Source organism: Levilactobacillus muriae (genome assembly GCF_045862015.1).
Taxonomy (GTDB): domain Bacteria; phylum Bacillota; class Bacilli; order Lactobacillales; family Lactobacillaceae; genus Levilactobacillus; species Levilactobacillus muriae.
This window is the reverse complement of sequence record NZ_BAAFRU010000007.1, coordinates 114,077-171,747: the sequence shown is the minus strand read 5'-3', so window position 1 is coordinate 171,747 and position 57,671 is coordinate 114,077. Positions and strand designations below refer to the sequence as shown.

The 57,671-nt window shown below is 49.2% G+C and carries 45 protein-coding genes, 1 pseudogene and 2 CRISPR repeat arrays (2 of these 48 running past the window's edge); of the genes and pseudogenes, 2 read left to right on the top strand and 44 right to left on the bottom strand.

Annotation, left to right across the window (positions count from 1 at the left end; translation table 11 throughout):
• The 5 genes from ACKTSF_RS06775 to ACKTSF_RS06755 form a co-directional block, all read right to left on the bottom strand.
• Window positions 1-160, bottom strand: the beginning of a protein-coding gene (locus ACKTSF_RS06775; protein ID WP_407887822.1) for a hypothetical protein. 1,142 nt of this gene lie to the left of the window's left edge; the window shows 160 of its 1,302 coding nt (coding positions 1-160); its start codon is at window positions 158-160; its stop codon lies beyond the left edge, outside the window.
• Between the two features lie 29 nt (window positions 161-189).
• Window positions 190-984: a hypothetical protein gene (locus ACKTSF_RS06770; protein WP_407887820.1), complete on the bottom strand. Its 795-nt coding sequence runs from the start codon at window positions 982-984 to the stop codon at window positions 190-192.
• Window positions 985-988: 4 nt separating this feature from the next.
• On the bottom strand, window positions 989-4,162 hold the full coding sequence (locus ACKTSF_RS06765) for an ATP-binding protein (RefSeq protein WP_407887818.1): 3,174 nt from the start codon (window positions 4,160-4,162) through the stop codon (window positions 989-991).
• Window positions 4,163-4,371: 209 nt separating this feature from the next.
• Window positions 4,372-6,366 carry a KUP/HAK/KT family potassium transporter gene (locus ACKTSF_RS06760; RefSeq protein WP_407887816.1) on the bottom strand — a complete coding sequence of 665 codons (1,995 nt, stop codon included), beginning with the start codon at window positions 6,364-6,366 and terminating at the stop codon, window positions 4,372-4,374.
• A gap of 12 nt (window positions 6,367-6,378) precedes the next feature.
• Complete coding sequence (locus tag ACKTSF_RS06755) at window positions 6,379-6,672, bottom strand: LlsX family protein (RefSeq protein WP_407887814.1); 294 nt, start codon at window positions 6,670-6,672, stop codon at window positions 6,379-6,381.
• Window positions 6,673-7,176: 504 nt separating this feature from the next.
• Between ACKTSF_RS06755 and ACKTSF_RS06750 the strand changes: the two genes are divergently transcribed.
• Window positions 7,177-8,169, top strand: a complete 993-nt coding sequence (locus tag ACKTSF_RS06750; protein ID WP_407887813.1) for a hypothetical protein — start codon at window positions 7,177-7,179, stop codon at window positions 8,167-8,169.
• Window positions 8,170-8,244: 75 nt separating this feature from the next.
• On the opposite strand, the pseudogene ACKTSF_RS06745 reads toward ACKTSF_RS06750, so the two are convergent.
• From ACKTSF_RS06745 to ACKTSF_RS06575, 35 genes and pseudogenes are all read right to left on the bottom strand, one after another.
• Window positions 8,245-9,230 (bottom strand): annotated as a pseudogene (locus ACKTSF_RS06745) (IS30 family transposase).
• Between the two features lie 434 nt (window positions 9,231-9,664).
• A CRISPR array of direct repeats spans window positions 9,665-10,913; the repeat unit is 28 nt; unit sequence GGATCACCCCCACACCTGTGGGGAATAC.
• 35 nt (window positions 10,914-10,948) lie between these two features.
• Window positions 10,949-11,833 carry a type I-E CRISPR-associated endoribonuclease Cas2e gene (gene cas2e / locus ACKTSF_RS06740; protein ID WP_407887811.1) on the bottom strand — a complete coding sequence of 295 codons (885 nt, stop codon included), beginning with the start codon at window positions 11,831-11,833 and terminating at the stop codon, window positions 10,949-10,951.
• A complete protein-coding gene (gene cas1e, locus ACKTSF_RS06735; protein ID WP_407887809.1) occupies window positions 11,830-12,786 on the bottom strand; it encodes a type I-E CRISPR-associated endonuclease Cas1e in 957 nt (318 codons plus the stop codon). The genes cas2e and cas1e overlap by 4 nt, the downstream gene beginning before the upstream one ends.
• 2 nt (window positions 12,787-12,788) lie before the next feature.
• Complete coding sequence (gene cas6e, locus ACKTSF_RS06730; RefSeq protein WP_407887807.1) at window positions 12,789-13,466, bottom strand: type I-E CRISPR-associated protein Cas6/Cse3/CasE; 678 nt, start codon at window positions 13,464-13,466, stop codon at window positions 12,789-12,791.
• A 2-nt stretch (window positions 13,467-13,468) separates the two neighbouring features.
• On the bottom strand, window positions 13,469-14,179 hold the full coding sequence (cas5e, locus tag ACKTSF_RS06725; RefSeq protein WP_407887805.1) for a type I-E CRISPR-associated protein Cas5/CasD: 711 nt from the start codon (window positions 14,177-14,179) through the stop codon (window positions 13,469-13,471).
• Window positions 14,160-15,230, bottom strand: a complete 1,071-nt coding sequence (gene cas7e, locus ACKTSF_RS06720) for a type I-E CRISPR-associated protein Cas7/Cse4/CasC (RefSeq protein ID WP_407887803.1) — start codon at window positions 15,228-15,230, stop codon at window positions 14,160-14,162. Before cas7e ends, cas5e begins: the two co-directional genes overlap by 20 nt.
• Window positions 15,230-15,841: a type I-E CRISPR-associated protein Cse2/CasB gene (gene casB, locus ACKTSF_RS06715; protein WP_407887801.1), complete on the bottom strand. Its 612-nt coding sequence runs from the start codon at window positions 15,839-15,841 to the stop codon at window positions 15,230-15,232. The genes cas7e and casB overlap by 1 nt, the downstream gene beginning before the upstream one ends.
• Before the next feature lie 9 nt (window positions 15,842-15,850).
• Complete coding sequence (locus ACKTSF_RS06710; RefSeq protein ID WP_407887799.1) at window positions 15,851-17,560, bottom strand: type I-E CRISPR-associated protein Cse1/CasA; 1,710 nt, start codon at window positions 17,558-17,560, stop codon at window positions 15,851-15,853.
• The gene (gene cas3, locus ACKTSF_RS06705) at window positions 17,550-20,318 is read right to left on the bottom strand and encodes a CRISPR-associated helicase Cas3' (RefSeq protein WP_407887797.1); all 2,769 of its coding nucleotides are present in this window, start codon (window positions 20,316-20,318) and stop codon (window positions 17,550-17,552) included. Before cas3 ends, ACKTSF_RS06710 begins: the two co-directional genes overlap by 11 nt.
• Before the next feature lie 982 nt (window positions 20,319-21,300).
• Window positions 21,301-22,060: a CRISPR direct-repeat array (repeat unit 28 nt; unit sequence GGATCACCCCCACACCTGTGGGGAATAC).
• Window positions 22,061-22,483: 423 nt separating this feature from the next.
• Window positions 22,484-22,879, bottom strand: coding sequence for a DUF3021 domain-containing protein (locus tag ACKTSF_RS06700; protein ID WP_407887795.1), 396 nt, complete (start codon window positions 22,877-22,879; stop codon window positions 22,484-22,486).
• A gap of 12 nt (window positions 22,880-22,891) precedes the next feature.
• A complete protein-coding gene (locus ACKTSF_RS06695) occupies window positions 22,892-23,347 on the bottom strand; it encodes a LytTR family DNA-binding domain-containing protein (RefSeq protein ID WP_407887793.1) in 456 nt (151 codons plus the stop codon).
• 19 nt (window positions 23,348-23,366) lie between these two features.
• Window positions 23,367-24,242 (bottom strand): ABC transporter permease, encoded by an 876-nt coding sequence (locus ACKTSF_RS06690; RefSeq protein ID WP_407887792.1) that lies wholly within the window; start codon window positions 24,240-24,242, stop codon window positions 23,367-23,369.
• A gap of 1 nt (window position 24,243) precedes the next feature.
• A complete protein-coding gene (locus ACKTSF_RS06685; RefSeq protein ID WP_407887790.1) occupies window positions 24,244-25,104 on the bottom strand; it encodes an ABC transporter ATP-binding protein in 861 nt (286 codons plus the stop codon).
• Window positions 25,105-25,419: 315 nt separating this feature from the next.
• A complete protein-coding gene (locus tag ACKTSF_RS06680) occupies window positions 25,420-25,896 on the bottom strand; it encodes a hypothetical protein (RefSeq protein WP_407887788.1) in 477 nt (158 codons plus the stop codon).
• Between the two features lie 193 nt (window positions 25,897-26,089).
• The gene (locus tag ACKTSF_RS06675) at window positions 26,090-26,551 is read right to left on the bottom strand and encodes a type 1 glutamine amidotransferase family protein (protein WP_407887786.1); all 462 of its coding nucleotides are present in this window, start codon (window positions 26,549-26,551) and stop codon (window positions 26,090-26,092) included.
• 751 nt (window positions 26,552-27,302) lie between these two features.
• Entirely contained in the window at window positions 27,303-27,659 is a 357-nt protein-coding gene (rplS, locus tag ACKTSF_RS06670) for a 50S ribosomal protein L19 (RefSeq protein WP_407887784.1), read from the bottom strand.
• A gap of 111 nt (window positions 27,660-27,770) precedes the next feature.
• Complete coding sequence (gene trmD / locus ACKTSF_RS06665) at window positions 27,771-28,550, bottom strand: tRNA (guanosine(37)-N1)-methyltransferase TrmD (RefSeq protein WP_407887782.1); 780 nt, start codon at window positions 28,548-28,550, stop codon at window positions 27,771-27,773.
• Window positions 28,550-29,068: a ribosome maturation factor RimM gene (rimM, locus tag ACKTSF_RS06660; RefSeq protein WP_407887780.1), complete on the bottom strand. Its 519-nt coding sequence runs from the start codon at window positions 29,066-29,068 to the stop codon at window positions 28,550-28,552. The genes trmD and rimM overlap by 1 nt, the downstream gene beginning before the upstream one ends.
• Before the next feature lie 712 nt (window positions 29,069-29,780).
• Window positions 29,781-30,041 (bottom strand): KH domain-containing protein, encoded by a 261-nt coding sequence (locus tag ACKTSF_RS06655; protein ID WP_407887778.1) that lies wholly within the window; start codon window positions 30,039-30,041, stop codon window positions 29,781-29,783.
• 9 nt (window positions 30,042-30,050) lie between these two features.
• Window positions 30,051-30,326 (bottom strand): 30S ribosomal protein S16, encoded by a 276-nt coding sequence (gene rpsP / locus ACKTSF_RS06650; RefSeq protein ID WP_020088982.1) that lies wholly within the window; start codon window positions 30,324-30,326, stop codon window positions 30,051-30,053.
• 87 nt (window positions 30,327-30,413) lie between these two features.
• On the bottom strand, window positions 30,414-30,713 hold the full coding sequence (locus tag ACKTSF_RS06645; protein WP_407887776.1) for a hypothetical protein: 300 nt from the start codon (window positions 30,711-30,713) through the stop codon (window positions 30,414-30,416).
• Window positions 30,710-32,062, bottom strand: coding sequence for a vWA domain-containing protein (locus ACKTSF_RS06640; RefSeq protein WP_407887775.1), 1,353 nt, complete (start codon window positions 32,060-32,062; stop codon window positions 30,710-30,712). Before ACKTSF_RS06640 ends, ACKTSF_RS06645 begins: the two co-directional genes overlap by 4 nt.
• A 3-nt stretch (window positions 32,063-32,065) precedes the next feature.
• Window positions 32,066-33,250 (bottom strand): ATP-binding protein, encoded by a 1,185-nt coding sequence (locus ACKTSF_RS06635; protein ID WP_407887773.1) that lies wholly within the window; start codon window positions 33,248-33,250, stop codon window positions 32,066-32,068.
• 47 nt (window positions 33,251-33,297) lie between these two features.
• The gene (locus ACKTSF_RS06630) at window positions 33,298-35,946 is read right to left on the bottom strand and encodes a cation-translocating P-type ATPase (protein WP_407887771.1); all 2,649 of its coding nucleotides are present in this window, start codon (window positions 35,944-35,946) and stop codon (window positions 33,298-33,300) included.
• 304 nt (window positions 35,947-36,250) lie between these two features.
• Window positions 36,251-37,714 (bottom strand): signal recognition particle protein, encoded by a 1,464-nt coding sequence (gene ffh, locus ACKTSF_RS06625; RefSeq protein WP_407887769.1) that lies wholly within the window; start codon window positions 37,712-37,714, stop codon window positions 36,251-36,253.
• A gap of 19 nt (window positions 37,715-37,733) precedes the next feature.
• A complete protein-coding gene (locus tag ACKTSF_RS06620; protein WP_407887767.1) occupies window positions 37,734-38,075 on the bottom strand; it encodes a putative DNA-binding protein in 342 nt (113 codons plus the stop codon).
• Window positions 38,076-38,235: 160 nt separating this feature from the next.
• Window positions 38,236-39,009, bottom strand: coding sequence for a hypothetical protein (locus ACKTSF_RS06615; protein ID WP_407887765.1), 774 nt, complete (start codon window positions 39,007-39,009; stop codon window positions 38,236-38,238).
• Window positions 39,010-39,280: 271 nt separating this feature from the next.
• Window positions 39,281-40,858 (bottom strand): signal recognition particle-docking protein FtsY, encoded by a 1,578-nt coding sequence (gene ftsY, locus ACKTSF_RS06610; protein ID WP_407887763.1) that lies wholly within the window; start codon window positions 40,856-40,858, stop codon window positions 39,281-39,283.
• Window positions 40,858-44,412: a chromosome segregation protein SMC gene (gene smc, locus ACKTSF_RS06605; protein WP_407887761.1), complete on the bottom strand. Its 3,555-nt coding sequence runs from the start codon at window positions 44,410-44,412 to the stop codon at window positions 40,858-40,860. Before smc ends, ftsY begins: the two co-directional genes overlap by 1 nt.
• A gap of 12 nt (window positions 44,413-44,424) precedes the next feature.
• Window positions 44,425-45,120: a ribonuclease III gene (gene rnc, locus ACKTSF_RS06600; RefSeq protein ID WP_407887759.1), complete on the bottom strand. Its 696-nt coding sequence runs from the start codon at window positions 45,118-45,120 to the stop codon at window positions 44,425-44,427.
• A gap of 457 nt (window positions 45,121-45,577) precedes the next feature.
• Window positions 45,578-45,829 carry an acyl carrier protein gene (gene acpP / locus ACKTSF_RS06595; RefSeq protein ID WP_407887757.1) on the bottom strand — a complete coding sequence of 84 codons (252 nt, stop codon included), beginning with the start codon at window positions 45,827-45,829 and terminating at the stop codon, window positions 45,578-45,580.
• Between the two features lie 127 nt (window positions 45,830-45,956).
• Complete coding sequence (gene plsX, locus ACKTSF_RS06590; RefSeq protein WP_407887755.1) at window positions 45,957-46,991, bottom strand: phosphate acyltransferase PlsX; 1,035 nt, start codon at window positions 46,989-46,991, stop codon at window positions 45,957-45,959.
• A 13-nt stretch (window positions 46,992-47,004) separates the two neighbouring features.
• Window positions 47,005-49,041 (bottom strand): ATP-dependent DNA helicase RecG, encoded by a 2,037-nt coding sequence (gene recG / locus ACKTSF_RS06585; RefSeq protein ID WP_407887753.1) that lies wholly within the window; start codon window positions 49,039-49,041, stop codon window positions 47,005-47,007.
• A gap of 500 nt (window positions 49,042-49,541) precedes the next feature.
• A complete protein-coding gene (locus ACKTSF_RS06580; RefSeq protein ID WP_407887751.1) occupies window positions 49,542-51,230 on the bottom strand; it encodes a DAK2 domain-containing protein in 1,689 nt (562 codons plus the stop codon).
• Between the two features lie 32 nt (window positions 51,231-51,262).
• Window positions 51,263-51,625, bottom strand: coding sequence for an Asp23/Gls24 family envelope stress response protein (locus tag ACKTSF_RS06575; RefSeq protein WP_020088996.1), 363 nt, complete (start codon window positions 51,623-51,625; stop codon window positions 51,263-51,265).
• 239 nt (window positions 51,626-51,864) lie between these two features.
• Here ACKTSF_RS06575 and rpmB point away from each other — a divergent pair, with 239 nt between their 5' ends.
• On the top strand, window positions 51,865-52,050 hold the full coding sequence (gene rpmB / locus ACKTSF_RS06570; protein WP_020088997.1) for a 50S ribosomal protein L28: 186 nt from the start codon (window positions 51,865-51,867) through the stop codon (window positions 52,048-52,050).
• Between the two features lie 1,082 nt (window positions 52,051-53,132).
• Here the strand turns inward: rpmB and ACKTSF_RS06565 are convergent.
• The 4 genes from ACKTSF_RS06565 to pknB all read right to left on the bottom strand — a co-directional run.
• A complete protein-coding gene (locus ACKTSF_RS06565; RefSeq protein ID WP_407887748.1) occupies window positions 53,133-53,810 on the bottom strand; it encodes a thiamine diphosphokinase in 678 nt (225 codons plus the stop codon).
• Entirely contained in the window at window positions 53,810-54,463 is a 654-nt protein-coding gene (rpe, locus tag ACKTSF_RS06560; protein ID WP_407887746.1) for a ribulose-phosphate 3-epimerase, read from the bottom strand. Before rpe ends, ACKTSF_RS06565 begins: the two co-directional genes overlap by 1 nt.
• 12 nt (window positions 54,464-54,475) lie before the next feature.
• Window positions 54,476-55,372 (bottom strand): ribosome small subunit-dependent GTPase A, encoded by an 897-nt coding sequence (gene rsgA / locus ACKTSF_RS06555; RefSeq protein ID WP_407887744.1) that lies wholly within the window; start codon window positions 55,370-55,372, stop codon window positions 54,476-54,478.
• Window positions 55,373-55,848: 476 nt separating this feature from the next.
• Window positions 55,849-57,671: the 3' portion of a Stk1 family PASTA domain-containing Ser/Thr kinase gene (gene pknB / locus ACKTSF_RS06550; protein ID WP_407887742.1), read on the bottom strand. Its footprint extends 235 nt past the window's final position; only the last 1,823 of its 2,058 coding nucleotides appear in the window; its start codon lies off the right edge, out of view — the gene reads right to left on this strand; the stop codon is at window positions 55,849-55,851.

Here is a 57,671-nt window from a genome sequence, read left to right as displayed (position 1 = left end):
CTAGAACATCCCCATTCGATTCATTGATTAAATCACGCCACCCCTCTACACCAATATCCGATGGATGCTTATACTCACGAATGGCTGAATTCATAGGTAGTTCGTGACTATTAACCTTATACGTCAGTCGATTTTTGTTTTCATAAATTTCAATTCTCACAGTATTTATCCCCCCTCCTATTCAGTCTTCTAATCTTTCGTTACCGGCGTGTTCAATAGTTCTGATAACTTTAACGACTCACTAATCACGAGACTTGCATTACCGTCTAACAGACTCTGCAACTTTTCAATACTCCGCGCAATCAAATATTGCACTTGTTTGATAACTTTGCGGGTAGCTTGCGTTGTTGAGACCGTTTGTTTCATTTTCACTGTTGCTTCCTGAATAGCCTTCAAATTTTTTTCTTTCTTATTACGCGCATTACTTAAGGTCAGCAGTGTAATAACACCACCCAGCCCCCACCCAATCGGTCCAAGCAAACCCAAGAAGGTCGTTCCTGCTGCCATGCTCCCACCACCAATCAACGCCAAAGCTGCGTTCGTGGCCGCCGCACCCGATAACGACGCAATCGCTGTTCCTGTCGATGCTACTCCAAAGGTCGATGCAAGTGCCATCGCGGCTGTTGGAGCAGCCATTCCAGCGCCTGAAACCAGGCCACTAGCGACCAACCCGCCAAAGATACCAGAACGTTTTCCAGTTGATTCTTGTGCATTCAAGGAATCTTGCATTTGCTTTTGGAGCTCACTAACCGTCACTTTAAAGCGTTGCACATTAGTTTCAAACACTTCCCAGTTCAGAACATCTATTGCTGTTGTCACAACTGGTTGTCTACGTTCAATCAGTTCAAGCTCTTCAACCGCTTGCTTTTTAAGCTCGGAAAATTCTTGTGCATCACCTAATAGGTCCTTCTGCGCACTCAGATAAATTTTCTGAATCTTTTCATATTCCTGCTGACTCTTTTTAATCTCATCACTTAATGACACATCATCACTTCCCGTTCTCCAAATAGCGATCAATCAACGCTAACAATTGACTGGTAAGCCGCCGATTTCGACATTTCGAATATACCGAGCGATAGAGTTGCTTAACCTTTCCACGACAGCTACTTAAATCTTCAATACCTATAATCTTCGCCAGAAAGTCTAGTCTAATATCAACGTCTGGCAGTTTTTCTTGGTTAGCCAGATGCAATTTACTCAAGTAAACCTTTTCCGAAGCCGTCAAGTAATCATTTTCCATTAAGCTTTGTAAAATCTCCTGACTATATGGCAACGGATCCCTGACCAAACGATAGACCATTATTTTCCCAACTTCCGCGACCTCTGCCGTGGAAATCTCTGGCGATTTCACGTCAGTCACTTGTTTGTACTGGTAAGTGCCATCGACATCAATTAATTCCCGAGCACTCCGAATATTTACTAAGGCTGGTTCCAGCCAATCGTTTTGATAAACAACTGCCTCACCCTTATGTAGAAGTGCCAACTCTGCTAACTGCTCATCAGAAAGTGCAGCTGCCTTCCCAACTAAATTACGATCATTTTCTTCGGGCATTCGCATAATAATTTTAGTGTTCGTATTCTTAATTGCTGCAATGTCCACCGAACTTGGTGACTGATCGACAATCATAAATCCTTCACCAAACGTTCGCATCTCCGCAATGGCACTCGTTAACAACTGAACTGACTTTTGTTGCATACCCGCACCTTCTGGACCTGAATCACTCGCTGAGCCTAGAATATTATGAGCTTCTTCCAAGACAGTAACATGCTTTAACGGGCTGTTCATACCATCGGCCGTATCCATACGATACTCATTCAATCGCATAATTAGAATTCCCATAAGCAATGACTTAGTTTCAGTAGACCCGACACGGCTTAAATCAATAATTGTATTTTCATCAAATAACTGCTCAAGCGGTATTTCATGACCAGTTAGAATCATGCCATTCAATCCATTTGTCAGTGATCTTACCCGTGTGACCAATGATCCGGTATAATTTCCTTTGTTCTCGGCAGAGTAATCTGAAGCCGCAATGGTCTCCTTCAAACAACTAATTAAGTCAGAAAAGTCCGGGAAAAGGTTGTTTCCATATGGATTTACGGATGTTTTCAAGTCCCAACCAGCATGCTCATATGCCATAATAACGGCATCCTTCAGTATAGCTGGCATAGCCGCATACATGGGCCAGCTCACATTAAAGATTTCAATAAGCCGATCAATATGTTCAAACACGTGGACGCCTTTAGGAAAAGCAAAGGGGTTAATTCTCAGTAACGGCGTATATTTCGGATTAGTTCCATAAACGTTGACATCATCACGGTTACCAAATACATTTTTATACTCACCCTTGGCAGGTTCAATAACACAAAACTTTATGTGCTTTTCTAACAACTGACCCAAAACAGCATACACCGTGTTAGACTTCCCAGTTCCAGTCGATCCCGTAATAAAAACATGACTTGATAAGCTAGGAATGTCTATCGAGACATTGGGTTCAAAATCTCTCGGATTTTCAGGACGCCCGGGAGCAATTTTACCCAACTGAATTTGCTGATCCTTATTTTTCTTCTGATAAGTCGCAATACTCTTTGCAAACCTAACTTGCTCAATAACCGGCACACCACTAATCGACTGACGTGGTAGCGATAAAGCCAAACCAAGCTCCTCACTACTAATAGTTGACGTTGGATCAACCACCATCGGCATATTTGTAATATCATTGAAAATAAATTCTGGATGCAGGAAATTCACGACATAGTCTTTCACTCGTTTTTCCATCAAACTTGCATCTGAATCAACATTTGCATCAGCATGCCAAACGTTAACCGCTGAGACTTGAATTCCTGTATTCTCGCCACTCATGATTGACTGGTAGGTCGCCCCAGCAATTTCGGCAGCATCCGGCTGATCTGAAAGAAAATAAGCCGCTGTTTTCCAAGCACTGGTATCGGAAAAATCATCGATTCTCTCAAATTGTTGATCTAGCCGCTTCAACATGTTTGTAATTGTTTTGTTTTCAAATTCTTGGGTCGTTGAACGATTCGTACTTTGATTGATTGACCGCGTCTTGGAATCACTGGTAGACGTCGCATGTGTGGTCCCCGTTGAATGACTATCGCTCTTGCTCGTTGACTGCGACTGGCTGGTTCCTTGCGATTCTGACTGTGTTTCCCGACTTTTCATGTCATCACTAGAAGAAAGAATATTGGTAGCCATTTGAAACACTGGAGCATTTACATCGGTAACCATCGATACAGTCGCATCTAAAGCCTGACTAACAACCTTCACCGCAGCAACCTTCTTAGCGGCCTTCACAGCTTCATCCGTTGGCCTAGACAATGACTTAGATGCTGTTATACCTGCTGATTCGCTAAGTGAATAAGACTGACTAGTTGAGTCAGAAAGACCTTCACTCGTTCCAGTCGTGGTTCCTGACGAAATTCCGGTTGATCGACCATCTCCAATATTTACTGTTAATTTTTTCACTGCAGAGAGCCGAGAATATACATTTTCATATTGCGTTCGCGTCTCGACAACTTCATCCTTGGTTAAATTTTCGGCAAGAATAACACATTGGTACAGTTCCCCTTGCATGGTGTTGATAAACTTTTCTATGCCTTGAACAAATTGTTCATTCTCGCTAACCGCTTTGTTCTTTAACTCTGGAATTCCAGATGCTATAGCAATCGACTGGTATTGCGCAAGTCTGTTTTGAATCTCTCGAATTTTAGGATTAATAACATTTGTTAACTTTGTTCCAGGAAACTGTCCGTGAATGGCTTTTCTGAGAGCTTCTGCTGTTGTGACAACTGAATTCTGTTGATCCACCTGCCGTACTCCCAGATATAAGTTGACGTGATCTGTCTCTGCATCAATGAGTAGAAACACACTGCTTTTATGTACCGCTAATGCATTAAAAACACTTGTTAGCTTTTGAGAAATATTTTCATTTGCTGTATAAACAATCTCTTCGATTTTATACATCCGAACATTCATCAACACCCCGGCATAGTCGCTCTTCTCGAAGGAGATGGGTGTCAATTTACGCAATGTTGTCAAATAGTTCTTTTCGACAACCTGTTTAACCAGATGTGTCGAAAGTTCTAGTCCCATTTGTTGCTGCTGTCTAGTTTTTACCAATAACGATTGCTCCTCACCCACAATTGGTCGCCTCACAGTTATTTGTCAGTACAATATTAGTTTTATTTTCAAAATTCAAGTACAGCATTAATAAAAGTATTTCATTTAGCGAATTCCAACTTATCCTCACAAACACATGTAATCGTTACCATTATATCAAATGATTTCACAATGTTTTGATAAAACCGCAAAAAAATAGTAGCACTTTCGAAGAAGTACTACCATCCACGCTACTTCCGCCGCAACGTCCGGTCCGGCGCATGCCCAATAAACAATGGCACCCGCTCCTCCACAACGTCACTAAATTCCAAACCATACCAGCGCTGAGGTGATAAGCTCACGCGTTGAAGGAGCAATCGACCACCAATCAGCAGTCGATCGAACGCGGGTAAATCATCTTCCGTCCCCAAATCTTGGAACTGTTGGTTGAGCATCACAAATTTAAAGTTACCGACCCGACGACCCGCTACACTGGAATAGCGTGGCGTCTGGTCCGGCAAGATTCCGGCCTTCAACAAGTCATTCACAATCTGGCGTAAGTACACGTTGACCCGCTGGGGCTTTTTGAATCCCAAATAGAGCTGCACATCCATCACGTTCTGAGTTCCCAGCGTCTCCACAGTATAACTACATTCATAAGGGGTATCCGCCTCATTGACCGTCACAAACCAATACACTGCTGCACGCTTAGGCTGCTGGTCAAGAATGGAGTACACCACTGCCCGCTTGATCTCGTAATTAGGCGCCACGTGTCCGACATACACCAAATTTGTGGCGAACGATGGCACCTGCTCATCCTGACTCAATGCCGCCAGTTGTGGTAAGAAATCCAACAATGATACATACTCGGCATCCTCGACATGTGCACTTCGACAACGATTACCGTAGTACCAGAAGACCATGATCGTTAAAATAATGACGGTAATACAGAGGGTCACGTACCCCCCGTGAACGAATTTTGCCAAACTGGCTAGTAAAAATAAGCCTTCTAGCAAACCAAATATGACCACGTACACTTGGGCCAGCACACGATGACCTTCCTGCCGCAAAAAAGCATGCAGTAGCAATGTTGTCATCAACATGGTAATTGTGATAGCTAATCCATAAGCGGCCTCCATGTGACTGGAGGTCCGGAAGAACCACACGATACTCAGTGTCACGACACATAATAGCCAATTAACTGTCGAAATATACAACTGGCTCTTTTCACTCCCAGGAAATTTAATCCGTAGCCGCGGCAACAGTTTCAGTCCGATGGCTTCATGAACCAACGTGTAGGAACCGGTAATCAACGCCTGCGAAGCAATAACCGCCGCCACAGTTGCAATGCCAATGGCAAATATCTGCCAGCCGCCCGGAACCATCGCGTAAAAGGGATTGACCGGGTGAACTGCTCCCAGCTGACTCGCGTGGTGGATCACCCACGCCCCTTGCCCCAGATAGCTCAACATAAGCATCAGGTAGACGAATGGCCAGGTCCCATAAATATTGCGTTTACCGACTTGCCCCATATCCGAGTACAGTGCCTCCGCCCCGGTGGTTGCCAGAAATACGCTCCCCAGAATAAAGATGCCTTGGCGATTGTCGGGACTGACCAGAAAGCGCAACGCATAAGTTGGAGAGAGTGCGCGCAAGATTCCCGGATCACTGAGGAGATTGTGCAGGCCCACTAGGCCAATGAAGCTAAACCACACGAGCATCAACGGACCAAACGACCAACCAATCAGCTGGGTACCCAGTCGTTGCGCGAGAAATAGGCCAACCAGAATGCCCGTCACCACTAGTAGCACCCATCCCTGGGCACTACTAAAATGTACCGCACCAAAGGTCTGGCCCTTTAATCCTTCAATTGCTGAGGTCACCGTTACTGCTGGCGTTAACGTTCCATCGGCGAGCAATGCCGCTCCCCCAATCAGTGCTGGAAAGATCAACCATTTCGCGTGATTTCGGACCAGGGCGTACAGCGCAAAGATACCGCCCTCGTGCCGGTTGTCAGCCCGCATTGCCAGCAAAATATATTTCACCGTGGTAATCAACATTAGCGTCCAAAAAATTAAGGAGATACTCCCCAACATGACTGGCGTTACCGTCGCAATCGCCCCGCGACCCGCCTGATCAACGATGGCATTCATGACATAAAGAGGTGAGGTGCCGATATCGCCGTAAACAATGCCCAGCGTAATCAACATCCCCACCCCAGTGAGTTTCTGCGTCGTTACTCGCATAAATATCGCCCCCTACAACCACCGGTGTGTGAAGACTCGGTGACGCAGTTCTCCCAGAACTAGAATCAATGCCGTGCCCGCCAGCCAAACGTAACCCATGCCCAACGAATTGGTCTGCCCGCTGAAGTGACCCGCCACGTGATTAATCCGAAAAAACGACAGTCCCAATAGGTTGAGATTGTAGTGTGCCACCCCCGACGCGTGAACGTAGGCGTAGGAACCGGAGATAATCAGCGACAGCAACCCTGCCGACACGATCATCCCACCCACGATTTCCAAACTGAGCCGTAGTACCGTCTTGCGCATGAGAATCCCCCCTTACTCTGGTATTCATCATAGCGGGATGCCTCCCCAATGCCAACTCGTCGCACTGGCTTACGGAGGTCAGTGACCGAATCGGCCTGTGGCTAAACTAATTGGGGATTGAATCGAATTTCATTCTATCGGGGCGGCCGTGCCACACAAGCGTCAAAAATGACATTGGCAGATGATTGCGAAAGAATCGTGCAAGAGGTCACTAATAATGGCGGCTGCCGATTGTCATTCTGTGGTCGACGCCCTCAAGAAATCCCTCGAAACTTTAGATGGCAGGGAGAATCGACTGCCGTTTTCTCTCGGTTGACAGTTATCTCGAATTTATTGGCTTAGAGAGGCTTTGCGAGCCTCCCCTACATCCGTGGGGAATACGCAACTTTTTTGATGCTTTGAAAAATAAAACCCATTGACTATTGAATCGGCGCTGAAGCGGCCATATAATAAGATTTATGGATCCACTTATTTTTACATAAACTTGTTATTGAGGAGAAGATTATGAAAAAGCTAGTTAAACTTATCGCCACCGTTACCCTTTTAGCGGCTGTTGGTATGGTCTCAGGCGCTGCAATTACGCAATTAGGTTTCTGGGTTGATCAAGCTAATGCTAAGACTGTTGGTGGCACTGCAATTCCTAAGTCATATAAGAAATTGGCTAAGAAGGCGGTACATGTCAGCAAGGGGTCTATGTATTCATCTGCTAAGTTAACTAAGGTTACGCATAAGGCTAAGAATTATAAGCACACGACCTTCTATCGCACAAAGCAAGCTAAGGTTGTTAAAGCTAATAAGAAGACTGCTGTTTATAACTATATTAAATCAAGCAATGGTAAGACTAAGGGCTGGATTTGGCATGGTTATGTGAAGAATGGTAAGGCACCTAAGGCTAAGGCAACTAGTAAGAAGACAAGTGCTGTAGCTACGAGCTCAAAAACTAGCACCGGAACAAGTTCTTCGGTAAGCTCAAGTAATAAGATTAGTAAGAGTAAGCTGAAGCAACTAAGCACATCTGTCGATGGCAAGCCCAGCTCTCTTAATAATTGGTTAATTAATCCTGGTAAAAAAGGTTCTGGGGCGCTTACCGATTCTAAGGGCTATCTAAAACCTGCTAAGGGCACTAAGTTTTCTAGTCTTGGGTCTGGAGCCATTGTTGGCACACTAAGTAATGGACATCGTATGATGGGACAAACACAACATCCTTCTAAGTATCTGGAAGTTATTCCAGGTATGCACAGCAATTCCGAAAGTTTTACAAATAACTCTGGACATTGGGTTGCTTATTATATTTCAGGTAATGGTTTAAATGGTCATGGAACTGCTGCGGATAAACATATTGGTTTTAAGTATTTTAGTGGTATGGATCAAGGCCTAATTGCTTCCTTTAATGGAATTTGGTTAGGTATGAACGCTAGTCCTGATAGCACACTTTATAATTGGAATTCTAAAATTTTATTAATTAATAAGAAAGCTGCCCAAGCAAAATTCTATTAAAAATGATTTTGTTTTCTAAATACACTTATTATGAAAAGATAATCAAATTTGATTATCTTTTTTTATGACGAATTGTCAAATCAAGTGCAACGATTGGCCAAAGAAAACTTCTGCTGGTGTCTTCCAGCTCAAACCCTTGCGTGGACGGTTATTTAGTTCTTAAACGAACTGGGCGATTTCTATATCGTTAAGCTCATCCAAGTCTGTTCCTTTGGGGAAGTACTTGCGAATCAAGCCGTTGGTGTTTTCATTAGTTCCTCGCCGTTGAGGGGCATGTGGATCTGGAAAGAATACGGGGATTTTGAGTTCTTTCATCAACTCGTGATACTTCGCAAATTCAATTCCGCGGTCCGGTGTAAAAGTCTTAACTCGCTTAGGTGTGACTTCGGTGAAAAGGTTGAGAATAGCTTGAAAAACGAATTGCGAATTGGCTTTAGGGACACGTTGACATAAAAGAAACTTGGACTTGCGATCGACTATGGTCACCAACGCCGATCGGCCAGTTTTACCACGAACAGTATCTCCTTCCCAATGGCCAAACCGGCTACGATTCTCAGCTGAGACTGGTCGTTCATGGATTGAAGGCGCATCGTTAAACCGTCCTCGACGTTCATTGGCAGTTCCCTTAGTCTTACGCGTCTTGCCACGATGACGCAGTTTCCGAGCGATTCCACGAGCATTACGACTCTTTAAAGGAACACCAAGATTATCATGTTCAATACCACGATAGATGGTGTTGTAGCTAATCGTCCAGTGACTATTTTCGTGAGCCAATCGCCCTGAAATTTGTTCAGGTGACCAATGAAGTTTAACGAGTTTCTTAACCACAAAGTCTTGTAGGTCCAAGTTGCTTAAGATCCTTGAACGACGGCTCTTTAATCGTCGCTTCTGGTAGTTTTCTTGCGCTTGAACCGCCGAATTGCTATTGCGCCTGATTTCCTTGAAACAGTAGCTTTTGAACAGCCAATTAAGGCCGCCATTTCTTGAAGGGTCTGTTTTAAATTCAGTCCAACGAGTATGATTTCACGTTCTTTTAGGATAAGATGTCTGTATAGGCTCATAGCTTGAATTCTCCTTGTAAGTGGTGTTGTGGTGATTCCATTTTACAAGGACTCAGGCTATGAGTCTTCTTTTATTTTTCTGACTACTGTTGCACTTCAATTGTAAATTCGTCCTAAATTATTTAGATCCAGATCCGGCTGACTGACTTTTTGCTTATCGCTGATCTGGCTGAACCTGATGCCAATTTGTGATTCGAGTTCATTCATCATAAGCATTAGATATTCGCGATTAAGTTTATTGATGCGCGTACCCCAGTTATTAACGATTGTATCCACGTTGACCGTCAGACCATTACCGTTGATCATCAAATTCCCTGATTTTGCGATCAGGTTCACAGGCTTAAAGTTACCCTACCCAGCATCACACAAGCCATAGTTTCCCCTACACCTGTGGGGAATACCTTATCCGGTACTGCCGCCCGGTGACAACGAAAGGATCACCCCCACACCTGTGGGGAATACCCCACTACCTGGGGCACGTGCCGACGTGGAAAGGGATCACCCCCACACCTGTGGGGAATACGCGGCAGTCAAAGGCGATATGCCAGACTACCCAGGATCACCCCCACACCTGTGGGGAATACCAGAATGGACAGCGCTTGATTTGCCAGATCACGGGATCACCCCCACACCTGTGGGGAATACGTACTCCAGTGATCTGTGGCAGTACACCGATCAGGATCACCCCCACACCTGTGGGGAATACCTGACATGACGGTTGATGAATTTGAGCTGGCTGGGATCACCCCCACACCTGTGGGGAATACCAACGAACCGGGGGAGCTTGGGCCGGACCACGGGGATCACCCCCACACCTGTGGGGAATACCCGACTAAGCGCGCCGCGATCCGTAACAAATTGGGATCACCCCCACACCTGTGGGGAATACACTTGCGCACCATCGTGCCCGGATCACTGACGAGGATCACCCCCACACCTGTGGGGAATACCAAGATTCTATCGCCAATGGTAAGCCCACCCTGGGATCACCCCCACACCTGTGGGGAATACAGTTTTCAGTATGTGATTGAAGCGCCAATCACAGGATCACCCCCACACCTGTGGGGAATACGTATAACTACCGTTGTCAGTGGTGTCGATGACGGGATCACCCCCACACCTGTGGGGAATACTGACGTACACTGGTACTGTTTGTGACATTTCTAGGATCACCCCCACACCTGTGGGGAATACAATCGAGTTATTTTACAGGAACTGATAATTATAGGATCACCCCCACACCTGTGGGGAATACTGTACTCAGTAGCAGTAGATTCCAGTGGTAACGGGATCACCCCCACACCTGTGGGGAATACTTCTTTGCTAATTCATAGGCAGTCATCACGGAAGGATCACCCCCACACCTGTGGGGAATACCCAGCTACGGTAAAAAAGGTGCATGAGCCGATTGGGATCACCCCCACACCTGTGGGGAATACTATCGTTGCTATAGAAGTCATTTGATGAAAGCAGGATCACCCCCACACCTGTGGGGAATACCCGGATAACTGTTTGGAATTTCGTACGCTGTAGGGATCACCCCCACACCTGTGGGGAATACTCTAAAGACAGCATGGCTGGCTTTCAAAGTGAGGGATCACCCCCACACCTGTGGGGAATACTCTTTGGTGATATATGGGTTACCAGTTGTCTTGGGATCACCCCCACACCTGTGGGGAATACACTAAACAAACGCTGTCAGACCGGCATTCTATTTTTCAAAAAGTGCCGTTTTCCTTTAGTTTGCTCGCCAACTCAAAAGTCGCTTCTGCATCTGATAATGAATGATGGGGGTGCCGATTTTCTACATCGTACTCAGCTAGAACAGTTTCCAATCGGTAGTTATCCAGAAACTTATTTGATTTCTTAACTAGTGGCATCAGATCTATCATCCGATTCACCAAATCTTTCTGATTAACTTCTCTAGCGGCATTAGTCAAAAAGGCCTCATCAAAGTGCAAGTTATACCCGACAATTGGCGCCTTTGCTATGAAATCTTGCAATTGCTGTAACCCAACTGCCAGGCTAACTCCTTGCTCAGCCAACATCGCGTCCGTAATATTCGTCAGGGTCACAATCTTGGGTGGAATCGTTTGCCTAATCTGAATCAATTGATCGTACTTTTGCAATTGTTGATTAGGCCCTTGCTTCACTGCACCAATCGAGATGATTTCATCTTTGACGGGATCCAATCCAGTCGTTTCCAAATCAAGACTAACTGCTGTCAGCTGAGCCGACCTATGGCGGTGGCCCGTTGACTTTCCTGTCATGACTTTGGCTCGATGAAACTTAGCGGCATCACTGAACCCAGGTTGCACACGACCCACGGACTCTTTCAAATGCATCATGAGCGGAATCCCATCGAAGTCGATCACCTGGCGATCTTTGCGCGTTGTTCTGAATTGATAGCCCACTTCATTGCTGGTGTTATAGACCATTGTCGCCTCACCACGCCCGATATTCGCCATGATGCGCTCCCATAAGGCATCGCGAACACGCGCACTCACATTACCAACATAGACACCCGTTTGAATTTCCTGATACCACTTGGTCAAATCACCTTTCAAGGATTGGGGGACCTTCGTTAGTGTAATGACAATCATCGGCTGCCATCCTCTTGTAGCTCATGGTATTGAACGCCAAACTTTTGCAAGCCCAACCGATCATCCCAAAGGCTCACGACATCGGCCTCACCAGCATCATCCGTCATTCCCAAAAGGCTCTTCAAGTCCTTCACCATCCGAATCAACAGCTTGCCGTCAACGAACGCATCACGCATGGCTCGACGCGTCTCGGAACCAATATCTGAATCTTCCGCATACTTCTCAGTCACACTAAACGCCACCGGAATGGAGTATTCGGCCTTATACAAGTCTGCAAAATCATAAACGAACGATAAATCATGCCCGGTATGTACAAATCCTAACCCAGCAGACGCACCCAGAGCAGAAATCACACTGTAACTCAGCCCGTACAACGCCTGGTGGGCCGCCGTTAATGCCTTGTTAATGGGTGAGCCCGCCTCAAAATCATCTGGATCATACGTCCGTCGCTCCCAAGCAACCCCGGTCCGTTGTGACTCGTCCAGGTAGACCTGGCGCACCCGCGCACCCTCTTTTCCCCGCAATTGCTGCATAGTGAGCTGAGAAACGTCGTCTTGTGGGAACCGCATTTGATACATTTTACGGGCAACCATTAATCGTGAACGCTTATTAGAAACTAGCTTGGCTTGCGCCTCCAAGAGCGTCGATGAGTGATTCAATGCGCGACCATAGGCATACTGCCGCACACCGCGTTCACCGACCCACACAACACCTAGTCCTGCCTCACCAATCAATTCCATTGCGCGGTGGGTGACATCTACGCCCGGACCCAACATGAGCACACTCAGCATGGCCGCGGGAACGCAGACAATCCCTTGTTCGTCTAGAACTTGAATGGCACTGTCCTGTCGACTTAACTTGGCATGTTCCAGGTACAGGAAGGTGATCCGATCACGTACCCGGCCGAGTTCATAGCGTTCAGGCTTCTTGGCACCAGCTTGTTTTTTTGCCATTGTTACGCCTCCGGAATAACCGTCATCAATCCCATGCCAAAGGCCTTTTCGCGGCCAATTCCCTGCGTTAAGGTCTGCTTGAAAGCTGACACATCACTAATTCGTAGTAGGCCTTCAAAGGTGACCCGACTCAGTCGCACGGTCCCCTTTCGGCCACCCTTACGGTGCAGCACCGGCCATTCTCGACCGACAATGTCAAAAGCCCAAGTTGGGTCATCAGTTGGCGCTTCAACAACCGTCTGCTGAATCAGTTGGAAGCCGGACTTTTCTGCCCGGTCAACCAACCATTGTCGCTGCCGTTCAATCGTAATGTGTGGCATGACACGCCCCTGCCGCGCGCCTGGCTTGGTAATCGTGTGCGTGGGGTTGGCTGTCAATCGAAATCGTAACATCTGGCCGTCTTGCAGACCGGCTAAGAGCTGATCATACGACTTAGTCATCACAGTTCCTACCACACCATATGTTGCCAGCTTCTCAGCAACGGGCTGCTCCTCACTCAAAACGAGTAGGTACCGCTTACCACCCAGCTGATCAATACGCCACAAATGTCGCTTGCGCTGTCCCGCTTCAATCTCTGCAGGGAAACTCTGTTCAACCCAGTTGTGGTAGGCGCCCAGATGCGTTAAGTCTCTCGTCTTGGCACGGTTGTTACTGTCAATTTCTACTCTTGATAAGTACATACTTACTCCTTTCCGAGAGCAGCCATCGCATCATGCTGCGTATCTAAGTCACTACTCTGTGTTTTTAGGTTACCCACCTCAACCTCGGTCGTCGCAATTGCCCGAAAACTGTATCGCCGATGACGTTGATCAAAGGATTCCACACGGTCCTTGACTAACGCACCACGACTGCCAGCAATCAGATCAGCGTCAGCAATAATGTCCAGCTTTTGGGGATGCTGCCTACGCTGGTACCAAGGTGCCGCTTGCCAGACCAACTGTTGGAGGACCACAACGGGGGTCTCCTCTGAAAACTCTTGAAGTTGCAGGGGACCCGCGGGCGCATTAGAGCGTCGACCCAGGAATAATTGGAATTTAGGATGCTTAAGTGCAAATTTAATGGCGTCAACCAAAGACTCATCCGCACTGCTCAACGCGACCACAAAAACAGCATCTTGAATATAGTCCCGATACGTAATCTTACGCGTCCCTTGTTTCCACTCCACCGTTTGAAAATCCGTTAGACCTCGCCCAACTTGATCAATCCTAACAGCGAAACCTAACGCATTTAAGTTCGAAATCCGGGGATCCGTCCGTCGATACCCCAAAGCAGCTGCCACCATCCCAATGACCGCACTTTTGGTTGGATAATCATTGGTTGTCCGCCGTGCAAACGACGCCTCATTTCCATAGGATTGCAGGGGGGCAGTTAATTTAATCGTCAGTGTTTTCATCCTGAACCACCTTTGCTAACTCCTCCGTAACTTTTTCTAGGAGTTCTGATAGATTAGCCACGTTATCACCAATCGTTGAATCTGCCTTACCTAATACGAGAGTGATAATGGGTTGATCGACATACTCCTGCGTCCGCACGTATTCATCCTCGAGTCGTTTAATGGATGGTGCAACGTAACCCTCATCGGAATTAACTGGATTTTCGAAAGCCGAGACCAGGTTAACCGGTGTGTCTGTCCGAATCGTGACCATCACATAGTTAGGCAACGTCTTGTTAGCAAAAGTATTCTGCTTCCCGGTGGGCATTGAGAGTAAAAAGTCCTTGATAAAATCAGCAGCGCCCTTAATGGCATCCGTTCCATTTAAGTTGTGTACCAACTCGTTCATATTTAAATTAGCGTATCGATAAAGCGTGGCAGAGTTAAAATCAATTGTTCCAAGCATTGCTGCGCCAGTGGTATCGTCCTTTTGTTCATCGTCCAGTGCCGTGAAGTAATCATACTCTGGCACAACTTCATGAGTTGAGACCGCGTGAGCCACTTGGGCTGAAGCGTCCACGTTCAATTCGGGATTGTCGGCGACCATGCGACCAAACAGGGCAAGGTCTAAGGATTGATCCCCTTTCAAAACCTTCTTGACTTCCTTTTTATCCAGCGTTTCATTGTCAAGAGCATACTGGGCTAACTTGCTGATTTGGCCGCGACTGACCAGTAGTAGTGCCCCGGTTTCGTGATCTTTATTCAACTTAATTCCTGCGGCTGCAAAAATATCACTGGCTTTAGCCATTGCTGCGTCGTCATCTAAAGAAGAATCGCGCACCTGTAGTTCCTTGGCCAACAAGGTTGCAGCCGTTTTGGTTCTTGTTCCTGCCGAAATATTATCCTGCTTGAACACATCCCGGACAGCCTTTTTCCAGCTTTGAGAAGAGACTCGAGCCCGAGCAACCCCACCATAAAGCGCCGTCTTAGGGGCACCAGTATCGTCTCGGTTGATATTTGAGGATGGAACCGTCTGTAACACACTTAAGTCAACGTATAAGTTATTAGTCATTAGTTTTTCTCTCCTTCTGTTTGCGCATCTGCTTGCTTAACTGAGAAATATTGTTGTCCCCAACGTAACCGAATACGGCTCGCCTGTTCATAACTGCCCTGTAACCAGTACAAATCCTGAGCTAACGCGGCAAAATCAATCTTCTGTAACCCACTGTTGGCCTTCAAAATACTGACTAGATGGGTGAGTCCATTGATCACGCCGGTCACGTTTGTCGTCGCTAACAGCGGTTGAACGCGCCGATCCGTGGCAATACGGAGGTCGTCATTTCCCCGTAGATTCCCTAGGGCACCAAACAAGGTCACCCCTTCAGCATCCTTCCCCCAAGCCGGGGCATAGACCGGCGACTCGTTGTTTCCCTGCTGATAAATCGCGTAGAAGCGGATTGCGGTGTACACAGCGACTTCTTCCGACGTCGGTACGCCATCCTCCCTCTGAGAAAGTTGATATTCGTCTAAGTTTGCCATCAAAATTGGCCAGACTGCTTGTGCGCGCTGGCTAGTAATCGTTGGAGCATTTCTTAGGCCTGCTAGGATGGCTTTATCAGGATGGCCCTCACGGTATAACGTTTGGATAATCCGACCAGTAGCGGTTTTAAGTTCATTTGACATAAGTCCTTATCACTCCTTTTTTAGCTCAAGATGTTTGCCGACGTTGTACATGAGGTGGTTCTTCGCCGTGAAAATATTCAAGGGGCCGTGCTTTTCTGTGGCAATGCCTTTAATATCTCGCGGTGAGCTAGACGCCATCACTTCATCCGCCGCCTTTACAACAATTTTTCGTAATGCGTCCTTCCACAAGTTAATTTTGGCGTCCCGGTCATCCTGACTGCTTAGCTCTGCCAGCCAAGCCTTGAAGGGCGCATTCAATTGTTCATAGAACTGGGCGCTCATCCCGCTTGCAAACGGTCGAACATCCAGGTTACGAATCGTCCCAATGTCACTCGCAAAGTGATAAAAGTCAGTGCCAATGGTCTGTGTGACTGCAATTGCGTCTTCAATCCGCACTGGCCACCGCTCTGCAAGTTTTTTATCAAATAGCACATCTGCTTGGAGCCGCATATCATCCACGACTTCTACCGCCGGAGACTGTGACGTGGCATTGCCATCACTAATCAACGCAATCGAATTCAAAAGTAACGGCGCGTCGGCAGCAATTAACTGATTTTCTTCCAGTGTTCGTAACCAAATCACAATTCCTGGCTCATGCATCTCGTCTTCCTTGTGAACCTTAACGTACTGCCCGAAATTACGCCACATGGCGATGCCGAGCGAACGCAGCCCTTTGACTGCCGGCCGATACTCACTTGTTTTTTTGTCGAAGCGCCAGGTCGTCATCGGCTCAATCAACGCATTTTCGTAGCCAAACATGGGGATCCCCGCACTGAAAATCTGAGGTCGTCCATCCTGCCACTCAATATGTAAGATTCGGGACCAAGCTGTATATAATTCCGCCAAATTATCTGGTAGGATCTGCGCTGACCGTTCAGCCACGTACGCCCGAATCGATTTGGCCTCCCAAACTGGCTTTTGCAGGGCGCACGCAGCATCCTCTTGGCGCTTATCAACCAACACCAGATTCAACAGCAACGTTTCGAAGAGCGTACTTCCTTCAACGAAAACCGGATTAGTACGATAAATCCAGCCGGCCGAATTGGAAAATTTTTCCTCAGTCACCACTTTGGTTTTATCCGTCACTCCCGTGTAGTTTTGGTAGGTAATCACCCAACGAACTAATTCGGCCAAGGAAACCTCATTCTTAGCCTCTCCCGTCTTGGGGGCAAAGATGGCTGGCGAGTTTCCACTCTCCGACACGCGTCGATTCATCTGCTTAACCAAGACCTGGCCTTTGCCAGCCGCAACCCGCTTATTCTGAGGAACCAACGCATCGTAGTCCTCAGCCGTTGCTTGATAGAAAGGCCGTTCACCAAAGAACGCAAAGTCTTGCGCATGCTCTGTCAGGTAATCAGTCACTACCTGTGAAAAATTTTTGGCCTGGTAGAGCTGGTGCCAAGTCGTGAACAGGGTATCCTGCCCCTCCTCGTCATAGATGTCTTGATCAATCTCTAATGGTGCTGAGGACTCGGTGCTCGGTGCCAACCATGGATACAGCTTTCCCGTTGTATCCACACGCGAATAGACGGTTGTCAAAATGGCTAACAGTAGTCGTAGTATTGCCAAATCCTGACTGCGCATGTCCCCAGCCAATTGCCGATAATGCGGTGCATGTTTAAATAAGTCGATCAAAGACACTGTTTCTTCCCGATTCGTCTCAGTCGCAAACACTTTAATCCAAGGATCTGTCGTCAAGTTAAATCTTTCATTGTCCACCATTATCACCTTCCTTTACATATTTAAGACCCAGCTTTGACTCATAGGTGAGCTGCCACCCAGCGAAGTTCACTGCGTTGTTTTCATCCAATGGCAATGCTAGTGCCCCCTTCAACCAAACGTTATTTTGCCAATCCAAGAAGTAACGGCTTGTTAGCTTCTCTAGTTGTCTAATAACTTGGTCGATTTCATACGCCGGCGTGATTGCTGCCGGGATACGAATAATCTGCTGGGCAATCTCCTTTGGCTGAACCGCACTCAGAGGCCGGCCATCCAATAGAAAGTTGCCGTTACCCGTATGCTGAACCAAGATAACTTCTACTGTCTCCTGAATATCACGAACAGCGGCACCCGCCTTCTGCTCGTCCTGGTCGACGTTACCCAGGTCACGGCCCAACCAGTCGTGAATCGTTTTCCCGGGTCTTAACTTTGGATCAGCGATTTGAAAGACGCCTGCTTTCTTTACTTCACAAGCCAAATCCTGGGTAAACTTGGACTTAGCTGTCGTGATGTCAGGAACGTTCTCATCCGTCTTCGAATCATAGACTTCCTGAACTAACGGTGAAATATCAGTCGGCAAGGTCATTTCATCTGGCAAGAAGTGGTCCGTCTTCATGAGTAAGTATTTTCCGTAAACTTTTTCAGAGCCCGCCTCATACTCATTAGGCCCTGTAATTCCCATAACAAAGACTTGCGCTGCTTGCAGTGATTTTGGCCGGTCAATTTGATGACGATGTAGCCGACCGGCTCGCTGAAGGATCAGGTCCATAGGGGCAATATCCGTGTATAACACATCAAAATCAATATCTAGCGACTGTTCCAGCACCTGAGTTCCAATGACAATCAATTTGTCCGGTCGCTTACCATGCTTGCCAATGGCCGCTTGTAACTTGGTTTCTTGAGCCATTCGATCAGTCGCAAGAAAGGCCGAATGCAAAACCATTAAGTCGACATCTGCTGGAACCAACTCGGCTAAAGCTTGAGCACGCTTAACCGTGTTGACAATAATTCCGGCAACCCCACCATCGTCCAATTGGTGAAGCACGTGCGTGATAAGCTCATCATTGGCGATGTTCAGCCGCTGGACTCGTAACCTGGTTGGCTGTTGGTCACTTTGACCTGGAAATGATGTAACTTGCTTAAGTTGCAGTCCGTCAAGGAGACTAAGTAAAGGATAGGCTTGCGTATTCTCCCAATCCTTGGGTGCATCAAGTTGGCGTCGATAAGCCATGCCGTATTTACCTTTCAAGTAGGCCACCAATAGCTCTTGGCGTTTGTCCTTAGGTAAGGTCGCAGACAAGATCACGATGGGCACGTGGTAGGCCCCCAACCACTCAATCGCCTTGTAAAGATACTGATTCATATAGGCATCATAGGCGTGGACCTCGTCGATCACCACGACCTTCCCACTGAAACCCAGGTGTCGTAAGAAAAGATGCTTTTGCTTCAATCCCATAAGCAGGAAGTTATCAATCGTTCCCACGGTAAATTTTGTCAGAATTGATTTTTTTCCTGAAAACCAGCCATTGACCACCACTTCACCAGATTTATCATCATCATAAATATTTGCAGCATTCGGTAACGCCTGGTATTGTTTATTGAACTGAGACTTCCCGTGCATTAGCCGGATTTGGAAATTCTCGTCCTGTGACTTTGCTAGAAAGGCCAACCAATCGTCCACTCGATCAAACATTGCATTCGTCGTGGCCTGCGTTGGGAGTCCCATAAATAGCCCATCCCTGCCCGTAATATAGGCCAATTGTTCAGTGGCCAGCAAAGCAATCTCGGTCTTGCCTAATCCCATCGGCGCCTCGATAATCACCATTCCCGGGTCTGTCGCCATCCCAATTGCCTGGGTCATAGCCGCCTGAACGGGTCGTGGTTGGAAGCCCCAGCGCTTTTTGTAGGGATCTTGTTTGGGATCCGTCAAGTCTATCCGCTGCGGATTCCACTCACCGCCAGCGTCCCAGGCAAGCATCGCCTGTTGGTACCGGTGAGATGGCTCAATATCTTCCCAGGATTGATCTAATGGAAGCAATGGAAAGAGTGGCGTCTGTTGCTCTTGATCTAGATATTCACTGGACGCCAACCAATCGGCCATAATCAACAAGCCTTCCAAAATAACAGCCTGTGGTTGGGTGACATCAGGAATTTCTTCAACTGATTGATATCCGGCGGACGCTAAACCGTAATTGAAAAGTTCTCTTTGCACCCGTTTCCACGGGGCCTGAAGTTCAGGTCGATTGTCGCTTTGGTAGTAATTGGCTGTATAATTTGCAATCTGACCAACCGGAATCTTTCCCGCAGGCTTACCGTGGTGACCCCCAATGATGGCGCCGATTGAAGCAGGAACCCCGAAGCCTTCGAGAATCGCTTCACCCGCTAAAGCGTGAGGAGATTCTCGCGCTGATGCGAGATGTAAGCTTTCAAAATCATTAAATCCCGACCGAGCCAACCGAGAGCTTAAATACTCATCAAGACTAGCATCACGATTGTAGGATTCTTTGGCCTGAAACGCTGCAGTTCCCTTACCCTCATCATGAGCAAATCCGATGAATTTAACTAGGTGCTGGGTCTCCGTCTCCGTCAAAGCTCCTTGTAATAGTGTGCGCTGACCTGGGCTTAACCATTGGTTGTAGAGATAGTTAATGACATTTTGTGTGTCCACCAAATGAGCGATTAAAGGCAGCCACTCCTGCTTCCCGTCTTCTGAGCGTTTCTTGGCCCATAAGGATGAGGCTTGCTTAGAAAGTTCCATTGTGATATCTCCCTTGTATTAGTTTCAAGAACAGCTCATTGATCCCAATTGTAATTTTAGCTTTAATCTTTCCGTAAGCGTATTCATTTGCTTGTTGAATCATATCATTTGGAAACTTTTTCTTTACAGGGCTTCAGGGACAACGATGTCACACAAAACGAAGTCGCACGCCTTATGTCAGCATAACTGAGGTGACTTCTCCTTCCAATACAGTTTTTTACAAAAATCACCCCCACACATTGTAGGGAACACTGATCGAATTCAAAATTCCCTTCACTCATCATTGGATCACCCTCACTCGCTTCATCTGTGAGGAATAACTTAATAATACATCAACATGATAAGTGACGTCTATATATTTTTGAACTTATTTGAAATAGTTTTAACGTTAAACATTTTTTGTCAGACAAACTGGTGGATGACAGAAGCACTGATCTCACTGCAGCAAGTACACAGTAAAATTATCGTTAAGTTTGGTTATATATTTGGGTGACACTGGGCAGTTGTATCTTGTGGAGGCTATTTCTAAAGAATAACTGAGTAGTTTCAGTTTCACAATGGAAGAATTGTATCAATTCTGTAAACGAGACAAGAAATAATATTGTCAGCTAATAATTTCGAAGTAAACTAATCATGCTAAAAAATATACAAAAGCCCCCCAACTTTACGTTAAGGGGCTCAAGTGTTAAAAGGCATTTCTCGCCATCTTACTTTGACTCTAATTGGGATTCCCTCCACACCTGCAGAAAATACTACCAGATATATAAAGAGGCCACTTCAATTAAGAAGTAGCCTCACCACTTTACCGCACCTGAAGATGCGAACTTGTGGGAGCCGCTATGCCGGCTCTCACTTTCTTTCATCTCTAACTATACGGGATTCGGCAGGTAATGCAAGAAATAAGTCTAAAAAATGTAAATGTGGGTATTCCCACACCTGTGGGGAATACATGTCAAGAACAATACTGATAAAACCGTAGATAGTATCACTCCCACACCTGTGGGGAATACTAGAGCTACCAGCTGCGCATGAGTACCCGTCAGGGATCACCCCCACACCTGTGGGGAATACGATGTCTCCAAATGTCCAACAACAATTGGACTGGGATCACCCCCACACCTGTGGGGAATACCAGAATTTAGAATTTTTAAGACGAGAATTGATAGGATCACCCCCACACCTGTGGGGAATACATGTACGTCAATTCGTACGCTCGGCCAGTGTTAGGATCACCCCCACACCTGTGGGGAATACGCTCATGGTTGAATACGATGTTCAGCGAATTAAGGATCACCCCCACACCTGTGGGGAATACTTTCCGTTAACTCCAAAGCAGATGCAAACGTTAGGATCACCCCCACACCTGTGGGGAATACCCCTTGATCTGCCAGTACGAACCACGGTGCTTAGGATCACCCCCACACCTGTGGGGAATACTTGACGGTGAGATTTCGTTTACTGACGGTAAGAGGATCACCCCCACACCTGTGGGGAATACACATCTCCAAGCATCAGAAGGCCATCCAAAACAGGATCACCCCCACACCTGTGGGGAATACCATGCCGAAGTATCCTTGGTCGGACACATCTTAGGATCACCCCCACACCTGTGGGGAATACTAATTGGTGGAGTTCACTCTGGTCAATGGTTGAGGATCACCCCCACACCTGTGGGGAATACTTTACTTGGGCTGAAAAAGGTCCCCGGTTGTAAGGATCACCCCCACACCTGTGGGGAATACACTAAACAAACGCTGTTACACCGGCATTCTATTTTTCATAAAGTGCCGTTTTCCTTTAGTTTGCTTCTTCAGCATACCTCAGGAGTCCGCAATTGACAATCGATAAGCAATACCTCGAAACCGATAGCCAACTTTAATTCTGAAAGTGATCTTACACTACAAATTTTAAAAGTAGCCTTACCACCAGAGGCCTAGCGAAACGCACAGTAGTAAGATTAGTACAAGTCATGTTATCAGTACCAGAAAATCATCGTTGCTCCCCTATACAGAACTCAAACGACAAAAAAGTCGCCCGCCATTCCTACGAATGGGCGGACGACTTTCAAATCTAAGAAACTCCGGCTTGCTAAGCAATTTCTCTGAATCTCTTTATTAGCATCTCTTAAACTCTAGAAACAACTATACACGATAATTCAACGTTCGTCAAGCTTTATTTTTATTTCTTCTCACAATTGCCCGATTGATCTCGGCCACCCGTAAATGCTGATTCAGCGCCACGACGGCCCAGACGCCCACATAAATGAGCACGTACGACACTAGAAAGCCAACGATTGGGAATTGCTCCCCGCTGACATACACCTGCCGGCCAACAACTAAGAGCAACGTTCCCACAAAGTGAATGCTTAACGCGCCGAGAAAATTCAGCCGCTCTGAGTCAAAAATCATACTGATTAAGCCAATCGCGGCACTCATCACTAACAAACTACCAATTGCCGGTAGACCGGTCGCGGCATAGCTCGGTTTAATCGCCATCATGACAAGATAGGCGACAGCCCCATAACCAGCGCCACGCATGGCATAACGCAACCCCTTATTCACCCTGATCACCTCCTAGATTCCTAATCGCTGCATCAACAGCTTCACGTATTTTCGACTGACCGCCGTCTTGAGCTGATTCGTTAGCGCCGCCGTCATATTGCCCGAAAAACTATCCTCCAGCGATACCAAGTGATCTAAGTTTAAAACGCTATGCTTTGACACCTGAACAAAGTCAGGACTAGCCAACCGTTCAACCAAGTGGCGTAAGGTCTCCCGGGTCTCCACGACCCCATCTGCCGTAAAGACCATGAGCGTCGCCGCTTGTACCTCAGCTAAAATAATAGTGGTGGTCTTCACCATCACGAGTCGATCTGGCGTTTTGATAGGAATAATTCCTGGCTGTCGCACCTGAAAATGATCCAGATAATCCTGCAAAGCCGTCACCTGACCAGCCTGATCAGCCGCTTGGATAATCACCAACGGATCCGTTGATGGAATTTCCGAATGCTGTTCAAATCGTTGATGCACGCCGATCCCCCCGTTTTATTTACCGTTCACGCACGAGTCGCCGGTGTTGCCGTGCCTTTGACCAAAGCGGGACCAGCACCACGACTAGCGCACAGATAAAGATTACTCCCATTATATGGTATGTCGTGCTCTGACTCAACAATGTCGACCATTCCAAGCGGATCCCCATGAATTTTTCAAAGTGACTTCTGCCACCTGGATTGCCCTTAAAAATGGTCGTCAGGTGATCATCCATTAAATATTGGCGGTACAGCGCCGCAACATAACTTCCCGGTATCGCCTTTACCAGTAATTGCGCAGAGGTTGGCAACGTCCCAATCGGAACGTAGGTACCCACTAAGAATCCTGCGGCCGTTCCGACGATGCTCCCCAATTTACTTAAATTTGTCACCGAATGCACGTGCTGGATAATGAGTGCGTTGATGACCGTTGCCAATAACGAACTGCTAATCATCAGCGAGCAGACGTCGATCGTTTGCATCCAAGTCACAGACAGATTGTCAGTCACGTGGAAGTAGCCCAGCATGATGGCAAACATCGCGACTTGCATGAGTACCCCAATCAATGCCGCACTAACCAAATAGCTCAGTTGCAAGCGTTGTGGTCCTGCATCCGTTAACTGGAGATCCTGATCGACATGTCGTTCCCGATCAATCGTTTGCTGAGCCAAACTACTTAGCGTTGTCGTAATGCCCGTAATCGCAAGTGTTCCCCCAATCAGCCAGGTATCTAATAGGGTCGTTGCGTGTGGCACGTGTTCCCAGCTCGCCAACATGTTTTGCTTCAAAAACACGATATACAACACAAATGAGATGAGTGCTCCCATTAGAGAAAAGAACACGCCACTCCAGTTTCGGAAATACAACAGTAAGTTCCGCTTAATCATTGCCAACATTTTAGCGCATCCCCTTTCCCGTCAAAGCTAAGAAGGCATCATCCATTGTTCCCGGTCGAAACTCAAAGTCCGTAATCAGCGCACGATTCGCTAGCAAAATAGCCAGTGCGTCTTGGGCCGTGCCCACCTGAAATGTTAGCTGATTTTTAGTCACGGCAATCGGAGCCAAATTAATTTTTTCTCGCAACTGCGGGATGTTCTGGGCCTGTAGCCGGAGCACATCCGCGGCGTATGTCGCTTTGATTTCCGCCGCGGTTCCGGACGCAATGAGCTGACCGTGGTCCACGATGTAAACACAGTCCGCCGAATCAGCTTCATCCAGATAGTGGGTCGTCAACACAACGGTCAATTGCCGCTCAGCCTGCAAGTGCCGCAGAAGCGTCCAAATTGCCGTGCGCGTCTGAATGTCCAGCCCGGTCGTGGGTTCGTCCAAGAATAAAATATCCGGATCATTCAGCAGCGCTCGCGCGATATCTACCCGGCGCTTCTGGCCTCCCGACAGCGTCTCGTAACGTTGCTTGATAAATTCGGTCAGTCCCAACTGCTGGCTAACCACCGCTACCTTGTCACGCGCAACGTGGTGATATTGTTTCGCCCGAATCTGTAAATTTTCTTGAACCGTTAACGCACCATCCAAAACACTACTTTGAAAAACGACGCCCACCTTAGTCCGGGCCTGATAGATCACCTTCCCAGCTGTTGGCGTCAGCAACCCAATCAACATATTCATGGTAGTCGATTTCCCCGCACCGTTGGGGCCCAGTAACGCCGTAAAACTGCCCTGCTTAATTTGTAAATTTAATCCATTGACCGCCACGTGATCCCCATAAGTCTTGGTCAACTGCTTGGCTTCTAATAACATCTCGCTCATCTCCTATAACTGTGAGACTACGCTGAATTTGCCAAATCGTCACAAGATTCAGGATGAGTGGCAGAATTTGCGGAGTAAGTGGTCGCCAGTGACTGCTAAAATTCGTGCTATCTGGATAATATCACCCCAACCGGGACGCGATGACGGCACTTAAAAAGCGTACCCGCCAGAATCAACTTAGCGCGTACACCGCTGAATGGATAATTATATTTGTAAGACGTCTCACCTAGAGAATGCCCGTACTCTTGTTACACAGGCTGAGCAACATCAAATGTGTTCGCTACCTTTTAGGGAACAAATTTACAATTAGCGACCACGTAGCTGCAACCACGATACCAGCTTCATCACTACCACCAGCACAGCTAGCAAAGGTCCGAATAGAATCAGCAAAAAAGTTGCCCATAAATGTTCGGCAAAAACCAGAATTGCATTGAAAATTCCATCAGTACTCTGGGTGCCTCTTGTCGCGTATTCCAAGGGATTGACGTCCACTCCATTAGTTGTCCACCGTCGCTTCACGTGGCTATTGCGCTTATCTCCATGATGCAAAGTCAGTGCCCGATGTTTATAACTTTCAAATTGCCCACTATTTTTACTATAAAGGCTCTGATATTTATTTCGCAATACCGGGTAGCAGATCAACCAACTCAGGAACACCCACGATGTGAAAGAGGTGATGGGAATCGTCCAGCCCGTCTGCGTTCGTTCCAGATTCAAGGCCAACAGAATCAGCATGATTAACGCGCCTTTTAGTAGTGTTAATAGATAGTGCCAAATTGTCATAGATTGTCCCACTTCCCCAGACACTGAAATATCGTCGTTTAATTAGATTACATTATTGATTTGTAAAATGATTGCGTAAGTCTCAATGCTATTCACAACATCATGAAGCTATAGAAAACTGAGAAGCGCTGTTAACCAACTTCATCCTGCACTTTTACACACCCACTCTAATCATCGTTGACGCGTTACAACCCTATCCTTCAAAATGATAAGTCAGCTCCTCAGCTGTATACGAATGGTCCGCGTGGCCGGGCTCCAAAAAGTTATCTCCGACTTTAATTCCACACACACGTGCTGCTATAATCGCAAACTCGCGAAAAAATTGAAAGCTGAACGAAACAACACCATTGTCGGAAACGACCGGCTGACGGACTAAGTTTTGTTTTGGAATAAACGGATTCTTCTCGTACGTTTCTTCAAATATTCCACCGGTAAATTTGGTATCTTCTAAAAGTCCCGCCTTCGCTAAAAGGATTGGTGAACTCGACATAGCAGCAATAATTGGTCGTTTGTCCGCTGTCTTCAGTTGTGCTAGGAATGCTGCGTTACGGGCATCCCTTAACGGTACGCGGTAATCGTCAATTACCGGGAGAATCAACAAATCATAGTCCAACAGATCAACCTGTGAGAAATTCTTCTGTGCCAGAACTTCCATAGAATCTTCCCCCGTATATGCTCTGCACCTACTGTCGTCATTTCCCAATCATTCTGAAAGGCCAGAATTTCAGTTAGTGCTGAGATTTCAAAGTTACAAAAGCCGGGATATAGCATGACTAAAAAGTGTTTCATGACTGGCACCTTCTTTTATTATATTATTCTCAGAATATCATTTTCTTTTAATCAAGTAAATAAAGAGTATACTCTGATTCGGAACCAGCACCTGTTTACGCCCAATGAACCGTCGAAAACGGCATTTAAAAAGCGTACCCGCCAGAATCAACTTAGCGCGTACACCGCTGAATGGATAATTATATTTGTAAGACGTCTCACCTAGAGAATGCCCGTACTCTTGTTACACTAGTCAGGCAAGAGATTTTACGTGCAGGGGCTGTCTTTTCCTTTCGAGGTGAGGATGATGGAAAATTCCGAAGAAAGTTTTCACGACCCGTGAGTGTTTTTGAAGCGCTATCGTTAATGTTGGCATTTGCAACACTAATGATTCTTATCGATCGCCACAACGATCGAAAATAAAAAAGCCGCCCCTTCAACTTTGACGAGTTAGGGCGACCCATTTGTCAGAACTGTCTCCGCTCCTAAAGCGGCTTGCAAGGCCGGTGTGTAAGCATCGGCTTTTGCTATGGCCTTAATATACCACAAATACCGGTCGCGCAACACCATACGCGTTTGCGGCCTTTCCCGAAACAAAAAATACCAACCACCGAAGTGATTGGTATTCTGAGTTGTAACTAGTTGCGACGGCGTTCTGGGATCCGCGCTGCCTTACCGTTAAGTTCACGGAGGTAGTACAGCTTAGCACGACGTACACGACCTTGACGAATAACGTCAATCTTAGCAACACGTGGGGAGTGTAATGGGAAGATCCGTTCCACACCGACACCGTTACTGATCTTACGTACAGTGTAAGTTGCTTGGATGCCAGCACCCTTACGCTTGATTACGACACCTTCGAACAATTGGATACGTTCGCGGGTACCTTCAACGATACGAGCATGAATCCGTACAGTATCTCCGGCACGGAAGTCTGGAACATCGTCCCGTAATTGTTCTTGGTTGATCTTTGCAATTAAAGTATTTTGGCGCATATCAATTCTATCCTTTCGCCAACATTCATTCTCAGTCTCGACAGCGGAATGTTGTTTCTGTGGCTAAACAGCCAAAAGTAAGTGTATCATATCTCGAAATGCCTGTAAAGGTTATTTTCTTGACTCCTGTTCAGCAGCCTGCCGTTCTTCCTCTTCGATCCGGACGTCGGCCAGCAAATGCTTCTGCTCCTTGGTCAACTTACTGTGGTCGATCATATCTGGTCGACGCGTGTACGTCCGTCGCAGAGCTTCTTTTTGCCGCCACTCGTCAATCCTTCCGTGATTACCACTAATCAAGACATCGGGCACCTTCATGCCACGAAAATCAGCTGGCCGCGTGTATTGCGGATACTCCAGTAAGCCTGATGAGAACGAATCTCCAGGGGCAGATTCCTCATTTCCAAGGACGCCAGGGAGTAGTCGTACCGTGGCATCGATCATCACCATAGACGCCAATTCGCCACCCGTCAGTACGAAGTCCCCCAGGGAGACCTCATCCGTCACGAGTGAGCGAATACGCTCGTCATAGCCCTCATAATGGCCACACAGGAAGGTTAAGTGCTCCTCGTGGGCAAATTCCTCGGCCACGTGTTGATTAAACGTCACGCCGGCTGGATCCATCAGAATCACCCGGCCCTTAGGCAAGCCCTCTGCTGCTGCCTGTTCTTCCGTAGCCTTAACGGCATCGAAGATTGGCTGTGGCTGGAGTAACATGCCGGCTCCCCCACCAAAGGGGTAGTCGTCAACATTACCATGTTTATTGGTCGAGTAATCTCGGAAATTAGTGACCGGCATGGTTAAATGCCCATTTTCAATCGCCTTGCCGACAATCGAGTCGTGCATTGGCCCGGAAAACATATCCGGAAATAGACTTAACACATCGATGCGCATTACTCGAGTCCCTCCATTAGTTCAACCGTGACTTGGTGTTGATCCAAGTCAACATGCTTAATGACTTGGTCGATCTTCGGCAGTAACAGGTCATCCTTCCCAGGACGGTCAACGACCCAAACGTCATTGGCTCCTGGCGACAGAATTTCCTTAATCGTACCCAACTCTTCGCCATCAACCGTGACGACGTCTAAGCCCACGATTTGGTGGTAGTAGTATTCGCCCGGTTGTAGCTGGTCGTGTTGTAATTGATCATCCGTTACCTTCAACGTGCTTTGCTTGTAAATCTCGACATCGTTGATTGAGGGTTTGCCCTCAAAACTTAATAAGTAGAAGTTCTTATGGGGCCGTTCGGAAGCAATCGTCAACTGAACGGGCTTGGACTGGCCCTTCTGAAAAGCGTAGAGCGTAGACCCCACCGCGAAACGACTCTCAGGAAAATCGGTGATTGCCATAACGCGGACCTCACCCTTGATACCGTGCGTGTTCACGATGGTCCCGACTGTGTAATATGCCATCTAATTGGCCTCCCTAATTTTTTAAATGATTATTTTATATGCAGTGTTCTCTAAATCAGCTATCTGGTTACACCCGTTCGCCTTACCGGTTGGTGAAAATAAACTGGGACGCGGTTGGCGGACGTTCCGAGCCACAGAACGGTCTCAAAACTTGCTTTGAACCTCTGAGAACCGAGTTTCAAAGTCACCAATTCTCTAAGCGACAAGTCGCTAAGAGAATTCCCACGGCTGAGTTTATTTTCACCACCCTCACGGCTAACATTGATTTAACCACTTTTAACTGTTTATGTTTATTCAATTTAGAAATTGTTTAAATTTAATGGTCAACATAACCAATCCACAATAAAAGCGCAGACTATCGCAGTGGTATTCTACCACTATTGGCGACGCTTCCTACCCATTTATGCCAAACTAGCCGTCGTATTAGCGCGACTACCTTGGCCGGAGGAGACCAGAGATGGCGCCAGCCGTGGTGGTGGTGCTGGCTGGTTTTTTCAGTCAACACCACGGGACGCATTTGGAGACGTGCGATTTTTCACGGCTCCAAATCGAGCCGAAAGACCGCCCTATGGCTTTCGGCGGTCCCCACAGCAGGCAGAATCTCTGGCAGCCACAGGCGAACAGTTGCCTGGTAAGGCGCTGCTAACCGCAATCTTGCCGCGTAATTATTTTAAGATTGGCGTACAAAAAAACTCGAGGAAACGTTGCCGCCTCACTCGAGAGTCTTTGCCGGGCGGTCATCAATGATGAGTCGTACCCGTTTATTACCTTGAACGCGAACGCTATAGACGATCGTACGAATCGCCTGCGCCACGCGGCCTTGTTTACCGATCACCCGACCGATATCGTCCGGATGAACGGTTAACCGATATTCGTAAAAACGATCCGTCTCCTGTAGTGTCACCACCAAGGCTTCAGGATGTTCCACGAGTGGGCTAACAATTGCTAGAATTAATGCCTTAAAATCGGTCATGGCTAATCACTACTTTTTAGTGTATTTAGCTTCGTGGTATTGCTTCATGATACCAGCGTTGGAGAGTAAAGTCTTAACCGTATCTGAAGGTTGAGCACCATTGTTCAACCAGTTCATGATAGATTCTTCCTTCAACGTAATTGAAGCTGGTTGGGTAACTGGATTGTACGTTCCAACTTGTTCGATGAAACGACCATCACGAGGACTCCGTGAGTCGGCAACCACAATCCGGTAGAATGGGCGCTTCTTAGAACCCATCCGCTTTAAACGAATCTTAACTGACATGTAGACACCTCCTGTATTTCTTTCAACGTGTAATAATATACCAGTTTATGGATATGATGTAAAGGGTTTTTTCTTTACACCTCGAAATTAATCGAAAGGTCGCTGTAACCAGGCCCGATCGTTCGGGGTTAAATACTGTTGATTCGCGGCAATCCACTGCTGAACGGCCCCATAATCGTCAAAATCTAATTTCACCGAACTAACCCCAGTTTCCTGTAAATCCTTGGCAAACTGGAGATCGGCCACGGTGATCGGTGCCTGAAACAGCGGATTCTCCTGAGCCCGTGCGCCCCACTCATCAGCCAAGATAGCATGAGCGTTGCGATACGGGGCCGTTTGTTTGATCAGCGACCTTAATTCGGCCGCCGTTAACATCTGTTGGGTCACGAATCTCCCCTCCTTATTGTCTGCCACTGCGGATCCGTCGTCAGACTCACCACGGTTCCAGGAGCCGACACGACCGAGAACGCCGAGATGGGACTCGTCAGCAGCCAGATTATCGGAACCGGCAGTGTCTGCTTCAGATGACGTTCACCGTAGCCATCCGTCAAAATAATGACAAGCTGACCACTCGCCCCCTGAAGGAGTCGTGGCAAGGCATCGAAGACCGCTTGAAATCGCGTGCCACCGCCGCCCGTCCGTGTAAGGCGCTGAGGACGCCGCTGCAAGTCAAAACGTTTGTCGGGATCCACAACCGTATCAAAGGGATAAACGGTCACCTGCGCAGGATAAACGGCCAATAACGCGGCCATCTGTCCCAGCAGGTAGCTAATTTCGTGATTGCCCATTGACCCCGACTCATCGACGAAGACCGAAACCTTCTGCCAGGTATTCACGATCTGCCCGGGCAATTCCATGCGGGCCGGTTGCCGCCGGTTGAACCGGCCAAATGCCGGTTGGCGATCCGCTGGTACCTGGCCCAGTCCGCGTTTCAGCAAGACCCGCCAGTCCAGAGGATGTTCGACAATCGTGGGCGTCAACGCCGCCTGAACGGCACCAGGGAGGGTTCCCCGTTGTTTAGCCGTTAGCGTATCCGCCGTGTGTTGAAAGAGCTGCTGACGCCACTGCTCACGGTTAGCCGCCGCGGTGGCGTCAGCTTCGCCCCAGGTTGTGTGGCCATCCAAATCAGTCGGCTCGGCGCCTTCGGCCGCAGTTAACCTCGCCGCCTCGTTTCCCGGATGCGCTGGTCCACCGGCTGGTTTGGATTGTGACGAGGCGTGTTGTTTGGCTCGCCACTGCCGTAATTGTTGAAAATAAACGGCCGAATCCTGCTGTCGCAAGACCGGTTGGCCGATCAACTGTTGTAACTTTTGACTGGTAATCGCCTGATCCGGCAAGTCGGTCAAATAATCGTTGACAGCAGCATCGGTCGCCCAACGGACTAGTCCAGCCTGTGTCGGCGTCTGCAACGCCTCCGCGTACCGTTGTGGGTGCTGCCAGAGCAAGTGGAGCACCGTATGGCGCAGCATCGTTAGCCACTGAGGTCCCGTCCAGTGCTGTTTAGCAATGGCCGCCGGATTCAGCCGTAACTGCCAATCCGTTGCTGTTGGCCGGAGCTCCAGTGGCGTACGACCCTGTCCGACCGCCAGTGTCAATTGACTGAGCACGTGGCCGTAAAAGGGGTCCGTCTGCAGCAGGGCCATGACCGCATTGCGGTAGAGCTCTTGGGTGCGCGGTAGCTGGTCAGCGGCCGGTGCCGTGGCTAACCGTTTTAAATCCTGTGTTAAGCTGGTCATCGCCTACACCTCGATCTGACTACCACGCTGGCCAATCGCCGTTAACTGCTGGTACAGTTGCGCCACGCCGGGCGTGGTCCCCGTCCCGGCTGCCAACTGTTCCAAGAGATCCGATTCATCCGCCATCTGCTGAGCAATTGCAAACTGACCATCGGCGGGACAGGCGGTCAGCAGCTCACTGAATCGCTGAGCCGTACTGTCCGCTGTCAGGGGCCAGTCTGCGGCACTCTCTGTCAAACACAGCCGCAAAATCTGTTGCTGCTGTGCGGGAGCCAAGTCTTTAAAAATAGCCACGGCATCAGGCGTCGTGTAGGCTTGGTCTACGGTCAATCCTGGGCGCTGTTCCTGAACGTAACCGGCAAAGGCCGTGCCGACCGTCATCCCCAAGTTTCCTTGCATGATGGCCGCCACGACCGCCGTTTGACTCAGGAGTCGTTGCTGTTCTAATTCGTGTAAGGCTTGTGAGACCCGCTCCCAGGCACGGGGCGTCGGTTGAAGATCGTCGTCCGCCGTGGCACTCGTCGTGGCAACCACATGCAGGTCGGCGGGATTTTCCGCCAAATAGGTCGTGACAAGTGGGTGAATCCACGGGTGCCCTTCACGCGTCTGAGTCGCCCAGTCCAGCCAAGTCGTGGCGTCTGCCGTTAAGACCAAACGCGTCGTCCGGTCGGCAATCGCCGCATCCCCGGGTGTCACCCCGTAATGGCTCTGCTCAAACCCGGCCATGGTCGCATCGGGATTCTCCGCCAAGACGAGGTGGACCTGCTCCGGCAACGTTAACGTGTTAACCTGCCGTTGGAGCACGAGATTCATCAACTCGCTTTGAACCGCCTGCGTTCCCCGGTTGAATTCATCCAGAAACCAGATAATTTCCTGGTCCGGGTGGGCTTCGGCGTAACGGATCATCGCGACCAAGGTGTGAGAATAGCCGAACTGCACATCGGCTAACGACCCATATTTTTCAGTCTGCACAAAGGAATCACTGGTCAGTGGAGGTACGGGAATCACCAGATCACCCTTTTCTACCAGGCTGACAACCGTCGTAAACAGCTTGGCGTGGCGCTGGCGGGCCAAATCCGCGACTAACGCGGATTTCCCGATCCCGGCTTCACCCACGATGGTGGGCACGTTCCCACTCGCTAAGACGACGTTGGTTGCTTGTAAACACGCTTGATACGTTAAGGCCACTACCTTCACACCCCTTCAGATCACATTTCGCAAACTAACTATTACCGTTATTTTACCACGCGACGCTGAAAGAACTTAACGATTTCCACAATGACGATCATCATGAACGAGGCGCCCAAGACAATGGCCCATTGGAACAGGTTCAGGTGAGCAACGTGGAACATGTCGTTTAAGCCGGGAACCAGAATTGTCATGGCCAATAATGCGAAGGCAATCACGATAGCCCAGTTGAAGAATTTATTCCGGAATAGGCCAACTGTGAAGATTGATCCGCGAATCGACTTGGAATTAAAAGCGTGGAATAGTTGGATCAGACCTAGCGTGGCAAATGCCATGGTCAAAGCATCGGCGTGGGCTAAATTAGTGGCGGCGTGAACGGGGTACGTAATCGCCATCCAGTAAACAAACAGCGTGATGGCCCCTTCCAGCAGTCCCTGATAAAGGATACCGCCCAGCACACCACCGGAGAAGAAGTTAGACTTTCGACCCCGCGGTGGCTGCTTCATCATGTTTCGTTCCATAGGCTCAACTCCCAGCGCAATCGCTGGTAAGGTATCGGTAACCAAGTTGATCCAGAGAATGTGAACCGGCGCCAGGATCTGCCAGCCCAACATGGTCATCATGAACAGCGTCAAGACTTCCCCTAAGTTAGCAGACAGCAGGTATTGAATGGCCTTTTGAATATTGGCAAAGACCTTACGTCCCTCTTCAACGGCAACCACAATTGTGGAGAAGTTATCATCGGCCAGAACCATGTCGCTAGCCCCCTTGGAGACCTCGGTCCCGGTGATGCCCATCCCAATCCCAATATCGGCGGCCTTTAAAGCGGGGGCATCGTTGACACCATCCCCGGTCATCGCCACGACCTTGCCGTGCCGTTGCCAAGCCGTCACGATACGAACCTTGTGCTCCGGCGCGACCCGCGCATAAACCGCATAATCCTTAACCTTGTTGGCAAAGGTCGTGTCATCCATAGCATCCAGCTCGGCCCCAGTAATCACAGCATCGGTCTCACCGGCTTCGATAATACCCAAACGGGTGGCAATCGCGGCCGCTGTATCCCGGTGGTCCCCGGTGATCATCAGCGGGCGAATCCCGGCCGACTTGGCATCGGCCACAGCCTGTGCGACTTCTGGCCGCTCAGGGTCGATCATCCCCACCATTCCGGCGAAGACGAGGCCGTTTTCAACAGTCTCACTGGTCATATTAGTCGGTACGGCGTCCACGAGCCGATAGGCAAACGCCAGAACCCGCAAAGCTTGTGTGGCCATCTCGTGGTTCGTCGTCAGGATGGCCTCACGGTCGGCGGTCGTCAATGGCGTCACCTGACCATTCTTAGCAACCTGTGTCACGCGTTTCAACAGTTCGTCTGGTGCTCCTTTAACGGCAATCAAGAACCGCTTGTCGGGTAAGGGATGAACGGTTGACATTAATTTCCGTTCGGAATCGAAAGGAATCTCCGCTACCCGTGGCCGATCGGCTAGAACCTGATCAACTGGGTAGTTGCGGTCCATTTGGTACTGAACCAACGCGGTCTCGGTAGGATCCCCGGCCAAGCCTTCAGCCGTGATCTTAGTGTCGTTACTGAGAATCATGGTCTGTGCCAGCAGGTTATCTCGGTCGAAATTCAGGCTGTGGGCATCGACTAATTTTAAATCCTGGTAAACCTTTTCAACGGTCATCTTGTTTTGTGTCAGTGTCCCGGTCTTATCGGAGGCAATGATATCGGTACTACCCAGCGTCTCAACGGCTGGCAACTTACGCACGATAGCATGGCGCTTAGCCATTCGTTGGGTTCCCAAGGCCAGAGTAATCGTGACGATGGCCGGCAACCCTTCCGGAATCGCCGCAACGGCTAAGGAGATTGCGGTCAGTAACATGTCGATCAAGCTCTCGGCCTGTCGCCACATCCCCATCGCAAAGACGATTGCAGCAATCACTAGGATAAGGATTGTCAGCGACTTGCCGAGTTGCGTCAGGTTGGCCTGTAGCGGCGTGGTGGTCTCATCGGTGGCTTCAATCATACCGGCGATGCGGCCGACTTCCGTTTGCATCCCAGTCGCGACAACGACCCCAGTGGCCCGACCGTACGTGACATTACTGTTCATAAACGCCATGTTGGCCCGGTCACCGATTGGCAAGTCATCGCCCATCAGCACGCCATCGCGTTTTTCAACCGGCACGGATTCCCCGGTCAGTGCGGACTCCTCGACCTTGAGTGAGCCTACCTCGACCAACCGCAGATCGGCGGGAATGATGTCGCCGGCTTCCAGTAACACGATGTCACCGACCACCAACTCATCACTCTTGACGGTCATAACCACGTTGTCGCGGCGTACGGTGGCATTGGGCGCCGACATTTCCTTTAAGGCATTGATGGCTTCCTCAGCCTTGGCTTCCTGGAACACCCCGAAGATGGCGTTTAACACGACCACAATCAGGATAATTACAGCATCGACAACTTCACCGGTCAATCCGGCGATCAGCGCCGCCACCATCAGGACGATAATCATAAAATCCTTGAACTGTGCCATGAATTTCTGTAAAAGTGACGTCGTCTTCTGTTGATTCAAGGCATTCTTGCCGTTCTGCGCCAGTCGCTCCTGCGCGGTTGTCACGCTGAGGCCTTGCACATCAGTCTGTAGCGACTGGTAAATAGTAGACACGGGTTGCTGGTAAATTGGGGCTTTTGCCATTTGCCATTTCCTCCTATGGTGTGCGCCGACCTCACTTGTTTAACCCGTGCTAATGATGAACAGTCACCATTAAATGGGGCTAAAAAAATGAGGCCTACGCATGCACACAAAAATTTGTGAACACACATAAGTCTCACTATTTAAGACAATACCGGATTGGCTTCTTGCTGACGATATTGCCGCAGAGTTTCCTGCTAGTTACTCCCTTATGAATTGCTTTAGAGATAGTATACCGGATAACTTTCCTGGAGTCTACCCCTTTGCATCTTTCAAATTGAAAGTTCCGCCAGCCGAACCTCTTACGTTACTTCCGACGTTTTTTCTTACTCTTAAGACGCTTCTTCTTATTCTTCTTCATCTGACGGGACATCCGGTTCATGGCCATCTTCTGCATGCGGCCCATACCGGCGCCACCGCCCATGCCACCCATACCAGAGCCGCCCATCATTTGTTCCATCCCAGACATGTTCCCTTTAGAAACCTGATTCATCATTTTCTTCATCTGGTTGAACTGCTTGATCATCCGGTTCACTTCGTGGATGGGACGACCGGCACCAGCGGCGATTCGCCGCCGACGAGACGGATTCAACAGGTCCGGATTGGTCCGTTCTTGCGGCGTCATGGAGTACACAACGGCCTTCAAATGTTCCATATCCTTGGGGTCCATCTGCGCATTCTTCAATGCAGGGTTGTTCGCCATCCCCGGAATCATCTTCATGATTTCATCCATGGGACCCATCTTTTGAATCTGTCCGATCTGATCCAGGAAGTCGTTAAAGTCAAACGCGTTTTCCTGAATCTTTTCAGTCAACTCTTGGGCTTGCTTTTCGTCATATTCATGTTGGGTCTTTTCAATCAGGGAAAGCATATCCCCCATACCCAAAATCCGTGAGGCCATCCGGTCGGGATGGAAGACGTCCAAATCGGACATCTTTTCACCTTGACCAATGAATTTGATTGGTTTGCCAGTCACGGCTCGAATCGAAAGTGCGGCCCCACCACGGGTGTCACCATCTAACTTGGTCAGGACGACCCCAGTCACATCCAGCTTGTCGTTGAACCCTTCGGCGGTAGCTACGGCGTTTTGCCCAGTCATGGCATCGACCGTCAGTAAGATTTCATCGGGATGCGCCAAGGCTTTAATCTTGGCCAATTCATCCATGAGCTGTTCGTCAATTTGCAAACGACCAGCGGTATCAATGATGATGTAATCGTTGTGATCTTCATCCGCCTTAGCTAGCCCTTGACGTACAATCTCAACAGGGTCGACATCGGTGCCGAGTTGGAAGACGGGCACGTCGATACCTTGGGCGACTTGAACCAACTGCTCGATAGCGGCTGGACGATAAACGTCGGCCGCAATCATTAAGGGCCGTGCATTTTCTTCTTCCTTCAGCTTCCGGGCTAATTTCCCGGCAGTCGTCGTTTTCCCGGCCCCTTGTAGCCCAACCATCATGATGATTGTTGGAATCTTGTCAGACTTATTTAGGGGAACGGCTTCTTCCCCCATGGTCTTCGTTAATTCTTCATCAACGATTTTGACGATCTGTTGAGCGGGGTTCAACCCTTCCAGCACATCGGCACCCATCGCCCGATCACGAACCTGTTTTACGAAGTCCTTGACCACGGTAAAGTTGACGTCGGCTTCCAGTAATGCTAGCCGAATCTCACGCATTGTTTCGCGCAAATCGCTTTCGGAGACTTTCCCCTTCCCGCGAAGTTTGCGCATTGCGTTTTGCAGTCGTTCAGTTAATCCTTCAAACGCCATTCGTATTGCCACCTAACTTTCATTGTTCTTCTAGATTTTCAAGTCCCGCTACCAACCGGTTGAGGGTCGCATCCTTGGGGTAATGACCCGCTACGTATGCTTGAATCTCATCAGCCTGTTGGTTACGCGCCGTAAATTCTTGATAAAGATGCAGCTTGCTCTCGTAATCTTCGAGAATCTTTTCCGTTCGCCGCAAGTTGTCATAGACCGCCTGACGACTCACATTAAATTCCTCAGCAATTTCACCCAAGGAGTAGTCATCGCCGTAATACAGCTGCATATAATTATTCTGCTTTGCGGTCAACAACGGCTGGTAGAACGCAAATAAGGAATTAATTCGGTAGTTTTTTTCAATCTCCATGCTTGCTCCTCCAGTTCGTGTCACACTCTACTAGAGTACCGATTTTTAGCGGTTTCGTCAATTTTTTTCGCGCTACTCGACCATTAAACAGCAAAAAGAAGTAATTTCCGCACTAAATGGAAGATTACTTCTAGAAAAATTGCTGATTATTTTAAAAAGACTATTTAGCAGGCTCCAGGTAAATCAGTGCATCGCCACGATTAGCACCTTCATCGCCCCAGTCGTTATGGATGTCAATGCCAATATGCCAGCCCGCGTAATGTTCACGGACAGAAGCAGGATAACCTGCGGCAATCAACATGGGTTCATACGCCTGGAAGTAGAATGGCAGAGCATCGGACTTGGTATTCCGTAACTGAATAACCGTTTGATTAGGTCCAACGTAAACCCCGTTAACCGCATCTGTAGGCCAAGCTGCAGCATTAGCATACTGCTCAAGGCTCTGATCCGCAATGGTTCCCGGGAATAGTTGCTTCAGCGCTGCCACAAACTTTGCTTTGTTGGTAGCGCTAAGTTTTTCTTTAGGACCCGGGACAGCCGCTGTTTGTGTCTTCGAACTAGTCGTTGCACCGTTAGAAGCCTTCAAATAGCCACGCCAGATCCATCCTTGCAACGTCCCATCTGCACTCTTGACGTGATAATAAATGGCATTGTGGCCCTTATTCTTTTTATATAATTTTTCATGCGCATCCGTATACCAGGTCACCGTTGGCGTGACATCATTATTACTGTAACGAACACCTAAGTGTCGGGAATACCGTGCCCCTTGAGTCGCCGTGAATGCGTGACGTTTCATACTCGTCCGCCAAACTAAACGAACCGATCCAGAGCGCTTGGCTGAATACTGACTATTAGCAGAAGCGGTGGTATTCGCAATGCCAATGACACCAGCCCCTACGCCTAGAACTAGCATTGCTTGAACAAACTTTCTCATAAATAATTCCTCCCTGATCACTCTGTTTATCTCGTGAGAACAATTTGCTTACTATTTTCACTGACAAATCGCCTCAAAAATGCTTAGCTTAACTTTACCTTAAACGTGATTCATTTTCATTCTCCGTCAATCGCTATCAAATTACCATTACTTAAGTGTTACAACTTAATCATTTGAGAAACCCATAATCCTCCAATGCAAAAAAACCAGATGACCACAACCGTACAACGGTCAAGATCATCCAGCTTTCATTTAACAGTTCTTGCTATTCTTATTTCCCCAAAACTTTCACGTCGATCAGGCCCTTGAACAAGCCATAAACAAACTCGTTCGGATCAAATGGCCGTAAGTCCGAGATCTGTTCACCCAACCCAATGAACTTCACGGGAACGTGGAGTTCGTTGCGAATGGCCAACACGATTCCCCCACGGGCGGTCCCGTCCAACTTGGTCAGGACGATTCCCGTCACATCTGTGGATTCCTTGAACAACTTGGCCTGCGTCAACGCATTCTGACCAGTCGTCGCGTCCAGCACCAACAAAACTTCGTGGGGTGCCGTTGGAATTTCACGGGTGATGATTCGCTTCATCTTGGCTAACTCATTCATCAAGTTGACCTTGTTTTGTAAACGCCCGGCGGTATCCACGAAGAGAATATCATAATCCTCTTCTTTGGCTTTACGCACGGCATCAAAGACGACGGCGGCGGGGTCCGACTGTGGTTTGCCCGTCACGATGTCAACGTCCGCGCGTTTGGCCCAGACATCGAGTTGTTCCGTGGCACCGGCTCTAAAGGTGTCAGCCGCAGCCAACAGGACCTTCTTGCCAGCCTGGTGATAGCGGTTAGCCATCTTGCCAATGGTCGTGGTCTTCCCAACCCCATTGACGCCGACAAAGAGGATCACAGTTGGGCCTTCCTTAGCCATGTTCAGTGCGGTACTTTCATCGTTACCAGCCGCATCATAAATCTCGACCAGCTTCTCAACGACCACGTTCTGCACATCGGAAGACTTCTTGGCATTCTGGAGCTTAACCTCGTCGCGCAACTCATCACTGAGCTTCACGGCCATGTCGAACCCGACGTCAGCACCAATCAGCGTTTCTTCCAAGTCATCGAAGAAGCTCTCATCGACGTGCCGGAAGTTCGCCAGCAAGGCGTTCATTCGTTCGCCAAACGTGAGCCGGGTCTTCTCCAACCCCTTATCGTAGAGTTGCTCATCGCTGACGGGCTGGTCGTCAGCTGATTCAGGCGAAGTTGGCGCTGGTTCCGCAGTCTCGGACGCGCTTTTAGCCTCTGGCTCTGACTCAGCGGCTACATCCTCGGTAGCCGCTGGTTCAGCCGCAACACTCGCCGTGGATTTCAGGTCAGACGTCGCTTCAGAAGCAGATGCCCCAACTGATTCAGGGACAGGTTCTGTTGTGACAGACTGTTCAGCTGACGCCATCGATGACGCTGGCACCTCAGTTTCCTTAGTGTCTGGCATTATTGGCGTGTCAGTGGCCGCAGTGTCACTGGTTGGCTCTCCTTCACTAGTGCGTTCGTCATGAGCAGGCGTGGCTTCACTAGCGGCCGATTCTGGTTCTGCCGATTCCGGTTCTGAGACCGCACTACTGGCGACAGGCATCTCGTCCGGTGTTACTGATGACGCTGGTGCTTCCGCGGTGACACTTGCCGAGCTAGCAGTACGATTTTCAGCGGCACTGCTCGACTCGGCGGTTACCGCCTCACTAGTTGGTGCGGCCGCAACACTGGCTGGCGTTTCAACACTGCTAGCTGGTGCCGTTGACTCTGGTGTTTGGCTCTCCGGTTCTTTTTTGGCCCGGCGTCGAAAAATATCAAATAATCCCATTAGGCTTGCTTCCCTTCCGTCGTGGTTTGTTTATCCAGATCTACGGCGACCATCTTGGAAACGCCGGACTCCTGCATCGTCACCCCGTATAAAATGTCGGCTTGGACCATAGTCTCTTGCCGGTGGGTGATCACGATGAACTGAGTCTGATCTTGAAACTGATGAATGTAACGGGCGAACCGGGTCACATTGGCCGGATCCAGCGCCGCTTCCACTTCATCCAAAATACAGAATGGTACGGGTTGTACCTGTAAAATTGCGAATAATAGCGTAATTGCCGTCAAGGCCCGTTCTCCCCCGGAAAGTAGTCCCATGTTCTGGAACTTCTTGCCCGGTGGCTGTGCCATAATATCGATTCCCGTAGTCAACAGGTCGTGGGGGTCGGTCAAGACCAACTTGGCCTGACCACCACCAAACATCTGCTTGAACGTAGCCGCAAATTTTTCGGCGATCTGATCAAAGCTCTGTTTAAACCGCCGTTTGACCTGACCATCAAGCTCGTCCATGCTCGTGGTCAATTGATCACGTGCCGTTAATAGGTCATCGCGTTGTTGCGTCAAAAAGTCGTAGCGTTCACGAACCTCTTTGTACTCGGCGATGGCATTCACGTTGACCGTCCCAATCTCATCCAGTCCCCGCTTCAACAGCTTCAACTGCACGGCCAACTCGGTATCGGGCAGGTCGCTAACTGCCTTCTCCGCGCCAGCTAGACTCAACTGGTACTTCTCGGAAAGCTGATTCTGTTGCTGATCAATGAGCGCGGCTAAGCGGGTCTGCTTGACCTGAGCCTGTTGCAAGTCATCGTTAGCCAATTGCAGCAACCCGCTAGTCCGCTGATTCGCGTCCTCAGCCGTTGCCAACTGGTCATTGACCGTCGTCAACGCTTCGTTCTTGTCTGACAGTTCATGATCGACGGTTTCACGATCGGCCTGAGCCCGTTGCAACTGCGTCTTGGCTTCAGCCGGCGTCAACGCTTCTTGTTGATCCAACTGTTTCAGATCAGTGGTCAGCGTCGTCATTTGTTGTTCGGCCGCCGCAATTCGGTGCTTCAGATCTGCACAAGTCGTGCGTTGCTGTTGTTGGCGTTCCTTGGCGCCAGCCTGCCAAGCCTGCTTTTCTGAAAGTTGTGCCTGCTTAGTCGTCTGTTCGGCTGTGACCGTCTCAATCTGTTTCTGAACGGTCTGAACCTGGGCCTCGGTCGCCGTAATCTGCTTCTCACCGGTCAGAATCTGCTCGGCCAAGTGGGCATCCTGCTGATCATCACCGGCATTTTTTGCCTGGTCAATATCCAACTGGGCCGCTTTGACCTGCCGGCTAGCCTGTGACAGTGCGGTCTGGGCACTGGCTAAATTCTCATCTAATTGGCGACACTGTGGTTGTAACCGATTGATTGTTGCCTGCAGGGTCTGACTTCGCTGTTCGCTCGCCAACATAGCAGCTCTGGCCGTCTTGATCTTGGCCTCCTGCTCCTGCAGTTGTGGCTTCATCTTGGCGATTGAAGCTTGTAACTGCTGTAAGTCCTGTTGTTGCCGGAGAACGCTACTGTGGTTCTGTCGTGCCTGCCCCCCGGTAATGGCCCCACTGGCGCTGACCACGTCACCGGCCAGACTGACCACCCGATAACGGTGATGAATCTGTTGGCTAATGGCTACCGCCGCATCGAGGTCGGCTGCAAAAATCGTCGTCCCCAACAGGTACTCTAAAATACCGGTGGCCCGGTCATCAATCTTGACTAAATCGCTCCCAATTCCCAGAAAACCAGCGAGTTGTTGTAAATTTTGCCGCGTTGTTCGATCAACCTGACGCCCATGAATGGCCGTCAAAGGCAGAAAAGTGGCCCGCCCTGCCCGTTGTTGCCGCAGGTAACTGACAGCGGATTTCGCCGTCGTCTCGTTGTCCACGACCACCTGCTGAAGCTGACCGCCCAAAGCGTACTCAACAGCCGCCGTGTAACGGTCGGGCACGTCCAGTAACTCTGAGACGGCTCCCAAGAGACCGGTAAACTGCTGGCGTTGCTTGAGGATAGCCCGTACACCCTGGTAGAAGCCGCCATACTCGGCCGAAGCCGCCTGTTGACTCGCTGCCTTGGTCTGTGCACGTTGATAGACTTCCAGGGCGGCCTGCCAGTTGTGTTGCAACTGCTGATAGGTCTGCTGCTGTTGCTGATACTGCCCAGCCTCGGTATCGAGCGCCTGTTCCGCCGCGTTAAGCTCGGACTTGTGCGTCGTTGCCGCCGCAGTGGCCGTTTCAACCTTATCCTGAGCCGCCTTTTCGGTCGCTTGCAAATCGGCTAACTGTCGGGCGACCCGTTCTCCTTGCTGAAGTAAACGCTCTTGATTCTGTTGAATATACTGCCGCTGATTGCGCCAATTGGCAACACGCTGTTTCTGGTCAAAATAAGCCGTCCGCAACTGTTCCAACTGATCACGCAAATCACTCAGCATCTTGGGCGCCGTGGCCTTAGTCAATTCACGAATCTCAGCTTTGACCGTCGCCATGCCCGTCGTCAGCTCGGTTAACGCTTTTTCCGTGGCAACTAACTGTTCCTGATTCGACGCTATTTCACGTCGTAATTGTTGCAGTTGATCCGCGGTCGCTTGCCGTTGCTCGTCCTGATGGCGTTGCTGTTCTCCGGACAGATTGACCTGTCCCTGACACTGTTCAACCTGCCGAGTGGCCGCAACCAGCTTCGCTTGCAGCTCATCCTTCTTAGCTAATAGTGTCGTTTGACGTTGTTTGAGTTGCTGAACCGTCGTCGTCTGATCACGTTCGGCGGTCTGGTGATCGGCAACCAATTGCTGCTTTTCTTTGACTGCCGCATCAGTGGACCCTTTCTGATCCAATTCCGTATGGAGTTGCCGAACCAGCTGGGTCTTTTCCAACAGCGCGAATTTCTGCTGCTGATCCAGATAGTCCTCAGCCAAGCTGCTCTGCTCTTCCAATGGCTCCAAGCGACCCTCAAGCTCAGCCACGATGTCCTCAACTCGGTGCAGGTACGTCATGGTCTCTTCCAACTCACGTTGGGCCCTTTCCTTGTCCTTACGGTACTTGTAAACACCGGCGACTTCTTCGACGATATTGCGCCGATCCTCGGGTTTACTGTTAAAAATCGCCTCAACTCGTCCCTGTGAAATGATTGAGAACGAGTCTTGTCCCATCCCCGAGTCCATCAATAGCTCCGTGATATCGCGTAACCGACAGTTCTGTCCGTTAATCTGATAGTCACTCTCACCGGACCGGTATAGGATACGGCTGATTGTTAATTCCGTGTAGTCGCTCTTCAAGTAGTGGTCGCTGTTATCCAGCGTAATCGCCACTGCCGCTCGATTCAGCGGGTGACGGTCGGCGGATCCAGCAAAGATGACGTCGGGCATCTTACTGCCCCGCAAGCTCTTCGCTGATTGTTCCCCCAAAACCCACCGTACAGCTTCAGAAATATTACTCTTCCCACTACCGTTAGGACCGACGATGCCGGTCATCCCCGGCAAAAAGTCAATTCGGGTCTTATCCGCAAAGGACTTGAACCCGCTAATCTCTAATGTCTTTAACCGCATCGTTAGTCATCCTTACTCTGTTTTCAAATTCTCCAGGGCGTGACGCGCCGCATTTTGTTCAGCGTGCTTCTTCGAGTGGCCATGGCCCTCACCCAGCTTCTGGTCGTCTACGTACACGGCAACCTGAAAGGCCCGATCGTTGTCGGGACCCTCTTCGTCTAGCAAGCGATAGTCGATGGTAACGGATCCGTTCTTCTGAACCAGTTCCTGTAACTCCGTCTTGTGGTCAAAGAATTCGTCGAAACGGCCCTCATCCAATTTTGGAAAAACGACCGTCGTCACAAACCCAACGACCTTGTCCAGACCTTGATCCATGTACAACGCCCCGATAAACGACTCAAAAATATCGCACAACAGGGAGTCACGTTGCCGGGCTTGCGCCTTCTCTTCACCCCGACCCAACCGAATATACTGGTCAAAGTGACACTCACGCGCAAAACTAGCAAAGCTCTGTTCATTAACCATAGCTGCCCGTAATCGGGTCAACCGTCCCTGTGGCATGTTCGGATACCGCCGAAAAATGTAGTTGGACACGACCAACTGCATGACTGCATCCCCCAGAAATTCGATACGTTCATAAAATTTAAGTCCTTGATTGGGGTGTTCATTGACGTAAGAAGCCTGCGTAAACGCCTCATCTAGCAAGGATTGATCCTTAAAGTGAATATCAAAGTTATCTTTTAATTCTTGATTTAATCCAGCAATCACGTGCTAATTCCCTCATTTCTGTTAGGTTCTTTGGGTCGGTGTTTGGTTCTAGTTTTAGACTGGTCCTACGTAATAGGGCACTCTTATTGCCATTCATCAGTCTCAGACATTAGTGCTTCCTGGCTGACGGGAATGGTTCGGCGGCCTTTGATTTCAGATGGCTGAAACGTGTTCCAGAAGGCAGGTCCCTGCGCTTAACCCCATTAAGCAAAAATCCAGACCCAGGATTTTCTGCTTAATGACGTTAATGCTCAGGACCTAACCGCCTTCTTCCACACTCTTTTTTTGAAACGTGCCCCACAAGGCAGCTCCCTGCGCTTAACCCCATTAGGCAAAAAATCCAGACCCGGGATTTCCTACCTAATGACGTTAATGCTCAGAACCTAACCGCCTTCTTCCACACTCTTTCATTGAAAAAGCCCGGGACAAATAAATGCGGCCCGGACTCGCTCAATCATTATTTATCTTCGGTTTGGTGGGCCGTAATGTAGTCGACCACTTCGCCAACGGTCATCAATTTCTCGGCATCTTCGTCGGAAATCTCCGCGTTAAACGTATCTTCTAGTTCCAAGACAAATTCCACAAAATCTATGGAATCGGCGTCTAAGTCCTTCTTGAAGTTCAATTGTTCGCTGATTTGGTCCCGATCAGTTTCAAACCGATCGGCAATAATATCGGCAATTTTGTCAAAAATTTCTGCTCTTGTCATATCTATCCCTCGCTCACAGTATTCAATAAGTAGTCTAACCGTTTTGGCTGACCTTGTCTAGCAAATTAATATCGGTCACGAATTCATTTTTAGTGTGAAATGACCGCTGATTCACTCATTTTGACGCCTACTTCAGAGATTCCTTCAAGGCCGCCATCTCATCAGTGTGATCGGCAAAGTAGCTAACCAATTGGTCGGCACTCTTAGTTTCGATCAATTCACGAATCTGGCCGATCGTGTTCTTGACGGTTGGTGCCTTGCTAGATCCGTGAGTCTTAACAACTGGCGCCTTCAACCCCAGAAGAACGGCCCCACCATATTGGGAGTAATCCATGGCGCTCTGCACATTCTTGAAGACCGGCTTCAACATGCTGGCTCCAATCTTACCACCGAGACCCCCACTCATGATTTCACCCTTGATGAGCTTCAGCATGGACAGCGCAGTCCCTTCAATGGCCTTCAGCGTGGCATTTCCCGTAAACCCATCGGTCACAACGACATCTGCGGCGCCATTTAAAAGCTCCCGTGATTCAACGTTTCCGATAAAGTTAAGACTGTCGATGCCGGCCAGCGCTTGGTAGATAGCCTGATGGGCCATGTCACCCTTGTCGGCTTCAGTTCCATTATTCAACAGGCCAATGCGCGGTTGCTTCACGTGCATGATCGATTGGGCGTAGTACTGGCCCATCACGGCGTATTGGACGACGTTAAATGGCTTGGTATCAGCGTTCGCGCCCACATCCAGCATCACAAAGTTGGATTGATCTGGCTTGCGTAAGACAGGGAGCGTCGTGGTCAATCCCGGCCGGTCGATCCCCTTGATGCGGCCAACGATCAGTAAGCCAGCAGCCAACACAGCCCCGGAATTTCCGGCAGAGAAGAAGGCGTCGGCCTCGCCGTCCTTGACGGCATTCGCAGCCAATACAATACTTGACTGTTTCTTCCGACGAATAGCCCGCACCGGTTCGTCCTCCATAGTGATGACCTCGGCGGCAGGCACCAGCGTGATACGGGTGCTATTCTGAATCAATGGCTTGACTTGGTCTTCCTGTCCGTATACTAAAAATTCAACGTCACTGTAAGCATCTCGCGCTAACTCGACACCTTTGATAATTTCAGCGGGGGCATAATCGCCACCCATTGCGTCAACGGCAATTTTCATAATTCGTCTCCTTCTAATCCATGGTGTTCTGATGGGCCGTCGTGCTCAGGAACGCGGCGAGCGCCAGATTGGCATCCTTATCCGCCCAATTGGGGGAAGCCACCGTCTCCTTAGCCGCCTGTTGGGCCGCACTCAGAATATTTAAGTCGGCCACGGGATCACCGACCTTGAAGTCGGGCACCCCGGACTGCTTTTTACCCAGAATATCACCTGGACCCCGTAATTCCAAATCCTTTTGCGATAAAACAAAGCCATCGTTGGTACTGGTCATAGTTGTCATTCGTTCAACGGCCAGCTCATTCTTCGGGTCCGCAATCAAAATACAAGCGGAAGCCTTCTTGCCCCGACCGACTCGACCACGCAACTGATGAAGCTGAGCCAGGCCAAAGTGGTCGGCATCATAAATCAGCATCACCGTTGCATTGGGCACATCGACCCCAACCTCGATCACGGTCGTTGCGACCAAGACCTGGAACTCGTTGGCCTTGAAGGCATCCATCACGGCATTCTTTTCGTCATTCTTCATGCGACCGTGGAGCAGGCCCACCTTATAGGTCGGTTCGAACTCTTCCTTGAAGGTCGCGTAAATAGCCTCGGCGTTCTTCATGTCGACCGCCTCAGATTCCTCAATCAGCGGCGTCACCACGTAGGCCTGCGAGCCACTGCTCAGCTCGGCCTTGACCTGACGGAGCGTGCTATCCACTTGGTTACTACGGATCCAGGAAGTCTTGATGGGTTGGCGCCCGGCCGGTAATTCGTTGATAACCGAAACATCCATTTCACCATAAGCGGTAATGGCGAGTGTCCGTGGAATCGGCGTGGCCGTCATTGCTAAGACATCGGGCTGTCGGCCCTTTTCACGTAACGTTTGGCGTTGATTGACTCCGAAGCGGTGTTGCTCATCGATCACGACGAGGCCGAGGTCGTGGTAAGTCACTTCCGGTTGAATCAACGCGTGGGTGCCCACAATCAGGTTAACGGCACCATTGGCGATCTGCGGCAACAGTGTCTTGCGAGCGGCGGGCTTGGTGGCCCCAGTTAGTAGGGCCACGTTGACCGGAAAGTCGGCGAACAGCTTCGCTAAATTATTGGCATGTTGTTCCGCTAAAATTTCTGTCGGTGCCATTAAAGCAGCTTGAGTTCCTGCAGTGATTGCCGCATACATAGCCACAGCGGCCACCACGGTCTTCCCACTCCCCACATCCCCTTGCAAAAGCCGGTTCATGTGAATCGGTCGCTTCAGGTCGTAGCAGATTTCGTTAACCACCCGTTTCTGAGCGCCCGTCAGTTCATACGGTAAAGTTGCGATAAAGTCCTTGAGTTTGGGCAAATCATAAGTCAACGCCTGACCGTGAAGCGTGTGGTCCTGCTGCTTCACAATTTGCAAGCGCGTCTCGAATAAATAAAACTCCTCAAATTTAGCCGTTCGTCGTGCCGCCTGGGCAGCAGTATCCCCTGCTGGGAAATGCATATCGTGAATCATTTGGCGTCGATGTAGCAAGCGATACTGCTCACGTAACGGCTCTGGAATGAGATCCACAATAACCGGTTCGTAAGCATCAAACGCGCTTTCAACCAACTTTTGAATGGTCGCTTGCCGAACTTCCTTATTAGCAGGATAAATTGACCCCATACCGCCACCATCGTCAGTGCTGGCAATGATCTTCATGCCAGACAGGCTCTGACGCTTGGCATCGAAGCGTCCGTACACGGCCAATTCATGACCAACTTCCAATTTATCCTTGAGCCACGGCTGATTAAAGAATGTGACCGGAATAATCGTGTGCTCGTCGAGAAGTAACCGGAAGTTCAGCCGCGTCTTCCGTCGACCGAACCGTGAAATCACGGGAGCGGCGGCCACGGTGCCCTTCAAGGTCACTTTGGCTTGGTCAGTCAGCTCAGTGGGATCTTTGGCCTGCAGGTCCTCGTAACGAAACGGAAAGTAGGTCAACAGGTCGTTGACATTCTCAATCTCCAAAGACTTCAACGCTTGCGCCCGCTTCGGCCCAACCCCGGCTAGTTCACTGACCGAATCATTCAAACTCACCATCGTGACACCCCTCCCGTCCTTATTGTTCACCTTTAATCTTGTGGCTAGTACGCGTTTCATTTCGCATAACCAGCAGTCCATTCAACAGTTAATTTTACGCCTTACTTGCCAGTCGTCAAAGATTGAAATCACCGAGATTATCTGAATGCTTTCAACTATTTCTAGATGATTGACCATGAAAAGATTCAGAAGGATTGTTACCTGTTTTCCATCAACGCGACGTGACGTCGTGAAAACGCAGCTTGAGCCGGAGGTGCTAGGCGTGTAGCCAACTGTGATGGTGGTGTTAATTGGCGATCTAGGCCAATTTACACCATGGACGCACTTGGAGACTCGTGATTTTCGAGGCTTCAAGTCGAGGGAAAAGACCGCTTCTCAGGCTTTTCCCGGTCCCACAGCAGGCGGAACGCCTAGCAGCCGCAGGCGACTGCTTTTTCACGACAAGACCGTAACGCGAAAGAGGACCGGGACAATCGTCCTGGACCCCTTTGGTGGTAACACTATTCGACAGAAATCAGGAATGGGTAGACCGGTTGGCCCCCACCGTGAACTTCCGTTTCTAATTCATCATCCAAGTCCTCAACGGCCGCTTGCAACTGGTTCGCAACGTCTTCCGTCGTATCGGTTCCATAAATGATCGTCACAATTTCACTGTCATCATCGAGCATGGCCTTCACCGTAGCGACCGCCGTCTTTAACAAGTCGGCATCGGTCACCTTGATGGTGCCATCGACGATTCCCATGAAGTTACCTTCTTTGATGTCAAACCCGTCCAATTCGGTATCCCGAATGGCGTGGGTCACCTGACCACTCTTAACAGCGGCTAAGTTTTCTTCCATTGCAGCCTGATTGTCATCCAACTCGGCATCCGGGTTGTAGCCCAACATTGCCGTCATCCCTTGAGAAACCGTCTTTGAATGGACGATCACTGTTGGTACGTCAGCAACCTGAGCGGCCTGTTCGGCAGCCAGGAAGATGTTCTTGTTGTTTGGCAACACAATGGCACGTTTGGCCTTGCTGTCATTGATAGCATCCACGATATCCTGTGTACTTGGATTCATCGTCTGACCACCATTAACCACGTATGTCACGCCCAGACTCTTAAAGAGCGTAGCAAGTCCGTCACCAGCGGCAATGGCAATAATTGCTGTCTCTGGTGCTTCGGCTTCGGCCACTGGTGCAGCTACTTCAGCAGAATCTTCATCATGCTCCATGATGGTTTCCTGTTGCATCCGCATGTTGTCGACCTTAACCTTCGCTAGGTCACCAAATTCTTGGCCCCAAGCAATGACCTTACCAGGATGTTCAGTATGAACGTGAACCTTGACGATTTCGTCATCGTTTACGACCAGCAAAGAATCTCCTAGATCAGCGAGATACTTGTAGAAGGTATCGTAATCGAAGTCGTGTTCAATCTGCTTCCCACGGCCGATTCGCACCATAATTTCAGTACAGTAACCGTACTTGATGCTCTCGGGATCGAGTTTACCCTGCACACTTTGGTGATGAGCAGCATCAATCATTTCGTTCATTTCAGCATCGTCGGGTTTGTAATCGCCCTCTTCAGCCACACGACCGTTCAACGAGTCGTTAAAGGCTTCGAGCACAAACGTCAACCCTTGACCACCGGAATCAACGACACCGACCTGCTTCAAAACAGGCAGTAAGTCTGGCGTCGTTGCCAAAGCCGCCTTAGCAGCTTCATAGACGGCATCCATCACCGCTAAAACGTCATCGGACTTTTTAGCGGTGTTTAGACCAGCCTGAGCACCCTCACGAACAACTGTCAGGATAGTTCCTTCGGTCGGCTTCATAACAGCCTTATACGCCGTTTCTGCGCCGGCTGCGAACCCATCAGCTAAGTCTTGGGCCGTTAAAGTCTGTTCATCTGCTAATTTCCGAGAAAAGCCTCGGAAGATCTGGGACAGGATAACGCCGGAATTTCCCCGCGCACCCATCAGTAACCCCTTAGCTAGGGCCGTTGACAAGGCCCCCACAGCATCAGTATCAGCTTCACGTTCGTACTTGGCCCCACTCTGCAGAGACAGGCTCATGTTGGTTCCAGTATCCCCATCAGGAACGGGGAAAACATTTAATGAATTAATAAAATCGGCATTCTGGTTTAGCTTTTGCGATGCGGCTTGGACCATCTTACCAAACTCAAGATTAGTAATTTCTGTTACTTTCAACTAAGTATCCTCCTTGATTTCAGTACGTCTGGCTAATCAGCCAACACCCGCACCCCTTGAACAATGACGTTTACTGAGTTTGCAGTAACCCCCAGCATCGTTTCCAGGTTATATTTGACTTTAGATTGGACGTTTCGTGATACTTCGGAAATCTTAGTTCCGTAGCTAACGATCACGTAAACATCAATGGCCACGCCATTTTCTTCTTGGCGAACGACCACACCGCGGGCATAATTCTCCCGCCGTAAGATATCATTTACATTATCCCGAATCTGATTTTTGCTTGCCATGCCCACGACACCATAATTATCAGTCGCGGCACCCCCAACAACGGTCGCAATCACTTCATTGGTAATATCAATTGTTCCGTATTGAGTCTTAATCTTTACGGCCATGGAAATAGCCTCCTTATCTGGATATACAATCTTAACAGAAATTAATCTTACCACAACCGCGCCCAAAATAGAAATAGGATGACTGAAAAGCACGTTGTGAGGGGAAATAGGTGTCAAGTAGATTTCCTTGAAAGAAAACATTGCGTTCCGCAAAAGAGTATGGTAAATTAGTCAGGTGAGTAAAAAGCACTGCTTTTTTATAAAAGTAATGAATGAATTAATAAAGGAGGGTTTACGCCATGGCAAAGGATTTTATCAACGGCAAGCGGACGCGCTTCGGTAACAAGCGTTCTCACGCTTTGAATTCAAGTCGTCGCGCTTGGAAGCCGAACTTACAAAAAGTTCGCATCTTAGTGGACGGTAAGCCAAAGAAGGTCTGGATTTCTGCTCGGACCTTGAAATCAGGTAAGGTAACCCGCGTCTAGTTAAACGGACACGGTTAAACGAAAAAAGCGAGGCGTGCAGGTTTTACCTGTACCCCTCGCTTTTTTCGTCTCTTCGATGTCGGCGCGCATTGTGGTATCCATGGACACGTTCAATGTTTTATCTACCGTCTGAAGGTTGAAAGATCTAAAATACCCATTATGACTGTTGCAACAACGATAGTGAGACTAAAATTATGCAACGTTGTCTAAACCAGCCGGCTTGCCGTTCACCAAAATTAGGCTGGAACGCTGTGGGTAGGACGCCGCCAGCCTAAGAAGCGGTCTGCCAGCTCGCTTTGAACCGCACGACCCGCGTTTCAAAGTCGCCATTTTCCAAGTTAGCCCACTTGGAAAATCCCACGGCTGAGCCTAAATTTGGCTCACTCACGCCTACGTAAACAGTGATCAACCATCGTGGACTAACGTTGCCAGTCCGGTAATTGTCACCTTCACCTCAATGTCAGGTTAAAGAACAAATCATAACCGGAGGCGGCCAGAGATGGAGGTAGCTGTGTCGACGGTGTTAGCTGGGAACCAGCTTACAGCGTGGGACGTGTTTGGAGACTGACGATTTTGTCAGGCTTCAAACCGAGCCGGAGGACCGCTTCTCAGGCCGCAGGCGGTCCCCACAGACGCCGGAATCTCTGGCAGCCGCAGGTGGTAATCTTCGACTAATTTGTGGATTGAATCCCTATTAGCTGGACCTTTCTAGGTGCACTTGGACTCTCAGCCTTTAGTTTATTTTAGAACTGACCCAAACCGGCGTCGAATTTCTAGCAATCACTAAAAATTAGTGATTCGCTTCGAAATTTGACGTTATTTTTTTGTCCCTTGTCCCTGCTGCAGCGCGAAAATCACGCCTAAGCAAAAAAAATTTAATTAATTTGATCAAAAACATACGACAAATTCTGCGATTTTTGCATTAGTAATAAGTATAGGGGGACGTTCCAACGAAATCATCTGTCGTAAAAAAAATCGTCACCTACCAGAAGAATTCTGGCCAAGGTAACGATTATCAAAAATCTTAAATTTAGTTTTTCCTAAGCATCAGCAGGCGACAAACCTGTCTGCCCTAAAACAAGTTATTCATGCCGCGCCTCATAGGTATCGCAACTCTGAATGACACATAAGAGGCCCGTATCGAATTGAAACTCGCCTGTAGCACCTACAAACTCGTTGCTGGCGAAAGAGATCGGGTACGGAATTGGCTCGTTGTGGAGTTGGTATTTTTCATTAGTCAGACTCAAATGGTCAATGGGCGTCAACGGGATGAAGGCCAGATAGTTTTTATCGGCCTCCTTTTCCACCGTATAATGCCCCGGCAAATAAAACGAAATCGTATTCTGCTTGTCAATCAACCGAATTCGGCTAGCATACCGCTTATACTCCGGCTGGAGCACGATAAAGAGGTTTGCCAAGAAATGGTCCAACCGGCCACCCGTTGCGCCGTAGATGTCGATTTTATCGGCACCATAGTCGTTCAACGCGACCGAAACGGCGAGCTGGGTGTCTGTGTAATCCTTTTCCGGTTGCGATTGACGAATGTCCTTCACGTTACGCCGAACCCGTTGGAGTTCTGGTGCCTGTAAGGAATCAAAGTCGCCAATCGCGGCCACTGGCTGAATATGATGATCGATTAACCGTAACGTCCCCCGATCAACGCCAATCCAAGGGCCGTCAATTGTCCGTGCACGCAGGTCGTCCGGCCATTCAGCCTTGGGCCCACCCACGAGGAGATTGAACGTTCCGCCCCGTGGCACTATTTCGTCGCTGCTTTCAAAGCATTGATGCGTGCAACCGGGTCATCGGCGTTGAAAACATAAGACCCAGCTACGGCAACCGTTGCCCCAGCGTTGGCACAGTCAACGACCGTCTTGTCATTGACCCCACCGTCAACTTCGATATCAAAGTCGTAACCCTTAGCCTTCTTGATGGCATCGAGTTGGGCGATCTTTTCAACCGTGCTGTGTAAGAACTTCTGACCACCAAAGCCAGGGTTGACCGTCATCACGAGAACTTGGCCGACCATGTCTAAGACGGGTTCGATAGCAGAAACGGGCGTCCCGGGGTTGATAACAACTTCTGGCGTAACGCCGGCATTTTGAATCATTTGTAAAGCCCGGTGAATGTGTGCCGTTGCTTCGACGTGAACCCCGATGATGTCGGCGCCTGCCTCGGCAAAGTCATCAACGTAACGTTCTGGGTTTTGAACCATCATGTGCACATCTAAGACCATCTTCGTGATGGGCCGAATTGCCTTGACCCAACCAGGACCGTAAGACAATGCTGGGACGAAGTTACCATCCATGATGTCAATGTGTAAGACTTCGGCACCGGCCTTGTCGACCATTTCGATATCTGGTTGTAAATTGACGTAATCTGCACTTAGAATTGATGGCGCTACTTTAATCATAAATTTTCTTCCTCATTTCTTTTTATTGTAAACAGGTTTTTGATTCTTTAACAACGTAAGTAATTGCAGATACGTGTCGTAACGACTCTGCATGAACTGACCGGTCGCAATACCGTCCTTGACCGCACAACCGGGCTCATTTAGATGGACACATCCGCGAAACCGACACTCACGTGAGGCCAACGCAAATTCGGGGAAGTACTGTCCCAACTCACGGTACCCGATGGTCAACGTGTCATACGATGAAAACCCAGGTGTATCCGCCACGAGGCCACCCGCAACGGGCATCAAGCTGACCTTTCGAGTCGTATGTTTCCCCCGATTCAAAGCCGTTGAGATTTCACCGGTCGCTAACGTGAGGTCTGGTGAAATATGATTCAGCAGCGTTGACTTACCAGCCCCGGTCTGGCCCATAATGACCGTGACCTTATCAGCTAACAAGCGCCGTAATTCATCTAAACCGCTCTCCGCAAAAGGTTCACGGGTTAGACACACATCATACCCAATCTGCCGGTACCCCGCCGCTAGCGTCTCAAATGCCTGATAGCGTTCATCAGGGATCAGGTCGGTCTTGGTGAAGTAGATGACTGGCGTGATATTACTAATCTCTAACGCAATCAGCTGCCGGTCCAGTAAGTTCGTGGAAAATTCGGGCGACGCTACCGCCGTCACGACGACACCCTGATCGATGTTGGCCACTGGTGGCCGGGTCAATGCGTTATCCCGGGGAAGAATCTCTAAAATATACCCTTCCTTAGGTGATGAGCTTTCAAACTGTACGCGATCACCGACAAGTGGCGTAATTCGCCGTTTTCGGAAATTCCCGCGCGCGCGGGTCCGATACAGCTCGCCGTCACTGAAGACATCATAAAAACCGCTCAGCGATTGACGAATTTGTCCCTCTGACATGCAGCACCTCCTTAGTCTTTTTCCAATATTTCCTTGCATTTAACACTTCAAAGCGTTTCACCTTACCGGGCGGTGAAAACGGTAAAAGCCTGAAGGCGGCCAGAGATGTAGGTAGCTGTGTCGACGGTGTTAGCTGGGAACCAGCTTACAGCGTGGGACGTGTTTGGAGACTGACGATTTTGTCAGTCTCCAAACCGAGCCGGAGGACCGTTTCTCAGGCCGCAGGCGGTCCCCACAAACGCCGGAATCTCTGGCAGCCGCAGGTGGTAATCTTCGACTAATTTTGTGGATTAAATCTCTGTTAGCTGGGCTTTTCTAGGTGTATTTGGACTTTCAACCTTCAGTAAAAACCTAAAAGCACATGCAGACAACTGGTTGCAAGGTCCCCGCTACCCACTTTCTTTGAAAATTTGATAACAAAAAACTCAGTCCTTTATTATTATAAAAGAACTGAGCTATAAATGCAGGTTTTTTCCCTAATTTTTCGAGACATGATTGTCCGACGCAACAACGTGGCCATCTCTGACGACCTTGTAGGCCCCAGATTTTCCCGACGCTACCGCAAATGGCAACGTCACGGTTGTGTCCGCCGTAATGGTCATTTGTTTGTAAATCGAGCTTAGTGAATGGTCCTGGTCCTTCAAGTAGATCTGGATCAGGTTACTGTTACTGCTACTAGATGAGGTGCTACTTGAGGCATCATCGGTGCCCGCACTATCATCATCGGTCGACCCACTGTCAAATGGAATCTTGACGTTCACACTGAACTCATCAACGCTTGAGCTGCTCTCGCTCTGAGCACCGCGTGACACGGTCAGGGTAATCTCGTCACCCTCTTGAACCACAGCACCCTCACCCGGCGACTGCCGAATGACGCTGCCTTTATCCACGTCGCTCGAATAAGCATACTGGAAGGCAAGGTTCAAGTTGTGATTGGTGGCATAACTCTGAGCTTGCCGCTTGGTTTTATTCGTTAGATCAGCCAGCGTGACCGTTTCCGATCCCGTGGAGACCGTGAATGTCATGTCAGTCTTGCTTGGCACCACACTCTTCCCGGCTAGAACACTCTGTTGCATGATCTTTCCAGCCGGAACACTCGTTGAGTGAACTGATTCCCGATGGACGGTAAAGCCCAGTGCCTCCAACTTAGCGGCCGTGCTGGCATACGAATCGCCCTGATAGTTATCGATCTTGTAGCGTTTCGGACCCGTACTGATCCACAGATCGACGACCGTTTTTTGCTTGAGTTGGGTCCCCGAGCGTGGTTCAGTCCGAGCGACCCGGTGAATCTTCACCTTGGCACTCGACGTCTTGTGCACGGTTCCCACTTTAAGTTTGGCGGCGACCAGCGCACTACGCGCAGCCGTCTCCTTGTCACCAACCACATTGGGCACGTTAGTCATCTGTGGTCGAAACAGCGCCATCCCAATGAAGATTCCCAAAATGATCAGGAAAATAATACCCCCAGCAATCAGGAATTTACGCCGTCGGGGATGCCGATACTTCTTGCGTTTCTTCTTCCCCGCCGACTGATCATCAGTCGCTGCCGCATCCTTAGTGGCCGCATCCTTAGTGGCCGCCTCCGCCGTTTCCTCACCCGTTGGTTTAGCAATGGCGTGAGGTACTGCCGCTGTGCTCAGTGCACTAACCGGTAACACCTTAGTCTCGCCATCGTCATTCTCTGCCGGTGTGAACCGCAGCTCACCAGCCCGCTTGGGTGATAACGATGTCGACAGGTCAGTTGCCATACTCGCCACATCAGTGTATCGGTCGGCTGGACGTTTGGACGTCGCCTTCAGTACCACATTCTCCAACGCTTGTGGAATCCGGGGATCAATGTCTCTGACCGACGGAATCTCCGATTGAAAGTGCTTCAACGCGATTGACACAGCCGTTTCACCCTCAAAGGGCACCGTCCCCGTCAACATTTCGTAGAGAATGATCCCCAGTGAATAGATGTCAGACTGCTTGGTCGCCATCCCACCGCGCGCCTGTTCCGGCGACAGGTAGTGGACCGAGCCCAACACCGTATTGGTTTGTGTAAGACTGTGTTCAGACAAGGCCACAGCAATGCCAAAGTCGGTGATCTTGGCGACGCGGTGTTCGTCGATCAAAATGTTTTGTGGTTTGAGATCACGATGAATAATATTATGCTCATGCGCCGTCTTCACGGCACTGAGAATCTGTTCCATGATTTGAATGACTTCCTGATACGCAATCGGGAAGTGCTTTTTGATGTAGGCCTTGAGGTCGGTTCCTTCCACGTACTCCATAACCAGGTACTGCATGCCGTTTTCTT

Bases quoted from the DNA above. Each gene is read 5' to 3' on its own strand.
- ACKTSF_RS06760 (WP_407887816.1), bottom strand. From the start codon at position 6,366: ATGCGAGTAACGACGCAGAAACTCACTGGGGTGGGGATGTTGATTACG.
- ACKTSF_RS06755 (WP_407887814.1), bottom strand. From the start codon at position 6,672: ATGCGCAAGACGGTACTACGGCTCAGTTTGGAAATCGTGGGTGGGATG.
- ACKTSF_RS06750 (WP_407887813.1), top strand. From the start codon at position 7,177: ATGAAAAAGCTAGTTAAACTTATCGCCACCGTTACCCTTTTAGCGGCT.
- cas2e (WP_407887811.1), bottom strand. From the start codon at position 11,833: ATGATTGTCATTACACTAACGAAGGTCCCCCAATCCTTGAAAGGTGAT.
- cas1e (WP_407887809.1), bottom strand. From the start codon at position 12,786: ATGGCAAAAAAACAAGCTGGTGCCAAGAAGCCTGAACGCTATGAACTC.
- cas6e (WP_407887807.1), bottom strand. From the start codon at position 13,466: ATGTACTTATCAAGAGTAGAAATTGACAGTAACAACCGTGCCAAGACG.
- cas5e (WP_407887805.1), bottom strand. From the start codon at position 14,179: ATGAAAACACTGACGATTAAATTAACTGCCCCCCTGCAATCCTATGGA.
- cas7e (WP_407887803.1), bottom strand. From the start codon at position 15,230: ATGACTAATAACTTATACGTTGACTTAAGTGTGTTACAGACGGTTCCA.
- casB (WP_407887801.1), bottom strand. From the start codon at position 15,841: ATGTCAAATGAACTTAAAACCGCTACTGGTCGGATTATCCAAACGTTA.
- cas3 (WP_407887797.1), bottom strand. From the start codon at position 20,318: ATGGAACTTTCTAAGCAAGCCTCATCCTTATGGGCCAAGAAACGCTCA.
- ACKTSF_RS06690 (WP_407887792.1), bottom strand. From the start codon at position 24,242: ATGTTGGCAATGATTAAGCGGAACTTACTGTTGTATTTCCGAAACTGG.
- ACKTSF_RS06685 (WP_407887790.1), bottom strand. From the start codon at position 25,104: ATGTTATTAGAAGCCAAGCAGTTGACCAAGACTTATGGGGATCACGTG.
- ACKTSF_RS06680 (WP_407887788.1), bottom strand. From the start codon at position 25,896: ATGACAATTTGGCACTATCTATTAACACTACTAAAAGGCGCGTTAATC.
- ACKTSF_RS06675 (WP_407887786.1), bottom strand. From the start codon at position 26,551: ATGGAAGTTCTGGCACAGAAGAATTTCTCACAGGTTGATCTGTTGGAC.
- rplS (WP_407887784.1), bottom strand. From the start codon at position 27,659: ATGCGCCAAAATACTTTAATTGCAAAGATCAACCAAGAACAATTACGG.
- trmD (WP_407887782.1), bottom strand. From the start codon at position 28,550: ATGCGCATCGATGTGTTAAGTCTATTTCCGGATATGTTTTCCGGGCCA.
- rimM (WP_407887780.1), bottom strand. From the start codon at position 29,068: ATGGCATATTACACAGTCGGGACCATCGTGAACACGCACGGTATCAAG.
- ACKTSF_RS06655 (WP_407887778.1), bottom strand. From the start codon at position 30,041: ATGACCGATTTTAAGGCATTAATTCTAGCAATTGTTAGCCCACTCGTG.
- rpsP (WP_020088982.1), bottom strand. From the start codon at position 30,326: ATGTCAGTTAAGATTCGTTTAAAGCGGATGGGTTCTAAGAAGCGCCCA.
- ACKTSF_RS06640 (WP_407887775.1), bottom strand. From the start codon at position 32,062: ATGACCAGCTTAACACAGGATTTAAAACGGTTAGCCACGGCACCGGCC.
- ACKTSF_RS06630 (WP_407887771.1), bottom strand. From the start codon at position 35,946: ATGGCAAAAGCCCCAATTTACCAGCAACCCGTGTCTACTATTTACCAG.
- ffh (WP_407887769.1), bottom strand. From the start codon at position 37,714: ATGGCGTTTGAAGGATTAACTGAACGACTGCAAAACGCAATGCGCAAA.
- ACKTSF_RS06620 (WP_407887767.1), bottom strand. From the start codon at position 38,075: ATGGAGATTGAAAAAAACTACCGAATTAATTCCTTATTTGCGTTCTAC.
- ACKTSF_RS06615 (WP_407887765.1), bottom strand. From the start codon at position 39,009: ATGAGAAAGTTTGTTCAAGCAATGCTAGTTCTAGGCGTAGGGGCTGGT.
- ftsY (WP_407887763.1), bottom strand. From the start codon at position 40,858: ATGGGATTATTTGATATTTTTCGACGCCGGGCCAAAAAAGAACCGGAG.
- smc (WP_407887761.1), bottom strand. From the start codon at position 44,412: ATGCGGTTAAAGACATTAGAGATTAGCGGGTTCAAGTCCTTTGCGGAT.
- acpP (WP_407887757.1), bottom strand. From the start codon at position 45,829: ATGACAAGAGCAGAAATTTTTGACAAAATTGCCGATATTATTGCCGAT.
- plsX (WP_407887755.1), bottom strand. From the start codon at position 46,991: ATGAAAATTGCCGTTGACGCAATGGGTGGCGATTATGCCCCCGCTGAA.
- recG (WP_407887753.1), bottom strand. From the start codon at position 49,041: ATGGTGAGTTTGAATGATTCGGTCAGTGAACTAGCCGGGGTTGGGCCG.
- ACKTSF_RS06575 (WP_020088996.1), bottom strand. From the start codon at position 51,625: ATGGCCGTAAAGATTAAGACTCAATACGGAACAATTGATATTACCAAT.
- rpmB (WP_020088997.1), top strand. From the start codon at position 51,865: ATGGCAAAGGATTTTATCAACGGCAAGCGGACGCGCTTCGGTAACAAG.
- rpe (WP_407887746.1), bottom strand. From the start codon at position 54,463: ATGATTAAAGTAGCGCCATCAATTCTAAGTGCAGATTACGTCAATTTA.
- rsgA (WP_407887744.1), bottom strand. From the start codon at position 55,372: ATGTCAGAGGGACAAATTCGTCAATCGCTGAGCGGTTTTTATGATGTC.